This window comes from Rhodospirillales bacterium (assembly GCA_018666775.1).
Taxonomy (GTDB): Bacteria; Pseudomonadota; Alphaproteobacteria; order SMXQ01; family SMXQ01; genus JABIXC01.
Genome location: JABIXC010000002.1, coordinates 1 through 57,671 on the forward strand (window position 1 = coordinate 1; position 57,671 = coordinate 57,671).

Genomic DNA, 57,671 nt, shown 5'->3' on the forward strand with positions numbered 1-57,671 from the left:
AAAACCATGGAAACCCGGCGCTTGCAATACCGCAAATACGCCGCTTAATATGATCAACCAGATGGGCCAGACCCTCTCTTAGATCAGGCCGCCAGATGTTCCATTTTATATGACGACGGACAAACACACCGCAAGATCGGGCGCTCCTTCGACCACATGCGCAACCGGGTGCGATACATCCTGAAAGGCGCAGATCCTGATACCCGTCACTTCCTTGGCTGCACGAAAGCGGAACAGACATACATCAAGGGAAAACGCGCTGGCGTATCCCAGGACCTAAATAGGAAGGCGAGGTGTGCAGCGGGTGCCGTCCAACCATCAGGGGCCAAGAAACCCACAAGGGAGATGTTGGAGGCAGCGAGTATTAGGAATTTTATCAAGGATGAGAGAAAGGAGGCTCTGCAAGGGGCCATTGTTAGTCCAGATTATTGAACATAACCTTCTTGGACTTCATCTTCTGAATCTGTGCCACCGTCATCCAACACGACAAATAGTATGTCCCATTAGAAATTATTTTTCCTAGCTTGGATTTTGAAATGGACCGTGTGTTTGGACGGGGTAAAGATACATTACTGCTCTCTAAAATATTTCTCACGACACTCGTTTTGATACCGAAGTTGGTATTTTCGGGTAGTGATCCAAATTTCTTCAGTACCTTCATTTTATCCAATCTTGCGACGGCAACACCGACCACATTGCCCTTATCGTCGAGTATTGGACCACCACTGTTGCCAGGTTGCAGAGCAGCATCAATCTGGATGTTAGAGAAGTTATTCCCAATACCGGTAAGGGAACTGATAATGCCCTTGGTGACCTTAATCGATGTACTCACTTTGCGGCCAAAGGGATAGCCAGCGACATAAACGTCCTGAAGAAGTTCTGGCTTGTCATTGCTCAATGGGAAGACTGTGGAAGGATGAAAATTTCCTTTCAGAAGAGCAAGATCATTCCTTGGATCAAAAGTAATCACAGTCGCCGCAATAGACTTGCCTTGGTGATGTATTTTGATGTGTTTACACCCTTTGATAACATGGTCGTTAGTGATGACATGCCCGTCATTGGAAACGGCAAATCCGCTTCCAGAGGATGCTCGAATAATTTTATTAGGGTCTAATTTCCTTTTGGGCGTACGGCGTGAACGTTTCCTAGCAGTTACAGATGGGGTCACTTTCTTAGAATATTCGAACTTTCCATTTTTCCACATGCCCTCTGTCACACGTCCATTGGCAAACTTATAGGTGCCCGGTCCGTGCCTCTTGCCATTCCTGTATTCACCGACGTATTTGTCGCCAGACTTGGCGTAGGTATATGTGCCCTGTCCGTGCTTCTTACCATTTTTATATTCACCAGCGTGTGTGTCGCCAGACTTGGCGTAGGTATATGTGCCCTGTCCGTGCTTCTTTCTATTTCTGAATTCACCAACGTATTTATTACCAGACTTGGCAAAGTAAAAGGTGCCCTGTCCGTGCTTCTTGCCATTTCTCCATTCACCGACGTATTTGTCGCCAGACTTGGCAAAGTTAATAGTGCCCTGTCCACGAGGCTTACCATTTCTCCATTCACCGACGTATTCGTCGCCATTCGCCCACACATAAGTGCCCTGTCTGTTAAAATTTCCATTCCTGAATTCACCAACGTATTTGTCCCCTGCATATTTAGGCGGTGAATTCGCAACCACTGTTCCTTGGCACCCATCCCACGAAGCAAAACCTGAAACAGGCCCAGTGAGGGGACTGCCATCGCACTCAGGCAGTGCAGAATGCACTCTGGCTTTTCGCGGGGAAGTGCGAGGCGTTCTACGTGGAGATTTTTTTGCATCTGAGTTTGATTCAGTTGAGGAAGAAGGGGCTGGGTTTTGCGAAATTTTTGAATTAACCGAAGGGGGTGATTCAGGGTGCGAAGCTGCGGTGCTCGGTTTTGGCACCAAGCCCTTGCTGATCATAATCTTTAGCACCTTCTTAGCCTGTGTTAGTCCTTGGGCGGCTGCTTTGCGGAGCAATTTGGCAGATTCTATGAAGTCTACTGCTACTCCTCGTCCTTTAGCGTAAAAGAGACCAAGATTAAATTGGGCTTCCGGTAGTCCCTGCTCAGCGGCCTTTTTATAAAACTTCGCAGCTTCAGAATAGTCTTGTGGAACACCAAGTCCTCTTGCATAGAAGACACCCAAATTGTATTGGGCCTTTGAAAATCCCTTTTTAGCTGCACTTTGGTACCATATTGCCGCTTCTCTATAGTCTTTTGGAACTCCAAAACCCCTTTCGTAGGAAAATCCAAGGTTGTAAAGGGCAATGGCCTCTCCCTGCTTCGCTGCCTCGCGGAACCAAGCAATGGCCTTTTTATAATCTTGAGGGACGCCATGGCCTGCTTGGTGTATGGCACCAAGGTTATTTTGGGCAAGCCCAAACCCTTGCACGGCAGCCTTGCTATAGAATTCAAAGGCCTTTTTATAATCTTGAGGGACGCCATAACCATTCTCATACATCACGCCTAGGTTATTTTGGGCCAAGGGAATTCCCCGCTGGGCAAGATGCGACCATTCTTTTAAGGCAGTACTGTAGTCGCCCTGATCATAGGCAACTTTTCCCTTCTGAAAATCCTGCGCCGTTGCAGGCAGAGCGATTAGCAGCGTGATGATGAAAAAAATCCTGGCAGTTATGCGCATATCGATCCTACAGCCTATCAAGTGCCTTCCTCTACTGATCACGATATCAAATGTGATAACTATTAATAGTTTCCGCCTTGGGGGAGGGCGTTGTTTAACAAAACATGCGCCCATGTATAATTGGTGTCAATAATCATGACCGGTAAGGTTGCAGAAACGGTACAGGGGTGCGGCCTATAGCCTATTGATATATAAATATAATTTGGCCTTAAAATAGAAGAACGCCAGGTCGCAAAACAGGTTTGATTTCAGTGTCTTACGTGCAGGCAACACGTACCTAGACTGGCAACAGGTGTCTTCGACCCAAAGGTAAGCTGCCTCGGACGATGAGAGCGTTTTATGACTATCATAGAGGCCTAAAATTTACTGCCATCACGATTGGTCTCCGTGGAGCGAGATAACTTCGGCAGTTTCATCACTGAAAGGTCTCGAGCAAAAATCAGCCCACATTCCCATCAACCGCCCCCGCTTATCAAAAACATCAGATCGTGCATAAGCCTGCGTCACCTTATCACCAACTATATGGTGCAGAGCTGCTTCAGCAACGGTCAGAGGAAATGGTGCCTTGTCCTGGGCCCAGTTCGTAAAGGTTGAGCGAAAACCGTGTGCTGACATTTCAGGCCAATCTCGCTTGAGCCTCATGCGGTCTAGGACACTATCCATAGCCCCATTGGATAGCCCCCTCTTTGTACCAATTGAGGGGAATATAAAATCTGACTCCCTAAATTCCTTCATAGCCAAGAGCACAGAAACGGCATCATCGTTCAAAGGGACACGGTGCTCCTTCTTACGCTTCATATGATCTGCGGGACAGGTCCATACCCGTTTCTCGATATCTATCTCACTCCATTGTGCCTTAAAGACCGTCCCTACACGACTTGCGGTCAGGATTGTATATTCAAGGGCCTTTGCGGCTACGCCTTTGCGTTGACGGAGGGCCTCCATGAATTCATTCATTAGATCATAGGGCAATGCGGGGTGGTGTCTCACCTCCCGGACGTCACTAGGCTTCGCTAAATGGTGCTCAAGGTTACCTCGCCATTCGGCAGGGTTGTCGCCCTCCCTAAGCCCCCTAGACTTGGCAGCATCTAGAACCGCCTGGATGCGCTGGCGAACCCTGACTGCTGTTTCCGTTTTAGTAGTCCATATAGGGTCCAGCACAATGAGGATATGATTTGTATCAATCAATTGAACAGGCAAATCCCCTATGGTGGGATAGGCATAGGTCTTGAGAGTGTTTTCCCATTGCTGACGATGCTTGGGATTTTTCCACCCCGCCTGTTTTCTTTTAAGAAAGGCCTCGGCTACACTTTTGAAAGTCTCGGCACTTAAGGCATCCATTTTCGTCTTAGCCATATTGGCCCGCCGGGAATCAATAGGGTCGATACCTTCCCTCACCCTTGCGGCTGCCTGCCTAGCCCGGTTACGCGCCTCAGATAGCCCCACAGCCGGATAACGACCAAGACCCATCTTTCTCCGTTTCCTATTGAGCTGATAGCGGTAGTACCAAGATCTTGCACCACCCTCCTTTACACCGAGATACAGAGCGCCTTTTTCAATTTTCGCTGCAGATTGAGGGTCGCGATGCATTCCAAGCTTATCAATTGCCTGAACTGTTCTATCGGTCCATTTATCGGCCATTAGCTTTTTCTCCCTGCCAGTCCTGCGAGAACACACCATTGATGCACTAATAAGTAAATTTGTATAGCAAGGCACCATTCAGGGTACCACCTTATCCCGGATACCAAAGGTCTGCAACGGACAAATACGGACAGAAAATAACAGAAACCACAATGTAACTGGGGTTTTTGTGGATGCTCATGAATGGTGGCGGACAGTGTAATGGCGGAGGGAGAGGGATTCGAACCCTCGATACGGGTTACCCCGTATACTGATTTAGCAAACCAGCGCCTTCAGCCACTCGGCCACCCCTCCGCAAAGCACCAAAGCGGTGCCGGGAACATGGTTCTAAATGGGGGGGGGATGGCTGTCAACGAAGCCGTATCAATAAGAATGCATCCAGAGCCAAAACCGGGCACCGGATCAAGATATGGATCAGGATTTAGACCAGGCCTGATAGCCGGTTTTCATGGCTTCCAGCGCCGTTTCCAACGCGTTTTCTGAAGCCGTATCTTTTTCCATCAGGCCGTTATAGGCGTCTCTGGCCTCTACAAAGGCAATCCAGAGTTCTGCCTGGGACACGGCACTGGCCGCCCGGCGTTCATGGTCAACCCGTTCCTTATCATCCACTTCAACAAGAAGCGTTTTCAGCCGCACGGCCACCTGATGGGCACCGGAAGCATAGGCATGATTGAATGCCGCTAAAATTTTATCAGACAATCTGCGGTCAAACGGGGGCTTTCCCAGTTCATGATCCACTGAAACGCTTTCTTGCATCTGGGCACCCTCCATCGTCTTGCCTTTCATTGTCCATTACCAGCCAGCCAAGGCGCCAGACCAGTCACGCAATCATCCCTATAACCAGAGCCCCAGCGGGCGTTGGTCATTTTAGACCACCAATGGTGGCCTATCGTTGTTAATTTTCCCTAAAAACCACACAAATTAGCCATCGGCCAAAAAAACTATCACTTTAGGTATAATTTTGCTAAAATGTTTACAACTTTTTAATTACATCCATAGGAGACTGTATCTGTCGCAAAGAGGTTATTCAAATCGGGGAGAATACAAATGGCACTTTCAAAAAAATCAGCAGAAGCGCTTTTGGACTTGGTGGAAATAAAGCTGAGTTGCATTCAGGTCTATGACCGCGAGGATGCCCGCGAAGTCAAAAAGCTTGAACAGTGCCGGAGAGAAATTCTCGAGCTTTTTGGAAAATCCAAAGCTGCTCAAAATGCCGAAATTATTCCCATTGATCGTCGAATTCCACCTGAGGCACGCGCCCGGGCAATATAACAGTCCCAGTTATCGAAATCCCGGTTGCAGCGCCGGGTTCTAAGAGAGGGAACCGTGGCACCCCCCCCCCCTGACCGCGGTTCCCTCTCACTTTATTTAAGGCGCCCTTATGGCGTCTTTTTTTATGAGATCAAAGACCGTCATCTCTGGGTGGGATTTGCAGGCCTGTTTGCACGGCCGGGCGCGTCGCGATGTGATCAAACCAGGTTTTAAGCCTGGGAAAACCCGCCAGATCAATTTCCTGCATCTGCCAACGGTGAATCCAGGGCCAGGCGGCAATATCGGCGATGGAATAATCATCGCCTGCAAGGTAGGTCCGGCCATCGTTAAGGCCTTTTTCAAAAGCCGCATAGATGCGGTTGTTTTCTTCTTTCCACAGATCAAGAAAATGATGGGGATCGCCCTTGTCGCGCAACCGGATCAGCCAGTGAACCTGCATGGCAGAAAAGGTCAAATGCGTTGAAGCATAAAACAGCCATTCCATGACTGTCGCCCGGGCCGCACCCGATGGGGGCAAAAACTTTCCCGATTTCTCTGCCAGATAGATAAGAATGGCGCCGGATTCAAACACCGAAACCGTTTCACCGTCGGGCCCATCATCATCGACAATTGCCGGGATGCGCCCGTTGGGATTAATGGCTTTGAACCACGCTTCCTTCTGTTCCTTCTTTTGAAGGTCCATGGACCGGACCGTATAAGGCAGCCCGGTTTCTTCGAGCATGATGGAAGCCTTGCGACCATTCGATGTCGCCTTGCTGTAAAGGGTGATCATATCCCTGCCCCCGAACGGATTAGTGTTTGTCGTACTGGGTTTTGCCAAACATAAATTCCCAGGCCTTATCATCCATCTCTGCGCGGGGGATGCCTTCCAGAATCTTGTTGCCCTCAATTACCTGTGGGCGGGAATCGATTTGGTTAAACCAGCGCAAGACGTTGGGGAAATCTTCATGGGGCACGCCACGGCGTTCCGGATTACGGCACCACGGATAAATGGCCATATCGGCAATGGAATAATCCTTGCCTGCAATATATTCATTTTCGGCCAAACGCTTTTCCATCACCCCGTAAAGACGACGGACTTCGTTGCGATACCGATCCTGGGCGTAGGGAATGGGGTCTTTGGCATAAACAATAAAATGATTGGCCTGGCCAAACATTGGCCCAACACCCCCCATCTGGAACATCAACCATTCCATAACCCGCGCCCGGGCCTCACCCGATGTTGGCAAAAACTGACCCGTTTTTTCCGCCAGATAAAACAAAATGGCCCCGGATTCGAACAAACTCATCGGTTTTCCATCGGGGCCATCATGATCAATGATGGCTGGAATTTTATTATTGATGCTGACTTCCAGAAATTCCGGCTTGAATTGATCCCCCGCCCGGATATCGATGGGGTGCGCATTGAATTCCAGCCCCGTTTCCTGAAGCATAATATGAACCTTGCGCCCGTTGGGCGTTGTCCAGGAATAAAGATCAATCATGGTGTTGCCTTTTCTTGTTAGGGCGTCTTAAAAATTTATGCCGTACCCGCATCAATGCGGATTTTAGAGATTATGTCATCGACCCGTTTTGTCACCGGGCGTTCGCCCACCAGGGCAACCCAGCGCGCAATGTTGGGATACGGCTCTAGGTCCGCCCCGAACCGATCAATAGAGCAACAATGGGGCATCAGGCCCATATCGGCGATGGAATACGTATCGCCCGCAATATATTCAGATTTGCCAAGACGGGAATTGATCACGCCCAGCAATCGATGGGCTTCCTTTACATATCGCTCTCTTGGGTATGCCATGTCGGGCTCGCCCGAGAGCGCGCGGGTATAAAAATAATGGGCTTCTGTGAACAACGCCCCCGGCGCGCCCATCTGGAACATCAGCCATTGCAGAACATCAAACCAGCTCCGTTCATCATCGGGCCGGAATTGCCCGGTTTTTTCAGCAAGATAAATCAGAATAGCCCCGGATTCGAATACCGTTATCGGTTGTCCACCGGGGCCATCAGAATCGACGATGGCGGGCACCTTGTTATTGGGGTTAATGGCCAGAAATTCAGGCGCCAGCTGTTCTTTCTTTCGCAAATTCACCACGTGCTGGGTATAGGCCAGCCCCGTTTCCTCCAGCATCATGAAAATCTTGCGGTTGTTGCCACTGGACCAGCAATAAAAATCAATCATGCTACCGCTCCATCCCAACAGATTCACGCACGTCTTCGCAAATCTCTGCGGCCCGGATAACCGATGGGCGCTCAGCCATTTGATCGAACCAGCGCTTGAAATTGGGATAATCAGCAAAGTCCAAATTCCGTTTTTCCGGCTGCTGGCACCACGGGAAAATCGCAATGTCGGCAATGGAGAAATCCTTGCCCGCGACAAAATCATTGTCTGCAAGCCGCAACTCCAGCACGCCCATCAACCGCTTTGCATCTTCGACATAATGATCAAACCCCGCTTTCATGCCGGGCTGATCACGGCGGGAAACAAAATGGCCGGCCTGGCCAAACATGGGGCCAAGGTCCCCCATCTGGAACATCAACCATTGAATGGTAATGGAGCGCTGGCGGGGATCATCGGATAAAAACTTGCCAGTCTTATGGGCGAGATACATCAAAATCGCACCCGATTCGAACACTGAATACGGCTGCCCACCGGGGCCATCCAGATCAATGATGGCAGGGATTTTGTTGTTGGGGGAAATGGCCAAAAATTCCGGGCTGAATTGTTCGCCCCTGGCAAGCACGATGGGATTGATGCGGAATTCAAGCCCGCATTCCTCCAACATAATATAGACCTTGCGCGCGTTGCCCGTCGTCCATGAATGAACCTCAATCATGCGATGCCCTGCCCCGTTTTTGCCCCCTGTTGTTATATAATTGTGAGGCACTGACATGTTTTCTACCACGGCCTCCCGCACGCGGAAAGCGCAAGTAGGCGATATTTCCCACTGATCACGGCATTGTTATCTGGGCTCAGCCTAGCTGGTGTGCAGTTCGCAGCGGCGTTTCCAGGTTTCTACGGAGGCGGTGCCGTGGTGGCGTTCCATGGTCTCTTCGTCTAGTTGGTCTAGAACCACGGGGTTGGTGGAACCGGGAGGCAGATAGGTAAAAGCATGATGGCCGTTTTCACCCTTGATCAGATGGCCATTGGGCATGGTAATCATATCCCCCGAAATGGAAACCTTGCGCCCATCGGTAAAGCACCACTGCCCGTCAATGGCATCGGCGCGAACCGAGCCAGCAAATACCGACACAAAGAAAAGAAGCGATAACCCAAACCTGAAGCCCATTTCCGCACCTCATGTGTTATGTGATCGAATTCTAGTCTGAAAGTTTTTTACGCAAAATCTCGTTAACCGCACCGGGGTTGGCCTTGCCTTTGGTGGCCTGCATAATCTTGCCCACAAACCATCCGATCACTTTTTCATTGCCGGATTTGAATTGTTCCACCTGTTCCGGTGCCGATGCAATCACCTTGTCCACTTCGGCTTCAATGGCACCGGTATCGGTGATTTGTTTAAGGCCTTTTTCTTCAACGACGATGGCCGCACCTTTGCCCGATGCAACCATTTCTTCGAACACATCCTTGGCCAATCGGTTGGAAAGCGTGCCATCAGATATAAGATCCAAAAGTCCCCCAAGCGCATCTGCGCTCACAGGGCTGTCTCCGATATCAAGGCCTTGATCATTGAGCACCCGAAACAGTTCTCCGCCGATCCAGTTTGCGGCAATTTTACCATCGCGCCCTGATGCTGCAGTTTCAAAATATTCGGCCGTTTCACGTTCTGCCACCAAAATGCCTGCGTCATAAGCAGACAAACCGTAATCAGCAATGAAGCGTGCACATTTTTCATCGGGCAGTTCTGGCAGGTCTGCTTTCAGTTTTTCCACCCATGCCGCATCAAGCACCAGCGGCAACAAATCCGGATCTGGAAAATAGCGATAATCATGCGCCTCTTCCTTGGACCGCATGGACCGGGTTTCGCATTTGACCGAGTCAAACAGGCGGGTTTCCTGAGCCACTTCGCCGCCATCTTCGATCAACTCGATCTGGCGGGCGGCTTCAAATTCAATGGCTTGGTGGACAAAGCGGATGGAATTGACGTTCTTGACCTCAGCGCGGGTACCCAATGCTTCACCCGGGCGACGCACAGAGACGTTCACATCGGCGCGCATAGAGCCTTCTTCCATATTGCCATCGCAGGTGCCCAGATAGCGGACAATGGAACGCAGCTTGGTCAGGTATGCGCAGGCTTCTTCAGGGGAGCGAATGTCTGGTTCAGACACAATTTCCATCAACGCGACGCCACAACGGTTCAAATCCACATAGGTTGCCTTGGGGTCCTGATCATGGATGGATTTACCAGCATCCTGTTCCAGATGCAGGCGCGTGATGCCAATGTTTCGTTGGCTGCCATCTTCCATATCCAGAACCATCACGCCTTCGCCCACCACGGGCTGGGTGAATTGAGAAATTTGATAGCCTTGGGGAAGGTCTGGATAAAAATAATTTTTGCGATCAAACACGGACACCAGATTGATCTTTGCCCCCAGGCCAAGCCCCGTGCGCACGGCCTGTTCCACACAGACCCCATTGATCACCGGCAACATGCCGGGCATGGCCGCATCCACCAAAGACACCTGAGAATTCGGTGCCGCACCAAAGGTGGTGGCAGCACCTGAAAACAATTTTGCATTGGAAATCACCTGGGCGTGAACCTCCAGCCCGATGACCATTTCCCATTCACCGGTATTGCCTTGAAGCAAGCTCATTTGGAACCTCCGGGGTTACAGGAAAATCCAGCGCGGGCCTCGATCGCGGCACCCACATTGAAAACCGTTTCCTCATCAAAGCTTTGGCCCAAAATCTGTAACCCAAGGGGAAGCCCATCGTTATCCAAACCGGCCGGCACGGAAATGCCGGGAATACCAGCGAGCGATGCAGGCACTGTGAAGACATCATTTAAATACATGGCGATGGGATCGTCTTGTTTTTCACCAATGGCAAAGGCCGCCCCCGGTGTGGTCGGGGTCAGGATCACATCCACCTTTTTATAGGCTTCGGCAAAATCCTGGGCAATCAGGGTGCGGACCTTTTGGGCCTTTAAATAATAAGCATCGTAATACCCGGCCGATAATACATAGGTACCGATTAAAATGCGCCGCCGGACCTCGTCGCCAAAGCCTTCGGCGCGGGTGGCTTCATACATGTCGTCGAGATCACCGTCGAAGTCTGCGCGATTGCCATAGCGAACCCCATCATAGCGCGCCAGATTTGACGATGCCTCTGCCGGGGCCAGAATGTAATAAACCGGCAAGGCATGGGCGGTATTGGGAAGGCTGATTTCCACTGGTTCCATGCCTGCATCAACCAACCATTCAACCCCTTGATCCCAGAGCTTGGAAACCTGTTCATCCATGCCATCAAGGCGATATTCTTTCGGGATGCCAACCTTCAGGCCTTTCAGGGGCTTTGAAAGGGCGGCTTCATAATCGGGAACGGGGCAATCAACGGACGTAGAATCTCTGGGGTCAAAACCTGCCATATGGCGCAACAAAATAGCCGAATCGCGTACCGTTCGGGTAATGGGTCCGGCCTGATCCAGCGATGATGCAAATGCCACCACCCCCCAACGCGAACAGCGCCCATAGGTGGGTTTCATCCCAACCACCCCACAAAAAGACGCTGGCTGGCGGATGGAGCCGCCGGTATCGGTCCCCGTCGCTGCAGTGCATAGCCCGGCGGCAACGGCGGTGGCAGACCCGCCACTGGACCCACCCGGAACCAAAGCGCTGTCATCATTATTGCGATGCCACGGATTTTCCACGGCCCCAAAATAACTGGTGCCGTTTGAGGACCCCATGGCAAATTCATCCAGATTGGTCTTGCCCAGCATGACCGCCCCTGCGTCCCATAAATTTTGGGTAACAAAAGATTCATACGGTGGCGTAAAGCCTTCAAGAATGCGCGATGCCGCCGTGGTTTGCACCCCATCGGTACAAAACAAATCCTTGATGCCAAGGGGAATGCCTTCCAGGGGGCGCGCAGTGCCATCTTTAATGCGCTGATCAGATTGTTTCGCAGCACTTAAGGCTGATTCCGGTGTTTCGGTAATATACGCGTTCAGATTTTGCGCTGATTCAATCGCAGAAATGTAATCCCCTGCCAATTCATGGGCCGAGAATTTTCCCGTCTCAAGACCATCTCTGGCATCGGCAATGGTCAGCCCCGGAAATGTAGAAGCCATTATTCCACCACCTTGGGCACGGTGAAAAAGCCATCCCTGGCATCGGGCGCGTTGGCCAAAACCTTTTCATGAATATCCGTTCCGGTCACCTTGTCTTCGCGCCAGCGAAGCAAGGTTCCGTTGAGGCCAGATTGCGACATGGGCGCAACATTTTCCGTATCCACCGCATCCAACTGTTCAATCCAGCCTAAAATGGCCGAGAGTTCACCGGCAAGCCCATCAAGTTCATTTTCAGGCACCTTGATGCGGGCAAGAGATGCAATGCGAGCAACGGTAGCTTTATCCAGCGACATCTATAAAATGTTCCCAATATTGAAAAGGCTTTATGGCCCAAAGTGACCATAATTCAAGCCAAAGTTAAGGCCCCAAGCGGCCCGAAAGTTATCATCGGCCATGACCATCTGCAACCCCAGAGACCTTATAAACAGCCTTGCCCCCGGCAAACGCATTTTGGGTCTTGATCTTGGCACCAAAACCATCGGCCTTGCCCTAACTGATGTCGGGCACTGCATCGCAACGCCCATGGAAACCATCAAACGCACAAAACAGCTTGCTGATTTTGCCCGCCTTATGGACATCATTGAAACCCAAGGCGTTGGCGCCCTTGTCCTGGGCCTGCCCATCAATATGGATGACACCGAAGGCAAGCGGTGTCAGGCCACCCGCCAGTTCGCATCAGATTTTCTAAAGGGCATCGATATCCCGTTGGCATTCTGGGACGAACGGCTTTCTTCATCCGTTGCCCAAGATGCCCTGATTGAAGCCAACGTTCGACCAAAGAAACGCAAGGCCGTGATCGATAAAATCGCAGCATCGGTTATTCTTCAGGGGTTTTTAGACAATATCGGCGCAAGAAATTGATTGAAATTCGCATTTTATGCACATTTTAGTGCTATCCTGTGGATAAAATTAGATTATTTCGCTAAAATTCGACCATAAATTGCGATTAACGCAATTTTATCTTGCGATCCCTGCAAAATAGCGTCACCCTATCCCCATGCTCAATCCAGCCGGTAACATCATCACCAAATGCGGTGGCGCCAATGCGGTCGCCGAAATACTGGGGGTTCACCCCAGCAACGTCCACCGTTGGACCTATGAAAAAAGCCGGGGCGGTAGTGATGGCCTGATCCCTGCGCGCCACCATCAGGCCTTGATGGAATTTGCCCGCGCCCATGGCATCGACCTCTCCACCGATGATTTTTTCGCTACAGAGACCAAAACCGGTGAGACGTCTTTGGGCCCCCAATTCCGGTTTCGGCATATTCTTGGGATTGAAGGCTTAAGCGCCGAAGAAATCACGTTCTTGCTGGATCGCGCCGAAGGATATGTTGCGTTGAGCCGCAGCCGCCAGAAAAAGACCGATGTCTTGCGCGGGCTGACCATCATCAACCTGTTTTTCGAAGATTCCACCCGAACCCGCACATCGTTTGAACTGGCTGGCAAACGTCTGGGCGGGGATGTCATCAATATGTCCGTGGCAACATCGTCCATCCACAAGGGTGAATCCCTGATCGACACGGCCATGACCCTGAACGCCATGCGTCCCGATGTATTGGTTGTCCGCCACCCCCATTCCGGTGCGGTGGAATTGCTGTCCCAAAAGGTCACCTGTTCCGTCATCAACGGGGGCGATGGCAGCCACGAACACCCGACCCAGGCCCTGCTGGACGCCCTTACCATCCGTCGACGCAAGGGGCGCCTTAATGACCTGAGGGTCGCCATTTGTGGCGATATTTCCCACAGCCGGGTTGCCCGGTCCAACATCCACCTGTTGACCACCATGGGAGCGCAGGTGCGCGTCGTCGGTCCGCCAACCCTGATCCCGCCCAAGATCGATCGCATGGGCGCAGAGGTTTTTCACGATATGAAAGAAGGCCTGAAGGATTGCGATATTGTCATGATGCTGCGTTTGCAGCTGGAACGCATGCACGGCACATTCGTGCCTAGCCTGCGCGAACATTTTCATTTTTATGGCCTTGATCGCGACAAGCTGGCACAGGCCAAACCCGATGCCCTGATCATGCATCCAGGTCCGGTTAACCGTGGCGTTGAAATAGACACCTCTGTTGCCGATGACATCGACCGGTCTGTCATCACCGAACAGGTCGAAATGGGGCTTGCGGTGCGCATGGCGTGCCTTGAAGCCGTCACCTTGGCGAACCCATCATGAATGCAACTGCTTTCATCAATGTCCGGCTCATCGATCCCGAAACCGGGCTGGACGAGCACAGCGCTTTGTTGGTCAAAGACGGCCAAATCGCCGATTTCGGCCAGGGGCTTTTTGCCGATGGCGTGCCTGAAGGCATTGAAACCATAGACGGGGCAGGATTGGTCTTAACGCCAGCTCTGGTGGACATGCGGGTCACTCTCCATGAACCCGGTGAAACCCAAAAAGAAACCGTTCAAACTGCCGCCGATGCTGCCGTTTCCGGGGGCGTCACCACCCTTGTCGCACTGCCGGGCGTTGATCCAGTGACCGATGATATTGCGCTGGTGGAATTCATGATTGCCCGGGGCCGAGAAACCGAAAAGATCAATGTCCACCCTTACGGCGCCGTTACCATGGGTGCAAAGGGCGAAAAACTGACAGAAATGGGCCTGCTGACCAATGCGGGTGCTGTTGCCTTCACCGATGGGGTTCGGGCCATTGCGGATCCACTGACCATGCGGCGCGCACTCGCCTATGCGTCCAGCTTTAATCTTTTGATCGTCCAGCATCCGGAAGAGCCAAACCTGGCGGCAGGCGGACAGATGAACGAAGGCGAAATCGCCACGCGCCTTGGTCTTCAAGGCATTCCGGGCTGCGCCGAAGTGATGATGATTGAGCGCGACCTGCATCTTGTTGAACTGACCGGGGGGCGCTATCACGTCGCCCATATTTCCACAAAGAAAGGCATTGATGCCGTGCGTCAGGCGAAAGCACGGGGGCTGAACGTCACCTGCGATACGGCACCACCCTATTTTGGCCTGAACGAATTGGAAATCGGTGAATACCGCACCTTTGCAAAACTTTCCCCGCCGTTGCGTGCCGAAGATGACCGATTGGCTGTGGTGGAAGGATTGCGGGACGGCACCATCGACGTTATCGCGTCTGACCACCTGCCCCAGGACCCGGATTCAAAACGCCTGCCCTTTGATCAGGCCGAAGTGGGCATCACCAGCGTTGAAGCCCTGCTGCCCATCGCACTGGAACTTTACCACAATCAAGTATTGCCCCTTGGCGGACTCCTTAAAACCATGACCGCCAACCCGGCCAACCTTTTGGGACTGAACGCCGGGCACATCACAAAAGGCGCACCTGCCGACATCATTTTAATTGATCCAGATATGCCATGGCGGATCAGGGAATCAGACATCATCAGTAAATCAAAAAACACGTTGTTTGATGGCCGCCCGGTTCAGGGCCGATGCATCCGCACGGTCCATCAAGGCCAAACCGTTTATAAATTCGAAACCTGATACGGGGACATAGAGACATCATGGCGGATATCATCTGGATCACTGTGGCAGCCCTTGCCATTGGCTATGGCTTCGGTTCCATTCCATTTGGCCTGTTGCTCACCCGGTTAGGGGGATTGGGCGATATTCGAACACTGGGATCGGGCAACATTGGGGCCACCAACGTACTTCGGACTGGCAACAAGACCATCGCACTGTTGACCCTGCTACTGGACATGGCCAAGGGGGCCGGGCCGGTGCTTTTGGCGATCCACTTCAGCCCAGATAACACCCTTCCCTATGCCGTGCTTGGGGTGGGTGCCGGGGCGGTGATTGGCCATGTCTTTCCCCTATGGCTTCGATTTAAAGGTGGCAAGGGTGTCGCCACCTTGTTTGGCGTTGTGGCGGGGCTGTGCTGGCCCGGGGCTTTATTAGCGCTTGCAACATGGCTTCTCAGTGCCATTGCCTTTCGCATGTCATCGGCCGCCGCCCTGGTGGCACTTATCGCAACACCCACCTATGTCTGGTGGTTTTATGACAAAATAACCGCTGGTGTGGTGCTGGCCTTGGCCATTTTGGTCATTGCGCGGCACCGGGAAAACATTTCACGCCTGATCCAGGGCAATGAACCCCGCATTGAATTCAGCAAAAAAGACGCTGCTGAATAGAAATTGACAAGCAGCTTCGCTTCCCCCAATTTAATACCGTTATGGTAGAAACAAAAACGCTTAGTACCGCCGAAAGAGTTGACTGGCTGCGTCTGATCCGCTCTGAGAATGTTGGCCCGGTGACCTTCCGCCAATTGATCGAACGTTTCACAACCCCAACAAATGCCCTTGATGCCTTGCCTGAACTCGCTAAACGCGGGGGCGGAAAACGAGCTATCCGTATTTGTACGAAATCCGATGCTGTAGCCGAGATGGAAAAGCTGGACCGCGCGGGCGGGCAGATGATTGCCATATGCGAACCCCAATACCCAGCCGCCCTTGCCAACATTCCTGACGCACCGCCGGTCCTGTCTGTTTTTGGTCAAGTGCATCTTTTGGAGCAACGCATGATCGCCATCGTGGGTGCCAGAAACGGGTCTGCCAATGGCGTCCGCTTTACTGAAACCCTTGCCCGTGAACTGGGTCAATCAGATTTGATGATCGCATCGGGCCTTGCCCGTGGCATTGATGCTGCGGCCCATCGCGGGGCCCTTAACAGTGGCACCGTTGGCGTTATGGCCGGTGGCGTGGACATCATCTATCCCCGTGAAAACGATTCCTTATATGGGCAAATTTTAGAATCCGGGGCCTTGATTTCAGAACAACCCTTTGGAACCCGTCCCCAGGCACGGCACTTCCCAACCCGCAACCGAATCGTTTCTGGCATAGCTTTGGGCACCGTCGTTATCGAAGCAACGCTTCGATCTGGCTCCCTGATCACGGCACGCCTTGCAGGCGAACAGGGACGCGACATCATGGCTGTGCCCGGCACCCCCATGGACCCCCGGGCACGGGGCACCAATAAATTGATCCGCGAAGGCGCCGTGCTTGTTGAAAGTGCGGATGATGTTCTAGAAGCAATGATCCCCATCCTGCGCCGTCCCATGACAGAGCATGACCCAAGCCCTTACCATTCCCCCGAGCCAGTAGCCGAGATCAGCGAAATCGACATGGATGAGGCCCGGGAACAAATAATAAATGCCCTAGGCCAGGCACCTTCCACAATGGACGATATTGTGCGGACAAGCGGCGTTTCTTTGCAGTTTTCTGCCATGGTTTTTCTGGAATTGGAACTGGCTGGACGACTGGATCGCCACCCCGGCGGACAAGTTTCGCTTGCTTTTATCTGACGGTTAGCCCATTTAAGCGCCCCATTGCCCCCTTTTCTTGTTTCGGGAAACCCTGAACGGCCACATGCGGCCAGATACAAATGAGCAAATTGCGCGGAATATGAATCTCGTTATCGTCGAATCACCGGCTAAAGCCAAAACCATCAACAATTACCTTGGACCAGATTTCAAGGTAGTCGCCTCTTTTGGCCATATTCGGGACCTGCCACCCAAGGACGGATCAGTCCGGCCCGACGAAGACTTCGCCATGTCCTGGACCCTGTCGCCAAAGGCCGATGGCCGCGTCAAAGACATGGTCAAATTCCTTAAAGGGGCCGACACCCTTTACCTTGCCACTGATCCGGATCGCGAAGGCGAGGCGATTTCATGGCATGTTCTGGAAGTACTTCGGGAAAAAGGCGCATTAGAAGGCGTTGCCGTCAAACGCGTTGTCTTTCATGAAATCACCAAAAGCGCCGTTCTTGGTGCTGTCGCCAATCCCCGTGATCTGGACCAGCCCCTGATTGAGGCCTATCTGGCACGCCGTGCCCTTGATTATCTGGTTGGGTTCACCTTGTCGCCGGTATTGTGGCGTAAATTACCAGGCAGCCGTTCTGCGGGCCGCGTACAATCCGTAGCCCTACGCCTTATTTGCGAACGCGAATCCGAAATAGAGCTTTTCAAGCCCCGTGAATACTGGACGGTCGAAACCGCCTTGACCACGGCGGCCAATGTCGGGTTTACAGCCCGGCTCACCCATCTTTCAGGCGACAAACTCGGCAAATTCGATATTCCCGATCAAGTCACATCGGATGGAGCTGTTGCCACAATCAAGGGCGATATCCCCTATACCGTCACCTCGATTGATCGCAAGAAAACCAAGCGTAACCCACCGGCACCGTTCATCACCTCCACATTGCAGCAAGAAGCCTCTCGCAAGCTTGGCTTCGGCGCACGCCACACCATGCAGGTTGCCCAGCGCCTGTATGAAGGGATGGACATTGGTGGCGAAACCGTCGGCCTGATCACCTATATGCGGACAGACTCGGTCAATTTATCAGGAGAAGCCCTGACCCAGGCCCGCGATCTCATCACCAAACATTTTGGGCCTGAATATCTGCCCGACAGTCCCCGCACCTATCGTTCATCTGCCCGCAATGCCCAGGAAGCCCATGAAGCCATCCGCCCGACCAATATGGCCAGGCGCCCCGAAGACATCCGCAATGTTTTGGATACCGACCAGTTTCGCCTCTATGAGCTGGTCTGGAAACGGGCCGTTGCTTGCCAAATGGAAAGTGCACGCCTTGACCAGGTGGCCATAGAAGCAACCGGCACCGGGGCATCTGGCAATACCATCCTTCGGGCCAATGGATCTGTCATTTCCTTTGATGGTTTCTTGCGGCTGTATCAGGAAGGTCGCGATGACCCCACTGACAATGGTGCAGATGGTGCAGATGGCAGAGATGCCGGTGACGGCGATCGCCTGCTGCCCAGCATGAACGAAGGGGAAACCCTGACCCTTGGCACCGTCTCCCCGGAACAGCATTTCACCCAGCCCCCGCCGCGGTTTACCGAAGCCTCACTGGTTAAACGGCTGGAAGAACTTGGCATTGGCAGGCCTTCTACCTATGCCTCCATCATATCGGTCCTGCAAGACCGCGATTATGTCGTTTTAGAAAGCAAACGCTTCACACCAGAAGACCGGGGCCGGGTTGTCACCGCCTTTCTGTCATCGTATTTCCCCCATTATGTGGAATATGATTTCACGGCACAGCTGGAAGAACAGCTTGATGACATTTCCGATGGCCGGGCCAATTGGAAATCAGTCTTAAGCGAATTCTGGACCGATTTCATCAAAGCGGTCGACGAAACAAAAGACCTGACCATCACGGAAGTGATCGACACACTGGATGAAGACCTTGGCCCGCATTTTTTCCCGGTTTCCGAAGAAATGGCCGCACCCAGAAAATGCCCGGGTTGTGACGATGGACGCCTTGGACTGAAGCTCGGAAAATTCGGGGCCTTTGTCGGGTGTTCCAATTATCCTGAATGCCGCTACACCCGAAAACTGATCATTGCCGGCCAGGAAGATGAGAGCGATGCAGCCCTTGCCGCAGGCCCCATTGAACTTGGCCTCAATCCTGAAACCGGCATCATGGTCACGGTTCGCAAAGGCCCATATGGGCCTTATATCCAGTTGGGCGAAGCCATCCCAGCGGAGGGCAAAGGAAAAACAAAGACCAAGGCGGTTAAACCAAAACGCACATCTCTTCCCAAAGGTATGAGCCCCATTGATGTTACCCTTGAATCTGCGCTTGGGTTGTTATCGCTGCCCCGCGAAATTGGGCCGCACCCCGAAAATGACAAGCCCATTATTGCCGGCATCGGTCGCTTTGGCCCCTACGTTGAGCATGATGGCAAATATGCGTCTTTGCCCGCCGATGACAACATTTTGGAAATTGGCATCAACCGTGCCATTGATCTTTTGGCCAATGCCAAGCCAAAACGCGGCGGCCCAAGTTCCGGCAAGGAAATTGGCAAACACCCCGATGATGAAAAACCAGTGACCCTGCACAAGGGACGCTACGGCCCCTATGTCAAACATGGGCGTACCAACGCAACCGTATCCAAGGACGTCGATCCTGAAACGCTAACTCTGGAACAAGCCCTGGAATTGATCGCCGCAAAACTGGTCAAAGACGGTGCGAAAAAAGCCGCGCCCAAAAAGAAGGCAGCCCCAAAGAAGAAAGCCAAGGCCAAGAAAAAGGCAGCCCCTAAAAAGAAGGCCGCGCCAAAGAAAAAAGCCGCCAAAAAACCCGCGGAAGACCCGACAGAAGCCTGATTTCTGCCGAATTTGAGGCCCAAGCATTTAGACAAACCTGGGCCAGAGTCATGCTATGCTGTGTTCGATCATGCAAGCGATACCTTATAAAGACAAAGCGATCCGATCTTGGCTTTCCTATACTGGAAAGGCCTTCGCAATCCTTTTTTTTGGCCTTATTTTTATCCTGCTGTCGGGATGCACGGGAGTTTTTGCCCCCAGTTCAAAATACCAGTCCGATCAGGCTGAACGGGTATTTTCAGCAGGGTTCGAAACCATCCAGGACAAATACATCGAAGCATTGCAGCCAGTTGATTTTGCACTTCACGGCGTAGAAAACATCGATGTCATCGACCCGGAACTGAATGTAACTGTCGCCAACGCAGTGGTGCACCTCACCCGTGGCACGGCGAAGGTTGAGACATTCACAACGCCCCAGTCTGGCGATGCCCATGGCTGGGGCCGCTTCGCTGCCCGGTTCATTAAAACCGCACGCAAAGCATCCCCACTTTTGCGCAAGGCATCAGCAGAAACCATTTACAAAGCCGTCTTCAACGGTGCCCTCGACACCCTTGATGTCCCGTCCCGATATGCAGGCCTGGAATCAGCACAGGATTATCGCGCCAAACGCGATGGATTTGGTGGCATCGGCATCCGTTTAAATTTTCATCACGCCGACGTGGAAATCATTGCCATTATGCCCGGCACCCCCGCCGAAAAGAGTCTGCTGCGTGCAGGAGACATCATCACCCATGTCGACAACACCCCCGTCAAAGGGCTCGCCAACCGCCAAATCATCCAGATGCTTCGGGGAAAGGTCGGCACTGACGCCCTGATCTTGGTCAAACGAAAGGGCCGTGCGCCCCTTCGGGTTAATCTGACACGTGCCCATATTGTTTCACAGACGGTCCACCTGAAGCGCGTTGGTCATCTGGCGATCATCCGCATTACCCGTTTCAACCACCACACAACGCGCAATCTGACACGTACCCTGAAACGCATCGGCAATCACCCCCACGGCATCATTTTAGACTTGCGTGGCAACCCCGGTGGTCTTCTTGATCAAGCCGTCTCCGTTTCTGATTTATTTTTAAAATCAGGCAATATTGTTTCGACACGGGGACGTCATCCAGAAAGTTTTCAGCTTTTCAAATCCACGGATCATGAAATGGCTGCAAACATTCCCATGGTGGTTCTGATCAACGGCCAATCTGCATCCTCTTCAGAAATTGTTGCAACCGCGCTGCAAGACCATGGTCGGGCAGTGGTCATTGGCACAAATTCATACGGCAAGGGCACCGTTCAAAACATCTCCCGACTGCCCAATGGTGGCGAAATGATTTTGACATGGGCACGGTTTCACACACCGTCGGGCTACATGCTGGAGCAGCTTGGGACCATGCCCAACATTTGCACCAGCTTTATCGAACACAAAGATATTGCTTTATCAGACCCAGATGGCAATCGCTGGATCCGGGCCCATATTCAGAAACAAATCACAGAAAACATCATCTTGCTCTCGGCCTGGCGCACCCATTTGCGTTTCGACAAGAAGTCGGAAACAAACCTGCGTCAAAAATGCCCAAAACAGACAGAAAAGTCAGGGTTTGACCTAAAAATTGCAAAGTATTTGCTCGAAAACAAGGTGCTTTACGCCCAGGTTTTGGGCAGTTCCATGCCTGCCATCGCACATTCCAAGACCCACTGATCACCCTCGCACTTGACATAAGCCAGAACCTGACTATCTTCCCGATCCTGATCTTCAGGCTCCAGACAAGGATAAGACCATGGCCAAGTCAAATACCATTAATATCAAGCTCGAATCCACTGCGGACACGGGGTTTTTCTATGTTGCAAAGAAAAATCCACGTACCCTGACCGAAAAGATGGAAAAGCGTAAATACGACCCGGTTGCGCGCAAACATGTCATCTTCAAGGAAGCAAAAATCAAGTAATCCCCATTTTTGATTGGGCTTGATTGAATAAGGTTATGCCTGCCCACGTTTGGGTGGTGCAGCAAAATAAAAGCCGGCATTGCCGGCTTTTATGCTGTGATTGGATTTTATCCTAGCGCTATGACGCCTTAGCCTCTGGCGGCATTGGATGTCATTTCCAAATCATCAGATGACTCAACCACCTGGTTTCGGCCTGCCCGCTTGGCCGCGTAAAGTGCCTGATCTGTCCGCGCCATCAGTGCTTCTCCGGTAATGGAGTCCTTTTCAACAACGCTGAGACCGATACTGACGGTCACTGAAATATGCTCGCCCTCTTGTGCGCCCGTAAAGGGATAGCCCTCAATCACACTTCTTAAACGTTCTGCCACTTTCAGGGAAACCTGGCGACTGCACTCGGGCATAATGATGACAAATTCTTCGCCGCCCAAACGCGCCGCGGTATCAAATTCCCGAAGGTTGAGCACCATACAATTCGCAATCTCCTTGAGCACCCGATCACCAGCGGCATGACCATAGGTGTCATTGACCTTTTTAAAGAAATCAATATCCAGCATCAAAATGCTCAACGGTTTGCCGCTGTTAACCGCATCTGCAAGCGCCGTATCCAAATGGGCACAAAGGTAGCGGTGGTTATAAAGGCCTGTCAGATCATCGGTAAGCGCCATGGACAGAGAGCGCTGGTAATTTTCCCGGAGCCGTTCACGATAGCGTTTCTGCTTCAGCTGTGAACGCACACGCGCTTTCACCTCATTGGCATCAATTGGGCGGATCAGGTAGTCGTTAACGCCCAGCTCAAACCCCTTAACCAGATCACTCACTTCTTCTTCATCGATGATCAAAAGAATGGGCAGGGTCCGGTATTTTTCGATTGTCCGCAAATGCGAACAGAACCTCAAACCATCATCTTCATCAAGATGCCGGCTGGCCAGAATGATATCGAATGCCGCACCATCAAGGCTCTCAACGGCATCCGCCGCCGTTTCCTTACACACAACGCTATGGCCATCCGAAGACAGCATATCTTGCAACCGTTCCCCGACATAAACATCGGGTTCCAGCACCAAAACATTGCCAGGAGAGGCATCATCAATGGCGAAACCGTCGCCGTCCATCATGCCGAACCGATCACATGTTTCTTCTCTCAAGCGCCATTCATCCATGGCCCTTTTCATGCGCACCAGGGATCGAACCCGTGCAAAGAGTGTCAGGTCATTGACCGGCTTGGTCAGGAAATCATCGGCACCCGCTTCAATCCCTTTAACCCGATCATCGGTTCCGGAAAGTGCTGTAATCATAACCACCGGAATATGGGCTGTTTCCGGGTTTGCCTTCAGCCGACGGCAGGTTTCAAACCCATCCATTTCAGGCATCATGACATCAAGCAGGATAATGTCCGGGGAATCTGAAACAGCACATGCCAGGGCATCGGCGCCGCATTCTGCCATCATCACCGTGTAATATTCAGCGATCAGTTTGGCTTCCAGCACCTTGAGATTGGTAGCAAGGTCATCGACGATGAGAACCCGAGCAGTCATGGTTAAGCCAAAATTCTTTGGATGGTTGAGATGAAATTATCCACCGAAATGGGTTTTGCGATATAGGCTTCACAGCCGCCTTCACGAATTTTTTCTTCATCCCCCTTCATGGCGAAAGCCGTCACGGCGATGATGGGAATGGATTTAAGATCATCATCAGCTTTCAGGATTTTGGTGATTTCCAATCCGGAAATTTCGGGGAGCTGGATATCAAGCAGGATTAAATCCGGATGATGTTCCCGGGCCAAGCCCACGGCTTCACGGCCATTTTTTGTCTGGACTGTTGCATAGCCATAGGCCTCCAAGAGATCATGGAACAACTTCATGTTCAGCTCATTGTCTTCAACGATCAAAACTGTCTGCACCATAGGACCCCCTGATCCAATCATTTAAATGCTGTGCAAATATCTCCGTAAAACGCCATTTAGCGCACGCAAATACCCCAACATTCAGCAATCCACTCTGAATGTCCCCATATTGCAACAAATATTGTTAATTTTTGGTGATAGATCCCAAATTTAGGACTGTTTTATGCCCAAATCTCACTTCCAACAACTCTCAGTTGCACCCTGGAATCAAGAGTCACATTTAGGGCGTTTCAGAGCCGTTATTTTTTCAAGGCTCGCATTGACACTGAAACTTCCGTAATCAAGCTCGAACCCATCGGCCACGCCGTTATCAAACAAACGAAGCCCCAGTTCGTAATCAGGGGTGGATTTGGCACTTTTTGTCGGAAAAAAGGCCAGCCGCATATGCCATGAAGGGCGATTGGTCAGGCGGCGTTTGGCCCATTTTTTTGGAGGCGTTTTAATCGGTGCGAAAATCATCGCATTGACCTCTAAGGGGCCATCACTATTGGCCCCATCAAAAATCACCCGGTTGAGCCATTTTTTGCCTTGGCGCGCCGCACGGATCAGGTCAATCACATGAACCGTCGGGAAAATGGTTTTCCGGGACAAATCGAACCGCATCCCCTTGGGCCGGGAAAAATCTGCGTGCCCTTTGCCGCCTTTTCTCGCAAGCTTTGCCTTGCCCTCCAGATCATCGGTTACCGTCCCGTCGCGGGAATTTCGACTGGTAAACCGATATTTCAGGCCATCCAGCGTTTCAAAACTTGAAAAATTGGATTCCGTCGCAATGCGGTTTCCCTCATTGTCAAACAGGACCAGCTGAACCCGCTGTACCATCGTCCACCCGGAGCAGGACCTGGCCCACTCCATCACCATGGTCCCTTTGGCACCCGTGATGTTGCCGCCTGAACGGACATGGCCAATTTTCATGGCATAGACCGCTTTATGAGGGGCCAGATTAATGGGTTTAGAGGCTGGCGCCGCATTCCCTGCCCCTGTCATCAATGGACCAAGCCCGATCAGGCCACCAAGCACGATCGCTTTGATATAGGGGACCCCACCTTGGCACCATTTATGTGACGATTTTTCCATATGTCCTCTCAGGTTTCGGGCTGATTGGGCCCTGAATGAAGGGTGTTCATTCCTATTGGCACAATTATGGCATTCTTTTCGGAACGGAGATAGAGATGGCGCACCAACCAACACCCCATCATACGGCCCACCCCCCAGGCGGCAGTTCTTGCCGCATGTTGGGTGCAAAAATGACTGAAAATTCAAAAATGGTAAAAAATTCCGATTCGAAAATCATATAACCAATTGAAAAATATGAATTTTCTGTTTGGCACGGGCTTTGCAGATGAATTGGTGGCGGTATAGGTCTGCGATCAGACGGCCGCTGGCATTGATGAAGATGAATTAATGAAACCGCTAGACCGGTTAAAGAAACTTTAGATAGAGATTGAAAGCATCATGACGCGCAAACCGTTTGACACCGAAAAGAGCACTGTTCCGCACGCTTCTGCGAGTGAGTCCTCCCTCATCTCTGATATTGGATCAACTGCGAGCAAGCTGCTGTCAACCATCAGCCAAGGCCGGAAGAACCGCAAAAAAACTGACGGCGAACTTGCCACGCCGCTGGTGGAGCAAGCGCTTGATGCCGCATCGGAAGTTGAAAACTTTCTGACCGAACAATCGGCGCGCATTGCCTATCTTGAAAACCTGACCCTGACCGATGAATTGACTGGCCTGTTCAACCGTCGCGGTTTCAACGAACAAGTGCGCCGCACCCTGGCATCCGCCAGTCGATATGGCGACGATGGTGTTCTGGTCATTTGCGATCTCGATAATTTCAAGGAAATCAACGACACCTACGGTCATCTGGTGGGCGACATCGTTCTCAGGCATGTTGCCAAGGCCATTGAGGCCCAGGTTCGTGAAACAGATTTGGTTTCCCGCCTCGGCGGTGATGAATTCGCTGTTCTTATGGTCCAGACCAATTGGCGCGATGGCCTTAAACGCGCACAAATGCTCAACCGGGTCATCAACCGAACCATTGTTACCTATGATGGCCACGAAATCACAGTCAGTGGCAGCCTTGGGGTTGAACCCTTTGGCCCTGCAGACGAAGAAACAAACCTGATTGCCCGCGCTGATATGGCGATGTACGTCAACAAGCGCAAGAAGGCTTCCATCGCGCTCAACACGGCCGCAGAATAAGCCGGTAGCCGGTTATAATCCGTATTATGAATTGAAGTCCGGGCTCTATGCTCGGCTAACGACGCGGCTAATTGCCAGATTGATTAAATGCAATCTGATCAAAAATGGCCCGATCAAAGGCCGTCTCGGCAAAATTTCCCTGATCAAAGATGGCCTGATCAAAAACAGACGCCACCAAACAGGTCTCGCCAGTCCGTTTCGGGCTACAGGTCCTGACGAGCCATGCTGAGCCATAGCCTGCATGGCGTGCCCGCTGGCGCAGGTCCCGGGCATCTCTTTGGGTCAGAGGCCCGCTAACCACGCGATATACCGTACGCCCCTTAACAAAGGCCGATATCACCTCGGGTTTGCCATTCAGATGATCAATCGAATTTGCGGCATGGTTTGCGGCTTGTTCGGCATCGGCCGCGCTGGCATAGCTGGCCAATGAGACATAATAATTCAGATTTTCCGGGGTCAAATTCCCTTTACGACCACTGGCATCCTCACGGGCGGCACCATGATGAACCGTCGCGGTTTCAGGGGGCGAAATATGAAGGGCATCAAGAACGGGGGATGCGGTCGATTTTTGGATCTTCTTTGCGGCCCCATTCCGGGTCGGGTTCATTTCCGGTGAAAATGCCGGTGACGCCGTAATAACATCGCCCGGGCCGGCTGCCGGGGCAATACTGGCAATGGCGGCCAGTTCACTATCACTCGGCATGGCAATGGGCATATCCACATTCAACACCGCATCTGCTCCCAAAAGTGCAATCTGATCCAGATCCCGCACCTTTTTGTCACGACACACGGGCTGGCCTTCAATGGCCCGAAACAACGAACAATCGCGTTCCGTCGCAGCCGATAACAAATGATCGGTATTGGTTTTCCCAGTCACCACCAAACTCAGACCACTGATGGCCTGATTCACCATGGAAACCTGCTGTGGCAAGCCCACGCAGCCCGCAAGCAAGACCGGAAAAAGGAATGGTATAATGCGCTTCATAGCAGAGTCCCCCTCGTGACTCATTTTGCACAACGCATGAATACTGCGCCATAGGACACTGATTTTACTATTATTTTTGTAGCTGACAGGCGTTAATATTAGATAAAATTTTATCTAATTGGAAGGGCATACCCAAAAACCCCACCTTTCTGCCGTTTTAAGGGCTATTTTTCCGGTTCTTCCGTCTTTTTATCCGAAACCTTGACCGGAGGGGGCGCAAATCGCAAATGCAATTCCTTGAACCGGGCATCATCAATTTGTGCTGGCGCGCCCAGCATCAAATCCTGAGCATTCTGGTTCATCGGGAACAGGATCACTTCGCGAATGTTGGGCTCATCGGCAATGAGCATGACCATGCGGTCAATCCCCGGCGCTGACCCCCCATGGGGCGGTGCCCCATAACGGAGCGCCGACAACATGCCCCCAAAACGGCTTTCCAGTTCATCTTTCTCATAGCCCGCAATCGCAAAGGCCTTTTCCATGATCTCAGGTTTGTGGTTTCGGATGGCCCCTGATGACAGCTCAATGCCATTGCAGATGATGTCATACTGCCATGCCTTGATATCCAGCGGGTCCATGGTCTCAAGCGCTTCCAGCTCACCCTGGGGCATGGAAAACGGATTATGGCTAAACTTGATGCCACCGGTTTCATCGTCATGTTCGAACATCGGGAAATCAACCACCCAACAAAATTCAAAACAATTCGGTTTGAGCAATTCCAGTTCATCCCCAAGGCGGGTGCGCGCATTGCCCGCAAGCTCTGCTGCTGCCGGGGCATCGCCTGCGGCAAAGAACACCGCATCCCCATTCCCTACTCCGGTAATTTCGCGCAATTTAGCAAGCCTGGCTTCATCCAGATGCTGGGCAATGGGGCCCTTGGCCGTGCCATCATCGTTGAAGATGATATAGCCAAGTCCACCGGCACCCAGTTCCTTGCGGGCCCAATCATTTAACTTGTCAAAGAAGCTTCTGGGCTTGGATGCGGCCCCCGGGGCTGGAATGGCCCTGACCGCGCAGCCTTTGCCCACCAGCTTTGCAAAGAGCGAGAAATCAGACCCGGCAAAGACATCACTGACATCACTGATGAGAATGGGATTGCGCAAATCTGGCTTGTCGCTGCCATATTTCAGCATGGCCTCATCAAAGGGAATGCGCACAAAGGGTGGTTTTGATACTTCCCGGCCATCGGCGAATTCTTCGAAAACGCCTGCCAAAACAGGTTCCAATGCCGCGAAGACATCATCTTGGGTGCAAAACGACATTTCCACATCAAGCTGGTAAAATTCGCCCGGCGACCGATCTGCGCGCGCATCTTCATCCCTGAAACACGGGGCGATCTGAAAATATTTATCGAACCCTGCAATCATCAAAAGCTGCTTGAACTGCTGGGGCGCCTGGGGAAGGGCATAAAAATGGCCCGGATGAACCCTGGATGGCACCAGATAATCGCGCGCACCTTCCGGAGAAGACGCGGTCAGGATTGGCGTTTGGTATTCACGGAATCCCGATCCCGTCAAACGACTGCGAATGGATGAAATAATATCACTGCGCAGGATCATGTTGCGCTGCATTTTTTCCCGTCTGAGATCAAGAAAGCGATAGGTAAGCCGGGTGTCTTCGCCATAATCATTATCGGAATTAACCTGCAATGGCAGTGCATCGGCCTCGGATAGAATCTCAAACTGTTCTATCGCTACTTCCACATGGCCGGTGGGCAATTTCGCGTTGATGGTCTCATCACTGCGCGCCACCACTTTACCAACGATGCTGACCACAAATTCAAGGCGCGCGGCCTCCACCGCCTTGAAGGTATCGGCGGACGAATCGATCACGCACTGGGTCAGGCCATAATGATCCCTAAGATCAATAAACAAAAGATTGCCATGATCCCTCTGGCGATTAATCCATCCAGAAAGCCGCACCGTTTCACCGATGTGCTCTGGTCTGATATCCCCGCAGGTATGGGTCCGGTAAGGGTGCATTTCGCTCACAAATTTTCTCCAAGACGCGCTTATGGGTTCGCTTGGGAAAAGCCATGCTTAGGGGGCAATTGTCAAGAAAAGACCTGCATTTTGGGCAATTCTCACGAAATCCGCCTCCCAAATGATAATTTGGTGGCTTTGTTGTTCAAAGCCGAATGTTTTCGTGTATAGCTTCCCCCCATGATCATCCTCAAAGATACCGAATCCTTGGCCCAGTTCTGCGACTCGCTAACTGGCGCCGATTTTGTCACCGTTGACACTGAATTCATGCGCGAACGCACCTATTGGCCGGAACTCTGTCTGGTCCAATTGGGTGGGCCCGATGAAGCGGCGATCGTCGACCCATTGGCCAAAGGCATTGATTTAAGTCCGCTGTTCAAGCTGGTCAATGATGAGCCCGTTCTCAAGGTTTTCCATGCAGCCCGTCAGGATCTCGAGATTTTTCACCATTTAACGGGGAAAATCCCAACCCCCATTTTTGATACACAGGTTGCCGGAATGGTGTGCGGGTTTGGTGAGTCTGTGGGGTATGAAACCCTGGTTGCAAAGCTTGTGAAAACCAGTGTCGACAAATCCATGCGCTTTACCGATTGGTCTCGCCGGCCTTTATCAGAAAAACAGCTCCAATATGCGCTATCAGACGTCACCCATCTGCGGGTTGCTTATGAAAAGCTGGCCCTGAAAATGAAGCCGACCAATCGCCATCAGTGGGTCGAAGATGAAATGGCCATCCTCAACTCTCCCAACACCTATCTGCCGCCCCCCGAAGACGCGTGGCGCCGGATCAAATTTCGGGGAAACCGCCCCCGGTTTATCTGCGTCCTGCGCGAACTTGCTGCCTTGCGCGAACGCATGGCCCGGGAACGCAATGTCCCGCGCAACCGCATTATGCGCGATGATATGATTCTTGATATTGCCGCCCGGGCACCAGAAACCGCCGATGCCTTGGCCCAAACCCGTTCTGTCGGCCGATCCGGTCTGCCTGCCGCATTAACCAGTGCAATCCTGGAAGCCGTGGCAAGGGGCAAGGCCATCCCCGAAGCTGACTGCCCGGTGGTCGAAAAGAAAGCGCCCCTGCCCCACGGCACCGGCCCCTTGATGGATTTGCTAAAGGTTCTGCTTAAAATGAAATGCGAAGAAAATGGTGTCGCCCAGAAACTGGTGGCGTCATCAGCGGAACTTGAAAAAATTGCCGCAGCCCCGGTTGGCAAAGAACCCGATAGCCGTGTGCTTACGGGTTGGCGTCGTGAATTATTCGGTGAAGATGCGCTTCAGCTTAAAACGGGCCGCCTCGCCCTTTCTGCCAAAGGCAGCGCAATACAGATCATTCCGCTTCAAGATTGATCGACTGGCATAATATTCCCGTAATTAATGCGCAATAACCGATTGTCGGCCCAAACGCCTAGCCAAACCCGAAAGGCGTTGCTGGCAAATATCGCTGATGAGATAGGCGTGTTCTTCAGGCAATCTCAACGTCAATTCCTTATGGCTAAGTTCCAGATTGGCATTTTCTAAAATGCCATCAACCCCGCCCGAAAGTGTGTTTGCAAATTGCAAGGCACGGCCAATCAGCATGGCGTGATCAAGGGCATATTCGCCAATCAACGGGGCAACCTGATCCTTGAACGACCCACTGACCTCGCCGCCATACCGGGCACTCACCGCAAAGGCCAACATGATGCGTTCAGGGTGGCTGATCCCAGAAAACGACATATGCAAAACTCTGGAAAAACTACCATCAGCGCGATAATCAGGGTGATCGCGCCAACAGATTTCCGAAAGCATCGCAGCGGCCCGGCGCACGCGCGTGTAGGCAGGGTCTTCTCCGGGGAATAACGGATCAATCCAGTGCCCCATAAATTCGCTTGTTCCCCCGAACCGCGACACCCGCCCGGCCCAATCGGCACAGCCAATGACAAGCGGGTCACGGGCACGCTCAGATTCCCCCAATTGTTTATAAAGCCACCCTTCCCGGAGCCCATGGGCAGAAAAAATAACCCGGGCCGGATTGGCCCGTGCCAGAAGGCCTTCCATGACCACGGCTGCCAATGGCAAGGTCGAAAGCCTGCTCTTTGAAATACCCGGAATTTGCCCAAGGGATTCCGGCCCAAGATTGGCAACCAATCGCAAGACATCCAACGCTTCCTGGCGGCTCAGGCTATAGCCGTGGATCACATGCAGGGGGTAATCGGTATGGGCCATGTGCAGCCCGGCAAAGGCCCGCCATGCCCCCCCCACGGGATAAAAATTGCGCCCCACGACATCGCCCAACCAATCCACCTGGGATAATGCCTTATCCACCAATGTCCGGGCTTTTGCCATGTCTCTACCGACAATGGCATCAAGACGCAGCACCCCCAATGGCAAGGTTGTCTGCTGGCCGATGTCACCCCTGTTAAGGGCGACAATTTCAAGGCTGCCCCCGCCCAAATCCCCCATCATGCCATTGGCATCAGGAATGCCAGAGATCACGCCAAGCGCAGAGGCTTCGGCCTCTTCGTCTCCGCTGAGAACCGATACGGGTGCGCCGATTATTTTTTCAACTCTGGCCACAAATTCATCGCCATCATCGGCGCTGCGAACCGCCTCTGTTGCCAATACATGCCAGGATTCCACACCCAATTTTCTGCCAATGCTGACAAAACGGCGAAGATGTAGGATCGCACTGCGAACACCATGGGGGTCCAGACGAAAGCCTTGCCCCTCTTGTTCGCGCCCCGGGCCAAACCCCCGGCCCAAGCCACACAATGCCCGTTCATTGGAAATAGGAACCGGAACCCGTGCCTGATCTCCATCCCCCACCTTGAACACGACCATGCGGACAGAATTGGAACCGATATCAACAACCGCTTTCAGGCCAGAACCATTTGGTTGAGGGGGCTCTTGGGAATCAAAAGAAGACACAATTATTTACGCTTTCTAATAAGGCTTTTTAAAATTTTGCTTGAAGTAGGCCCCTTTGTCGAGCGGCCAGAGAGCGATGGGTTGGTCATAAAATATTCATGGGCACTGAATGGCACGCCATCTGTGTTTTCTGTATCGGGCTTGAGACGCTGGTACCCACCATCTGGGCCAAGCGACCAGCTTTGGACAGTGTCTTTCAGGTTTGCAGCCATGATTTCATCAAGCACCTGAGCATGAACCGTGGGGTTTTCCAGAGGGACCATTGTCTCAATACGCCTGTTAAGATTTCTGGGCATCCAGTCCGCAGAAGAAATAAATACCTTTGCGTCTTTTGATGGCAGCCCTGCCCCGGCCCCGAAACAAATGATGCGGGCATGTTCCAGAAACCGTCCGACGATGCTTTTGACCCGGATATTTTCCGACACGCCCACAATGCCCGGCCGAAGACAACAGATGCCCCGAACCACAAGATCAATTTTCACCCCTGCATTCGATGCCCTGTAAAGCGCATCGATGATATCGCCATCAACCAATTGGTTCATCTTGGCCCAGATTGCCGCCGGTCGGCCCGAGCGGGCATGGTCTATTTCACCATCAATATGGGCCATTAAGGTTTCGCGCAAATTAACCGGGGACACAGCTATTTTTTCAAATTTTTCCGAACGGGCATAGCCCGTCATCAGGTTGAACAACCGGGCCGCATCCCGACACAATGCCCGGTCACTGGTAAACAGGGAAAGATCGGCATAGGTCCGTGCATTCACCGGATGATAATTCCCGGTCCCGAAATGGGCATAACTTTTCAAGCCCGATTTTTCCCGCCGGGTAATCAATGACAGTTTTGCATGGGTCTTTAAATTGACAGACCCAAAGATCACTTGGGCACCGGCACGTTCAAGGTCGCGGCTCCAGCGGATATTCGCTTCTTCGTCGAAACGGGCCTGCAGCTCCACCATGACCGTGACCGACTTGCCTGCCTCTGCTGTCTTGATCAAGGCACCAATGATCGGGGAATCCCGGCTGGTTCGGTACAGCGATTGTTTGATGGAAACCACCGATGGGTCATCGGCCGCCTGATGCAGGAACTGCACCACCACATCAAAACTTTCATAAGGGTGGTGGACAATCATGTCCTTGGCCTTGATGGCCGCAAACGCGTCCCCACCAAAGGCCTCTATGCGTTCTGGAAAGCGTGAATGATACGGTTTGAATTGCAATTCAGGACGTGCGTCCACCAGTTCAAGGATGTCTGCAAGTCCGGCCAAACCATCAATATCAAAAACATGGGCGCCGGAAACATCCAGGGCGCTGACAATAAAGCCCCGCAATTGAAGGGCGATGGGTGTCATGAAGGTCAAGCGGATCACGGACCCCCGTCGCCTGCGTTCCAGTGCCGTTGACATGACCCTGACCAGGTCTTCTGCCTTTTCCTCTAATTCAAGTTCGGTATCCCTGACAACGCGGAAAACCCCCTGATCAATGACCTGATAACCCGGGAACAGACGGTCGAGAAACAGGATGATCAAATTTTCCAGCGTAATAAATCGCGTGGCGGTGCCGGGAATGCGGATAAACCGATTTAATTGTGACGCCAAAGGCACCAAGGCCCGCACCGGCTCTAAATCATCGCCATTCGTTTTATTGGCCTTCCCCTTGCCCGTTGCCAGGCTCAGCGCTTTCAGTTCCAGAATTAAACTAAGCCCCAAATTCGGAATAAAAGGAAAGGGTTGTGCCGGATCAATGGCTGTGGGCGTCAGTACCGGAAAGACCTGCTCCATGAAATAACGCTCTAACCACACCCGTTCGGGCTCGGTAATATCACCTCGGGACACCACGGAAATGCCCTCTTCGCGCAGGGCGTCACACAAGATGGCCCAGCACCCCTGTTGCTGTTCCAAAATGATCGCTGACGCATTGCTAATAGCGGCCAGTTGTTCCTGTACCGTCATCCCGTCATCGGCACAATGATTGTGGCCCCCGCGCTGCTGTGCCATCAGGCCAGCGGCACGCACCATATAAAATTCGTTGATGTTTTTTGCAGAAATGCTGAGAAAACGCACCCGCTCTAAAATCGGATGGGCCGTATTCATGGCCTCTTCGATGACCCGCCTGTTAAAGGCCAGCCATGATAATTCGCGGTTGATAAACCGTTCCGGGCCAAGGGGCAGGCCGGAAGATTTTTCTGAGGCGAATTTATCCGTCATTTCCAAAACCCGATCCGTTTCTGAACCTCACTTAAACTTTATCAATTATAGATTTTGTTGCAGATAAAAGCCAGATTGGGCACGGGGCACCTAATCAGCATCAAGGGCTAACAATTCCCGCACCAAAGGCACCGTCACGGCCCGGCCTTCGGCCAAAGCCCGGGCATCGGCTGCGGCCACCAGACAGCGCGCCGCATCGAAACTGCGCTCCATCCGCGCTGCCAGAAAATTTATGACTTCTGCGCTGACATGGACTTGGCGGTCAGAAAACAGCTTGACCAAAAGCGGCCCCATCAGCCCGTCATCAGGCAAGCCAATCTCGGCCACCCCAATGGCCCCAAGCCGCGATGCCAAATCCGGTAGCTGGACGGGCCAACGCGCAGGTGCCGAATTCCCTGTCAGCAAAAGCATGCCGCGCAGGGTTTGGACATGGTTCAGGAAATGAAACAGCATCTGTTCTGAATTCGCATTGCCCATGCATCGGTCTGCGCCGTCAAAAACAACCGGGGTATCCATATCCCCTGATTCCATCAATTCGGCCAAATCATCAATGCCTATAAATCTTGCATTGCATTTGGCCGCCCAAACCCGGGCCAGATGACTTTTGCCAGAACCCGCAGGCCCAACAACCGCCAATGCCGGCCCCGGCCAATCGGGCCAACGATCAATCCACGCGAGCGCTTCCCCATTGCAGGGCGCTTCCAGAAAATCTTCGCCATCAAGGCTTTGATGCGGGGTAAAGGGCAGGGTTAATTGAGAAAAACTGTCAGGCGTATTCCGGCCAGATTTTTTCACGGCCCGCCATCCTCACCTGGCTTACTGCTGGCCCCAAGATAAAGCGGGCTTTTCAAATATTGATGGACGCCAAAGCGAACCAGAACCCCGATGACCGCCGCCAGCGGCACGGCCAGCAGAACACCGACAAAACCCAGCAAAACACCCCCAGCCAGCAAGGCAAAAATGATCCACACCGGATGCAGCTGGATCCGGTGTCCCACTAATTTTGGCGTCAGGAAATTACCTTCACCGATCTGACCCACCACGAAAATAGCCGCCACAATCGCTATCGGTTGCCAATCACCAAACTGGGCACAGGCCATACCCACGGCAACCACAAAACCACCGATGGCACCAACGAAAGGCACAAATGACAACAGGCCTGCAAACAACCCAATGACCAGACCAAATTCAAGCCCCACAAGGCTGAGCGTCACGCCGTAAAAAGCAGCCAAGATCAAACAAACCAGCCCCATGCCACGGACAAAGCCCGCAATCATATCATCGGCTTCATTGACCAGCGCCTGAATGGTTTCCCCATGTTGCCTGGGCAACCAGCCCTTGGTGGTAGTAAGAATCTTGTCCCAATCGCGCAACAGATAAAAGGCAACAATGGGGGTGATAACAATCAGGGAAATCAGGTTCAATAACGCAATCCCACCGCTCCAAATGCTGGCGAGCAGACCCCCGGCAAGTTTCAGGGCATCCCCGGCAAAACCGCCAACCGCACCTTTCAGGCGTTCAAGGTCTGCGGGAGAGAGTTCTGAGCTAACCCGCACCAGAACCGAGCCTAGACGCTCTTGCAACACCCGCATCACGTCAGGCAATTTCCGGGCAAGGTCCAACAATTGTGCTTCGACCAGCGGGGTCAATAAAACCAGCCCTGCCCCGAAACACAAAAAGAAAAACACCAAAACCAAAGAGGTCGCCAATGACCGGTTCATCTTCGCCCGCGACAAACGCTCCACCACCGGGTCCAGAAAATAGGCCACTAACAATCCGGTTACGAAAGGCAATAAAATTGGGCTGAACAGATGCAGCAACAAACCGAAAACGACAAACCCCAAAAGCCAGGTCAGGGTGATCCGGGAAAGGTTCATGACTGATCCTCCAGTGAAGATGCTTGAATTGTCCAGCGGACAACATAAACCGCACCGGAAAGAACGGTGGTCAACGCGGCCAGCCAAATCAGGATTGTTAGCGCCATGTCATAGTCAACATCAAGCGCCAATAAGGCCAGCACGAACCCAGCCAGAATAATCTGTGTTGCTGTATTGACCTTGCTAACAAACAGGGGGGTCATCTGCAGACTTTGGGTCAAGGTATGATAGAGCATCGCCCCACCAATGATCAGAATATCGCGGAACACAACCAAAATGACGATCCAACTCGGCAAATAACCCTCGATCCCGAAGGTGATAAAAACACCCATCAGCAATGCCTTATCGGCCAGTGGATCAAGATACGCCCCAAGCACAGATTTGGCCTCAAGATAGCGCGCAAGAAAGCCATCCACCGCATCAGAAATGCCCGCACCGACAAACAGCCAAAAGGCCAGAACCATCTGGGAATCAACAATGGCCCAGACCAGAATTGGTACGGACAACAAGCGGGCGAGCGATATAAAATTGGGGATATTCAAGGGGTTACAACCGGGTTCAGTGGCGGGGTTGATCTTGTTTTTTGAGCACCACGGTCTTGTGGCTTACCAAAATGAAGATTCCAGTAGATAGGCCCCCTCGAAAGATTAAGGTCGCTCTGGCTTAACGCTACGGTCAATTGATCTTCGTCTCCAAGAAAATTTAGTCTGATACGGGCCGTCTTCTTTGAAATATATATCAGATCGCTTCGACGAACAAAGGCAACCTGTTTCAATCGTTTTTTAATATCCAGCCAATCAGCCAGAGAAGTGATGGGCACTTCTGCCGTTAATTCAGTTCCGGTATCGAAACGCAAACGGTTCGCGCGTTTCCAACCCTCTTCAACCTGGACAACCACCGCCCGTGCCGCCCGTTTCAGGCCTTCCTCAATGGGCTCGCCCGGGACCAGATCAAAAGACATAAGCCGGGTCTGTTCCAACCGGGTCGTGCCCACCCTGCTCATGGTGACCTGAAGACGGTGCGCCGTGGCCGGTTTCTTGGTTATCTTGTTTTCAGCACCCTCTGACTTTGCATCTGCTTTTAGCCCTGACTTTGGCGTTCCCACATGCTGGCGGACGATCACCACCAAGACATCCACGGCACCATAGCGTTTGGCGATTGCGGACAATTGTTTGTCATTCCCACGCACTGCCTGCTCAGCCCCGATCAAAGAGATATCGCGAAGGTCCCCCTTGGGGTGAATCAGCGGCACCAGTCCATCCGATGAAGGCTGGGCCAGAAAGGATGCCCGCCAGGGATTGGGATTGTCCCACAGCGAATAGGCACCAGAGACTTCATAAATGGGTAAAACCAGCACGGGTTTGCTGCGCGTTTCTGCAAACCCGATGCCGTAGCCCCGCAAAAGTCCCCGCACGGCATCGCTTTTAAAACGAACCTTAAGGGTTGCGAGATACCGGACCTTTGACGTCTTTTCATCGATCACTTCAAAATCGCGGACCAAATCAGCCAACAATGCCGGGTTAACCTTAGGCAGGCGCGAAATGTCTTCGTTCAGGGCAATGCGGGCCAAAAGCCGCTGCATGGCCTTGGCCTGACCAGCAAAAAGGGCCTTATCGCGGGCCAGGGCCGCGGTCTTGGCGGTCATATCCACCTTGGATTCAGCAATGGTATAGACATTTTTGGCAGCAAGGCTTGAGTCCGAAAATGCGATTGCAAGCGAACAAAAAACCAAAGACCACACAAAAGACTTCACCAAACGCCCCCCCAAAAGCCGGCCCGCCCTGAGATGAGGCGAAAAACCGGTCAAGACATTGATCATATGCGATTGAATCATTACAAACCGCCGCAGATATATTAAACAGATACGGTAAACAGGCCGCAAACTTAATTGACGTGTCACAGGATCAAACCCCGTACCATTGAATTTGTCTATCAAAGGGCTGGAATGCAAGGAGAAACCCATTAAACGCGCAACCTACAGAGACGCCGGTGTCGACATAGACGCGGGCAACGCATTGGTCCAAAAGATTGCACCCATGGCAAAGGCGACGGACCGAAGCGGGTGCATGTCTGGTCTGGGTGGGTTTGGCGCATTGTTTGATGTAAAAGCCGCAGGCTTTAAAGACCCTGTTCTTGTCGCCGCCACCGATGGCGTTGGCACCAAATTACGCCTTGCTATTGATACCGGTCTTTTCGATACCGTGGGCGTTGATCTGGTGGCCATGTGCGTTAACGATCTGGTCGTTCAAGGTGCAGAACCCCTGTTCTTTCTGGATTATCTGGCCACTGGCGCGCTGGAGGTTGATGCAGCAGCCCGGGTCATTGCGGGCATCGCAGATGGCTGTCAACAGGCCGGTTGTGCACTGATTGGTGGTGAAACTGCTGAAATGCCTGGCATGTATGGTGATGGGGACTTTGACCTTGCTGGTTTTTCCGTCGGCGCCGTTGAACGCGACCAAGTATTGACGGGCGCCACCATCACGCCCGGTGATGTGGTGTTAGGGCTGGCATCCAATGGGCTCCATTCCAACGGGTTTTCACTGGTGCGGCGCGTGGTGGCCGATGGCAATCTGGATTGGAACGATCCCGCGCCATTTGCGCCCAAACGCAGCCTTGGCGAAGCGTTGCTTGATCCAACCAGAATTTACGTCAAAAGCTGCCTTGGCGCGATTGCCCTGAAAAATGCCCAAACCGGTCTTTCCGCCATTAAAGGCCTCGCCCATATCACCGGAGGCGGGTTGAGCGAAAACATCCCAAGAATTTTACCCAAAGGCCAACGCGCGGTTCTTGATGCAACCTTTTGGGATTTACCGGACGTTTTTGCATGGCTTCGCGATGCGGGCAACATTGCAGATGAAGAACTGGCACGCACCTTTAACTGTGGGATTGGCATGGTTGTCATCACAACCCCCGAAGATGCCGATGGGGTCATCAAAGCCTTGAACAAAGGGGGCGAGCGCGTATCTAAAATCGGGGTTATTGATGTCGCCCCTGACAACAGCACAGACACAATCGTTGAAAACACGGGAACGGCATGGCGCGGCTAAAAATCGGGGTTCTAATTTCGGGATCAGGCACCAACCTTCAGGCGCTGCTGGATGCGGCTGGCGCATCGGATTATCCGGGCGAAATCAAACTCGTCATATCCAACAAAGCCGATGCCCATGGTCTTGAGCGTGCCCGCAAGGCAGGGGTTGAGACCCGGGTCATTCCCCATGGTGATTTTCCAGATCGTGAACGTTTTGATGACGCGCTCGATGGGGCCCTTCGCGATGCGGGCTGTGAACTGATCTGTCTGGCCGGGTTTATGCGAATTTTAACGGACAAATTTGTGACCGATTGGGACGAAAGAATGCTCAACATTCATCCATCCCTGCTGCCCGCCTTTCGGGGGCTTGATGTTCACCAGCGCACCCTTAACGCTGGCGTGCGCATCACGGGGTGTACCGTACATTTCGTCCAGCCAGAACTGGATGCGGGACCCATCATTGTCCAGGGCGCTGTGCCAGTTCGTTCCCAAGACGATGAAAAAAGTCTGGCCGCCCGCATTCTTGCCGTGGAACACAGAATTTACCCCTTGGCGGTGCGCCTCATTGGGGAAGGCCGGGTTCGGGTTGAAAATGGCCGGGTTATCATCGATGACACAGACCTTGCCCCAAATGATGCCCATCTGATCAGCCCTGAGCGATAAGCCCCCTCCCCCCAACGAACAAAGCCTCCGACACAATCTGTGCAGGAGGCTTTATTTATGGTGCCGGGGGCGCTATAGAAGGGGCAGAACAATGACCCGTTATTTCAAGGAGCACACCATGGCCGAATTCGATGATCTCAAGTCCCACGAAGAAATGTGGGATAATTTCGTCACACTGGTCACCTACAGCACCATTGCGATTGTAGCGACCCTGGCACTTTTGTTCCTGTTCGTGGCCTAACAAAGGCCCCGTGAAGGTTTTGGGGCCTAAAGGCCCTCCCCTTCAGAGCTGATTAGCTCACAATTTCCAGTTCAGAAAAGAAGAAGGCAATTTCTTCGGCTGCCGTGTCCGGTGCATCGGATCCGTGCACGGAATTGGCTTCGATGGATTCTGCAAAGTCTTTGCGGATGGTGCCGTCATCAGCATTAGCCGGATTGGTTGCACCCATGATTTCACGGTTGCGTGCGATGGCGTTTTCGCCTTCCAGCACCTGAGGGATCACCGGGCCAGAAATCATGAAGTCACAAAGGTCGTTAAAGAACGCCCTTTCCTTGTGCACCCCATAAAATACTTCTGCCTGTTCACGGGTCAACTGGATACGCTTTTGAGCGATAATCCGAAGGCCCCCTTTTTCAAAACGGGCGTTGATTTCACCGGTCAAATTGCGCCGGGTCGCATCGGGTTTAATAATCGAAAGTGTTCGTTCAAGTGCCATTGAAATAGATGCTCCAAAAGGTTTAGCGGCGCGCCTTATAGACGGATCGAAGGCCAAGGGCAAGGGTCAGGCAAAAAATCTACATTCTGAAAACCATTGTTTGCCCTATAACGCCTGCTTTTCCCAGCCCCCGGATTCTCCCTGACGCCAATAAGTCAGGTCGTAACCCATTGATTTATATGCCTGCCAATGAGAACGGGCGCTGTCCAGGGCAATTTGATCATTGCCATCAAACATTTCCAGACAACGCTGATAATCGGCAACCATTTCTGAGGGCACCCCATCGGCCAGAACCAGAACCGTCGCCTGATTGGGATTGTCGTCCCCAACCGTCAGCCAGATGGGCTGGCCCTGAGACTGCGCCTCATCGAAGCCATCCTTAACCGAGCCATGGGGCAGAAACGAATCATTTGCATACGTCCACAGCGATGCATTCAACGCTGCCAATTGCTCTGGAGAGCCGGCTTTGACCACCGCCTTCAGGCCATTGGCCAGGACCTTTTCCAAAAGCCGGGGCAAGGCGGTTCCCAAAGGGGACTGTTCCAGATGATAAAAAGCGATTTCGGTCACGATGTGCGCTCACGATCCTTCGTAATGATCTGCGACCAATCGATCCAAAAGCCTGACACCAAATCCAGTGCCCCCGCCCGGGACCGTTGGCGCATCCTTGCCCGACCACGACACTCCGGCAATATCAAGATGGGCCCAGGGCACATCGTTGACAAAACGCTGCAGGAACTGGGCTGCAGTGATGGACCCGGCCCCGCCGCCCGAAGAAATATTCTGCACATCGGCTGCCTTGGAATCAATTTGCCGGTCATATGCTTTTCCCAGAGGCATCCGCCAGAGCTTTTCATCCATAGCCTTGCCCGCATCTAAAAGCTGGTCCGATAGTTTGTCATTATTGGAAAACAGCCCCGCATGATGGGCACCAAGGGCCATAATGATGGCCCCGGTCAAGGTCGCAAGATCGACCATAAACTGCGGCTTGAAGCGTTTTTGGCAGTACCACAATGCATCGGCCAACACCAACCGCCCTTCGGCATCGGTATTCAAAACCTCAATAGTTTGGCCGGAATAGGATTTAACGATATCACCGGGCCGCTGTGCCCTCCCTGAGGGCATATTTTCAACCAGACCAACGATCCCAACCGCATTGACCTTTGCCTTACGGGCGGCCAGCGCCTGCATCAGGCCGATCACCACGCCAGACCCTGCCATGTCCCATTTCATGTCTTCCATGCCCTTTGATGGCTTGATGGAGATCCCACCGGTATCAAAGGTGACCCCCTTGCCAACAAAGGCCACAGGGGCTGCTTTTTTGCCTTTTGCCGAAGCACCATTCCATTGCATGACCACCAATCGGGGGGGCCGGGCGCTGCCCATGCCCACGCCCAAAAGCGCCCCAAAGCCCAGTTTCTTCATTTTCTTTTCGTCCAGCACTTCAACCTTGACCCCAAGGCGCGATAATTTACGCGCTTCACGGGCCAGTGTTTCAGGATAAATCACATTGGCCGGTTCAGAGACGAGGTTACGGGTGGAGAAAACGCCCCCCGCCACCGCATCCAGACGCCTAAACAAACGCCCCGATGCCGCCATTGCCGTCGCTGGCACCTGCACGTCAAGACGATCAAGTGCCGGTTTGTTTTCCTTTTTTTCCGTGGTCCGATATTTGTCGAAACGATAACTTCTAAGCCGTGCCCCAACCCCAACATGGGCTGCCAATTCTGCAATGCTCAACTTGCAGCCTTTAGGCACCTCTACCAAAACTGCCGCGCGTTCATCGCCACTGGCACCCAACTGGGCGGTCGCTACCCCACCGGCCTGTTCAGCCACCAGGTCCTTCACCTCAGAACCCTTACCAAGGCCAACGACGATAACGCGGCTAATCGATCCCTTGCCGGGAGCCAAAACCACCAGGGTCTGGCCCGCGTTTGCCTTGAACCGGCTAGCCCCCATGGCGCGCTTGATGGCGCCGCCAAGGGTTTTGTCAAACGCTAGGGCACAAGCCAGCAATCTCGGGGCATTCTTGTTCTGGTCTGCGAATACGACCACAGCACCTTTTTTTGGTGTTTGGGGCTTTGAAAATGCAATCTTCATAGGTCTTTCTCCCGAGGGACATGCTGAAACATAGATTTTGGGAACATTTATTCCCAATCTGGGCCGCGAGTGTAACCACAGGGTTGCAAAAAATCTGCCCCAAAATTGCGAACCCGCCCCCCGACCGCTCCAAGGGGCTAAAAAGTAATTTTAAGCCAGCAAAGCCTAAAGGATGGCGGAACAAAACAAGACGCTTATAATAGAGAAGATGAACTGCACATTTCGCTACATGCTGCGCCAACTTGTTTGGCCGCTCTTTTTCGCAGTCATCGCCATTTCCGGCATTGTCTGGATGTCGCAATCCCTTCGTTTTGTCGATTTGGTCCTTAATCGAGGCCTGCCGTCATATAACCTTTTCCATCTGGCATTTCTGGTGTTGCCCATGTTTACGTCGGTGTTCCTGCCGATCATCCTGTTTGGGGTTATCATCTTTTCCTACACCCGGATGAACATGGACAGCGAACTGGTCATTTGGCGGGCAGCCGGGATCAGCCCATTGCGCCTTGCAGCACCTGGATTGAGTGCTGCCATGCTGGTGGTTATCTTGTGTTATGCGCTGAACCTTTATTTCATGCCCGGAGCCTACCGCCAGTTCAAAGACATCCAGCATGCGATCCGAAACAATTATTCCCAGGTCTTGCTGCGCGAAGGCGCTTTCAACGAAATCGGGACCGGGTTGACGGTTTACATTCGCGAACGGGGCCCTAATGGCGAATTGTTCGGCATTCTTGCCCATGATCGGCGAAACAAGGGCCAGCCCATCACGGTGATGGCTGAACGCGGGGCCATGGTCAACACCGATAACGGGCCAAGGGTCGTCATGATTAAGGGCAACCGGCAATCGATCAAGCGCACAGGCGATGACCTGTCCATCCTCTATTTTGACCGCTACACCCTTGATCTACATAATCAGGGCACCAAAGGTGGTCCCCGTTGGCGAGAGCCCAAGGAACGCTTTCTCCATGAATTATTCCAAATCCGTCAATCGGGACCTCACGCCGCCAGCGATAAGCGTTACGAACTCAAACTTTATGCTGAAGGCCATCAGCGTCTGGCATCCCCTTTGCTGGCACTGGCCTTTACGTTGTTGGCGCTTTCTGCCCTGTTAACCGGGGATTTCAAACGCGGTGGACAGGGAAGCCGTATCATCGCCGCAACCCTTTTCATGTTGGTGACCCAGGCAATCAACATCAGTCTTTTCAGCTTTGCCGGTTCGAGCTTTATGGCAGTGCCCTTTATGTATCTATTACCCATTTCGATTATTTGTGCATGTGCATGGATTTTGTTTCGGGAAAAATCACGGTTGCGGCCAACGACCCGCCCCCCGACCCTGTCAGCGAAGGCATAGGTTAGCTTTATGGCGACAGTCACCCCGGTCTTCTCAACCCTTTCGCTGTATCTTTCACGGCGTTTTTTGTTTGGGTTTTTTGTCGTGTTACTCTCGATCGGTTCCATCATCTTCTTGATTGATATTGTTGAACTGATGCGCCGCAGCGGCACCCGATCAGACATCACCTTTCAAATCGTCCTTCAACTGGCATTGTTGAAACTGCCCTATATGTTGCAAAAAATTCTGCCCTTCACGGTTTTATTTGGCTCCATGCATGCCCTGTGGCGCATGACACGGACCAGCGAGCTTATTATTGCCCGGGCATCCGGGGTTTCGGTTTGGCAATTTCTGGCGCCTGCATTTTGCGTGGCCGCGCTGATTGGGGCATTTTTTGTTGCCGTCATAAACCCAGTGGGGTCGTCCATGCTGTTGCGTTACGAACAACTGGAAGCAAAATTATTTCAAGGCCGCGCATCCCTGCTTTCCGTTTCAGAAGCAGGGTTATGGCTGCGCCAATCTGATGCCCAGGGCCGGGCCGTCATCCATGCCCAACGCATGGCACCGGGAAAAATCATCCTGAGCAAAGTGACCATCTATCTTTACGACACCGAAAACCGCTTTACCGGCCGGTTGGATGCCCCCCGCGCCCAGTTGGAAAAGGGGCACTGGCTATTAAGCAATGTTTTGGTTACAGCCCCGGGACAGCCTTCCAGCAGGGAACCGGTCTATAAAATTCCCACCGACTGGACAGCTGCAAAAATTCAGGACAGTTTTTCTTCGCCCGAAACCCTGTCCTTCTGGAATTTTCCCGGGTTCATCGCCATACTGGATCAGGCTGGGTTTACTGCGGCGCGGCACAAGGTTTACTGGTACTCTCTTTTGGCGCTGCCCATTATGCTCGCTGCCATGGTTCTGGTTGCCGCCAGTTTTTCATTGCGCACGGCCAGACGCGGCGGCGTTGCCACACTGATCGGGGTGGGCGTGTTGTTCAGCTTTTTTCTTTTCTTCCTGTCCGATGTGGCTTTCACCCTTGGCCTGTCATCGGCAATCCCGGCTTTTCTTGCAGCCTTCACCCCGGCAATGGTAACCCTTTTAATTGGATTATCTATTTTGATGCATTTGGAAGAAAGCTAGGCATGAACGACAAATACGTGGCCTTCTGGCGATGACACAAACAAACGAACAACCGACCCGGCCCGTGACCCTGATGTTGGCTCAAACGCTGCTTGTTTGCGCAGCGTTTGTCATGGGGCCTATCATCCAGATTGACGCAACATCAAATGCCGGTGCCGCCCAGGCCCAGGCCCAGGCGACAAAACAAAAAAGCATCAAGATCGCGCCATACGTGATTCTTCGGGCCGATGAAATTTCATTTAACGATAAATCCAAAATTGCCACGGCCAGAGGCAAGGTTGAAATTTCTCATAAGGGTCGGTTTTTACGCGCTGATACTGTGACCTATGAAGAAAAGACCGACACCTTCTCAGTGATCGGGAACGTCACTATGGTTGAACCCAATGGTGATGTTATCTTTGGCGAGCGTAGCCAATTTACAAACCAGTTCAAGGACGGCTTCATCGAAGGCTTTCGCATGTTGTTTACCGACAACACACGACTGGCGGCACCCGGCGGCCAGCGCACTGGCGGGGTCATCACCAGACTACGCAATGCTATTTTCTCGCCCTGCAACCTATGTGAAAAGGACCCCTCGCGCGCACCACTATGGCGCATTCGTTCGGTTCGCGTCATCCATGATGGTGAGGCAAAGAATATCAGTTACAAAGACGCCTATTTTGAATTTTTTGGGGTCCCCGTTGCGTACACGCCATATTTTTCTCATCCTGATCCAAATGTAAAAAGACGTTCCGGCTTTCTTACCCCTAGCTACAGTGAGAATACAGATTTTGGATTTAGTGTGCGACTACCATACTTCTGGGCACTTTCAGAACAAGAGGATGTCACGCTGACCCCCATTCTCAACACCAATGAAGCCTCCGTCCTTCATGCCGAATATCGCCGCAGCTTCACCAATGGTGAATTGTCCGTTGATACCTCCATCACCAATCCGGAACGGCGTGAAGGGGAGACAAAAATCGGCGGCAATGAGATTCGGGGGCATGTGCTTCTTGATGGAAAATTCAGTATCAACCCCACCTGGCGCACAAATTTCCAATATCAGCGCACCAGTGACGACACCTACCTTCGGCGTTATAGCTTTCATGCTCCGGATAACCAAACCCTGACGTCTTCGGCCAATATTGAAGGCTTCCAGGGCCATAAGTATGTGCAACTTAGCGGCTATCATTTCCACGGTTTGCGTGAAACCGATAACCCGGACGAAGCGCCCCTGGTAATGCCCTTTGGCCAATACAGTTTTGTATCGGAATCAAAAGCCGCCGGCTCATATATAACAGCCGATGCCAGCATGCTGGCCATGCACCGCGACGATGGTGTCGATAGCCGGAGACTTTCGTTAAAGGGCGGATGGCATTTACCCTATACGGCGCCGGGTGGGGACATTTATGAAATGTCCGCCCTGTTGCAATCAGACATATATTCCGTGAGCGATGTTACCAATGAAAGCGGAACGGGAACGCAAGATGGCTTTACAGGCAGGGTCCAACCGCAACTCAGCTTCAAATGGCGTTATCCCTTCGTTCGCAAGGAAAAGGCATCTTCGCAACTGCTTGAACCCATTGTGTCACTAATCGTGTCCCCAAATGGTGGCAACCCATCCAAAATCCCCAATGAAGACAGTCAGGATATCGAATTTGACGACACCAATCTGTTTTCCGCCAATCGATACACCGGCGTTGACCGGGTTGATGGTGGGCAACGTCTTGTCTATGGCCTCAACTGGGGCCTTTATGGAGACAAGGGGGGCAGTATTGAAGCCTTTCTGGGCCAAAGCCTTCGACTGCGGTCAGCAACAAACTTTGCTTCGGGCTCTGGCCTTCGCGATAAAAAATCTGACTTGGTCGGCAAGCTACGCATTAATCCCAACAGCTATTTAGATTTTCTATACCGATTCAGGATTGATCCTGATGGCCCCACAGCCAATCGGAACGAATTTGCGGTATCCGCTGGGCCGTCTCGCTTTCGTGCGAGCCTGAATTATATCTTTATCAGCGAAGAAGCGGGTACGGGTGAATTTGGCGATCGTGAGGAAATCACAGGTACCCTTAATGCTGAAATTGATAAATTCTGGCAAGCACGGGCTTATATCCGTAAAGATTTGACCGATAATGGGGGGCTTATCTCTGAATCTTTGGGACTTAGATATGCAGATGAATGTTTTATCTTTGATGCAACCTTTACCCGAAGCTTTACACAGGATCGCGACCTGAAGCCCATAGACACCCTCCTTTTTATGCTTACTTTCAAGCATCTGGGCGCGGTCAGAGGTGCTGGTTGAACAACCGGGCCCTTGGCCTGTATTCTCCCCCTAAAATTGCCGCATGGGATAAGATGCGGTATTTATTCTTGAAAGTTGACAGGACGATCCAGCCCCATGGTGGTTAATTTCTTTCACAGGCAATCTGTTAAAAGCCGAGGGCACATGCGTCGTGCTCAAAAAATATGGGCGACCTGTTTGCCTGCATTCATGGCATTCGCGATCTTCGGCACGACGATTTCCTCAAATGCATCCGAAATGCCAAAAGCCTCCGTTTTAGATATTCTGGCGGTGGTCAATGAATACCCGGTTTCGGCTTATGACCTGAACCAGCGTCTTGATCTTATTATCCGTTCATCAACGCTGCCCAACACGCCCCGTGCACGGCTCAGTCTGGCACCCAGGGTTTTAAAATCCCTGATCAATGAAGCCCTTCAATTGCAAGAAGCAAAGCGTTTAAAAATTGTCGTTTCACAGCCCGAAATGAACAGGGCGCTGCGATTGGTTGAAAAACAAAACCGTTTGCAGCCCAACAAGATTTTTCCCTTTTTAAAATCCCGACAAATAGGGCAAACAACCTTATTGCGCCAAATCCGTGCTGCCCTTGCCTGGCAGGTTGTGGTTCGCCGCAGATACGCCCATTCAACCATTATTACAGATGAAGAAATTGACAGGACCCTTGCGCGCTTCAAGGAAAGTGCAAAAAGTCCCCGATTGCTGGCTGCTGAAATTTTTCTTCCCCTGGACAACCCCTCCCAGGAAGCAACGGTTCGCAACACTGCCAATAAAATTATTGAAGAAATAAAAGCAGGCGCAAATTTTGCACTGCTCGCCCGGCAATTTTCCCAAAGTGAATCAGCACGCCACGGCGGCGACCTTGGCTGGATACAACCGGGGCAGCTGGATCCTCAAATCGAGAAGGTTCTGAAAACGCTCCCCATCAAAGCCCTTTCCATGCCCATCCGCACCGCTGCTGGATACACCATCGTTTTATTGCGCAATCGACGGGCACCGCCTGAACAAAAGGCAGGAAACACGATCGTCAGCTTGCGCCAAATCATCCTTGAAGCCCCAAATGGGGCGCGTCCGGATGAACTGCAAAGCCAATTATCCCTTGCCGATACCATCCAAAAAAGTGTTCGCGGTTGTGACGATTTCGCAGCAATCGCCAAAGAACTGGGGATAAAACGCTCTGGCAATATCATCCAGGTCAAGATCAAGGAATTGTCGAAAAACCTTCGAACGCTGGTCACCACCATCAAAACCGGCGCTGTATCCCCACCGCTGCGGTCTCCAGAGGGCGTTAAAATGATCATGGTGTGCAACAGAAGTAATTCCGGGGGCGGGGGCGCTAATCTGCCCAATCGCAATAAAATCCGAACCCTTCTGCTTGGCCGTCGACTTGAAATTCAGGCACGGCGTTACCTGCGTGATCTGCGCCAAACCGCATTTTTGGATATTCGTGCGTGGCGATAACACCAAAAGCGGGACCATTGGTCCTAACAATGGGAGAGCCCGCCGGAATCGGTGGCGAGATCACCCTTAAAGCTTGGCTTGCACGCACAAACCAATCAGCCACACCCTTTTTTACTGTTGCTGACCCCGATCACCTGTCGGCCACTGCTGCTGCTTTGGGCTTTGATGTCGCGATCAAAACCATCGAGAACCCCGAAGATGCATGGGATGTTTTCGACACGGCCTTGCCCGTTATGGCCGAACCCCTTCCCGGCCCTGTCACGCCGGGCCAGCCAAGCAAAGCCAATGCAAGTGCTGTCATAGCGTCAATACGGCGGGCTGCAGAATTCGTCCGCACGAAAGAATCCTGTGCCATGGTCACCAATCCCATTCACAAGAAAATTCTGGCAGACACGGGGTTTTCCCATCCCGGACACACTGAATATTTGGCGGAACTAACCGATACTGAGACCCCCATCATGATGCTGGCCTGCCCGGGGCTGCGGGTGGTGCCCGTGACCATCCATGTTGCCTTGAACAAAGCCATCAAAATGCTCAGCACTGATGCCATAAAAGGCGCGGCACGCATAACCGCACGGGCATTGACCACCGATTTTGGTATCCCCACCCCTCGCCTTGCTATCGCTGCGCTTAATCCCCACGCCGGAGAAGACGGGATGATGGGTGAAGAAGACGAAACCATCATCGCCCCGGCCATCCAGACATTGGCACAAGAAGGCATCGATGTTTTTGGGCCCGCCGCACCAGACAGTTTGTTTCATACCCGGGCCAGAAAAACCTATGATGCGGTCATCTGCATGTATCATGATCAAGCCCTGATCCCGCTAAAGACGGTTGATTTTGATCAAGGCGTCGACATCACCCTTGGCCTTCCCATTGTCCGCACCTCCCCTGATCACGGCACCGCTTTTGATATCGCCGGGCGCGGCATTGCCCGTGAATCCAGTTTGTTGGCAGCCATGGACATGGCACTTGAAATCGCCCAAAACCGTTCTTCAGCAAAGCTAGGAAAGGTAATTGGCCGCCATGGACCCCGATAAAAATGATGCCATTGCCAATCAGCCCCCGCTTCGTGATGTCATTGCGCGCGCGGGCCTTAATGCACGGAAATCATTGGGGCAGCATTTTTTGCTCGACCTCAACCTCACCACACGCATTGCCCGCGCAGCAGGTGACATCAATGGCGCCACGGTCATTGAAATTGGCCCGGGCCCTGGTGGGCTGACCCGCTCGATCCTTGCCGAAGGGGCCGATCATATTATCGCCATCGAAAAGGACCACCGCTGTCGCGCTGCTCTTCAGCCTCTGGTCGATGCAGCAAAGGGCCGTCTGGAATTGATTGATGCCGATGCATTGGAACTGGTCGAGCCCGACTTTATTCGGGCCCACGGATTTGATCCAAAACAGATCTGCCTGATTGCCAACCTGCCCTATAACATTGCCACCGAGCTGATCGTTCGGTGGCTGCGTCTGACCTATGATGATCCCGAATTATTCAAGGCCATGGTCATCACCATCCAAAAAGAAGTGGGCGCGCGCCTGTGTGCAAGCCCCCATTCAAAGGCCTATGGCCGGCTTTCGGTTATGAGCCAATGGCTGTGCAAAGCAGATATCGTTTTTGATATTGGTGCCCGCGCTTTTACCCCGCCGCCCAATGTCACCTCCAGTGTGATTCGCCTGATCCCAAGGCCCCAACCCATCGCACCCGCACCCTGGGATGAAATGCAGGGCATGGTTCGCCACGCCTTTGGACAGCGGCGCAAGATGCTGCGTTCCAGCCTCAAAAGCCTTGGCGCTGATGTTGACCTTGGTGCCTTGTTTGCAGACTCTGGCGTAGCCCCCGATGTTCGGGCAGAAGCCGTTGATGTGGAAGGGTTTTGTGCCTTGGCCCGGGCATGGGCGGATCAACGAAAATAAGCACGTATTGGCCCGTTATTGGCCTTCGCGTAAAGACCGGACAAAATTATCAAGACCAACCAGGCGGTCACGCTTGATCCGTTCGGCGGCCAATATGGCCTGCACTTCGGCGACACTTTCTTCGATGTCATCATTGACGATGATGTAGTCATATTCACGGTAATGGCTCATCTCATCAGCCGCCTTTGACATGCGGCTGGCCACAACTTCTTCGCTGTCTTGGGCACGGGTATTCAGGCGCCGCTCCAGTTCATGGGTGGAGGGTGGCAAAATAAAGACGCTGGCCACATCGGGGGCCGCATTCTGGGCCAGTTGCTGGGTCCCCTGCCAATCAATATCGAACAAAATATCCCGACCTGATTCCAGAAATTCGTCTACATCCGCGCGCGGGGTGCCGTAATAATTATCAAAGACCTGCGCATATTCCAGAAATTCCTGACGATTGATCATCAGGTTGAATTCTGTTGGATCAACAAATTTATAATCAATGCCCTGGGTTTCGCCCGGGCGTTTGGATCGCGTCGTCACAGAAACTGACATCATCAAATTAGGGTCACGTTCCAAAAGCAATCGTGACAGGGTTGTCTTGCCCGCACCTGAAGGCGAAGACAATATCAACATCACACCACGGCGTCGTATTCCTGTTTCCATCCTGATCAACCCGTTCCCAAAACCTACTGTATATTTTGAACCTGTTCGCGAAACTGCTCAATAGCCGCCTTCAGGGCAAGCCCCGTTCTGGTCAGTTCAAGGTCTTGAGACTTTGAACACAGCGTATTTGCTTCGCGGTTAAATTCCTGAGATAGAAAATCCAGTCGACGCCCCACAGCATCCCCCGATGCCAACAGTTCGCGTGCCTGCGCAATATGTGCATCCAGGCGATCAATTTCTTCGCGTATATCAGCCTTGCCCACCATCATGGCAATTTCCTGAGCCAAACGGTCTTCCGGTGGGCTTTGGGATGCCTCCAGAAATTCAGCAATCTGGTTTTTAACTCTGGCAGCGATGGCATCGGGCTGGGCTGCCGCCAAGGTGCGGGCCGCCCCCGATAGGGTTTCAATTTCATCGACAAACCCCAAAAGCACCAAAAGCATGCGCGCACCCTCTTCGCGACGGGCTTCGGCGATTTTGTCCAATGCAGAACCAAGGCTTTTCACCATAGCCTGTTCACGCGAACGCCTGACAGCATCGCTATCTGTGGCTTCTTCTGCTTCTAAAATGCCGCGCAACCTTAACAAACCATCGACCTGGGGCGGCTTCGCCCCGGTTTTGGCCTGCACGGTTTCGGCAATGGCCAACACATGGTTCAAAAGATCTTCATTCAATTTGTATCCGGCAATTTCAGGTGCCGCGGTCAGATTGAGATTAAGGTTAAAACTGCCGCGTTTGAATTTTTTAGAGGCCTGATCGCGGGCCTGAATTTCAAGCGCTTCCATGCCTGAGGGAAGGCGGACCCGGATGTCCAACCCACGATTGTTGACGCTGCGTACTTCCCAACGCCAGGAAAATGCCTCATGGGCACCCTCTTCACGGGCAAACCCCGTCATGCTTTCAATGGACATGACTTAAAAACCGCCGATCTTCTTGTTTAAATACTGCTCGCCAATATATCCCGTAGGGGAACCCCCAACAAGGTGACAATTATTTTGACCAACACCGCTCACCTGGGGATCAGTTGTTTGGGATCAATGCTTTGGGCCAACCGTTTTTTTACCGGTTTTCTTTACCAATTTCTTTTTGGATTTACCCAGCCGCCGGTCACGGATTTTTCGCCATTGGCGAACATTTCGATTATGGCTTTTCAGGGTCTTGGCAAAGACATGGCCCCCCTTGCCATCAGCGACAAAATACAGCGCATCACTTTTCAAAGGATGAAGCACGGCCAGAAAGGCCGCACGGCTCGGATTGGCAATGGGTTCTGGTGGCAGGTCTTTATGAAGATAAGTATTGAACGGATTTGGTTTTTTCAGGTCCGCGCGCGTCAACGCACGGCCCAAAACCCGCCCTGATGCAGATGTTTCAATCGCAACCCCATAGGCAACCGTTGGATCGGATTGCAGGGGCATTTTTAAACGCAAACGATTGATAAAGACGGCGGCAACCTTCGCCCGTTCTGCGGCCACACCGGTTTCCTTTTCGACAATGGATGCAAGAATGATCGCATCATGGGGCGATTTGAACGGCAAATTTTGCGCACGCCTTCCCCACCGGAATGCAATTTCATTGATCATGGCCGCTTCCATACGGGTAATCAGGTTTGACCGGGTGTCGCCATACAAATAATGGTAGGTGTCGGGAAACAGTGCACCTTCTGCGGGAATGCTATCAATGGGTCCTGACAACCCATACGCTGCACGCAATGCAATAATGGCCTGGGTCGATGTCATCCCTTCGGGCAGGGTAAATTTACGCACCACCGTTTTACCGGCAACAAGAATATCCGTGATTTCGCGGGGGCTGACATGGGATTGAAAACTGTATTCACCGGCCTGAATTCGCCCTTGATTACCGGTCAATCGCACGCCCATTTTGAAAATGAATTCAGAAGGAATGATCCCATGGCGTTTCAGCAAACCGGCAATGGTACTGAGCCCTGCCCCTTTGGGAATGACCACCAAAGCGTTGCCTTTAAGGGAGCCCGGGTGTTCAAAGCCATTAAAAATAGCCGCAACACCCAGCAGGGCCGCCAAACAAACAGCACCTGCCAAAAGCCCTAAACGACGGTTTCGACTACCCATTGGCCCGCGCCTTAGGCGTATTCCGAGAAGACAAGAGAGGCGTTCGTCCCGCCAAAACCAAACGAATTGGAAAGCGCGTGACGGACCGGTTTTTCCTTGGCCGTCAAGGGCACCAGATCAATATCGCAGCCTTCAGACGGGTTTTCCAAATTAAGCGTTGGCGGCAAAACCCCGTCACGAATGGCAAGCATGGCAAATATCGCCTCCACCGCACCCGCTGCCCCCAAAAGATGCCCAATGGCAGACTTGGTTGATGACATGGATAATTTATAGGCATGGTCACCAAACAGCCGCTTGACGGCATTCAACTCAATCGCATCACCCAGCGGCGTGGATGTTCCATGGGCATTGATGTAATCGATGTCTTCTAGATTAAGGCCCGCACGCTTGATCGCAGCCGTCATGGCGCGATACCCACCATTACCATCACTGGCAGGTGCGGTAATATGATACGCGTCTCCGGACATGCCATAGCCCGTCAGTTCGGCATAAATTTTAGCGCCGCGCCTTTTGGCGTGTTCCAGTTCTTCCAGAACAACAACGCCAGCACCTTCACCCATGACAAACCCATCACGATCCCGGTCCCATGGTCGTGATCCCTGTTCCGGGGTGTCGTTAAAGCCGGTGGACAAGGCCTTTGCTGAAGAAAAACCAGCGTATGCGAGCCTGCAAACGGCCGCTTCTGTACCACCAGCAACCATCACATCGGCATCATCCATCTGGATCATGCGCCCGGCATCGCCAATGGCATGGGCACCGGTTGCGCACGCCGTCACAACGGCATGGTTGGGCCCGCGAAAGCCGTATTTAATGGAGACATGGCCCGATGCCAGATTAATCAAGGCTGATGGGATGAAAAATGGGCTGATCCGGCGCGCACCACGCTCATTCAACTTTATGGCCGATTCGGCAATGGCCGGAAGCCCACCGATGCCCGATCCAATCATCACACCGGTGCGTTCGCAATCTTCATCGCCTTCAGGTTTCCAGCCGGAATCTTCGACTGCCTGAATGGCAGCCCCCATGGAAAACACAATGAAGCGATCCATCTTGCGCTGCTCTTTGGGCAACACCCAGTCATCGGCATCAAAGATGGCTTTCCCGGCATCGCCTGTCGGAATTTCACCACCAATGCGGCACGGCAGATCAGAAACATCAAAGGACTCGATCGCCCGAATGCCTGTTTCACTTTCTTTAACACGATTCCAGACCGCATCAGCCCCACACCCAAGGGGGGTAACAAGGCCAAGACCGGTAACAACAACACGTCTCATGGCTGCTCGGATGTAGTTTGAGTTTTACATTTACCCGACATCAGGCCGGGTTCTGAGCACAGATTAGGAATTCGCTTCAATATAAGTAATGGCATCCTTCACGGTGAGGATTTTTTCAGCTGCGTCATCAGGGATTTCGCAGCTAAATTCTTCCTCAAATGCCATGACGAGCTCAACCGTATCAAGGCTATCTGCCCCAAGGTCGTCGATAAAACTCGCGGTTTCTGTAACCTTGGCGTCATCAACGCCCAGATGTTCAACAACGATCTTGGTTACGCGTTCAGCTACATCGCTCATTTTTTATCTTTCCTCGGATAACGATCCCGGTCTGGGAATTGGTTGGTTTGCCTATTTTTATCACGGCAAGTGCCGTTTCGTAACATACTTTTCCAGCCTTGACTAGCCTCTGAGCCGCCGCTGAACCAGCATCAATCTAGGCCATAATTTAGCCTTTAAAAAATCATCAAATCATGGCCATGCCACCATTAACATGGAGGGTTTGGCCTGTTACATAGGCCGCGTCTTCACTGGCCAGATAAAGGGCCGCAGCGGCAATGTCTGCTGGTTCCCCAAAACGTGCCTGGGGAATCACCCCCAAAAGCCGTTCGCGTTGTTCTTCTGCCAAGCCATCGGTCATTGGCGTGGTAATAAACCCGGGCGCGATACAATTGGCCGTAATGCCCCTTGATGCCACCTCTGCTGCCAAAGATTTGGTTAATCCAATCAATCCTGCCTTGGATGCTGCGTAATTGGCCTGGCCCATATTCCCGGTAACCCCCACCACCGATGTGATTGAGATGATCCGGCCCCAGCGCTTTTTCATCATGCCCCTGAGCATTGCCCGCGACAGGCGGAATGCAGCTGTTAAATTAACATCCAGAACCTGCTGCCAGTCTTCATCCTTCATGCGCATCATTAATCCATCGCGGGTAAGACCGGCATTGTTGATCAAGATATCGACGCCGCCCAAGGCATCATCGGCCGATGAAGCCAGTTGCGTAACGCCATCGGGCGTTGAAAGATCCGCTGGCACCACAAGGGCACCATCACCCAGTTCATCAGCCAAGGCATCAAGGGCATCAACCCGCGTTCCAGAAAGCGCCACTTTGGCACCGGCAGCATGCAGCGTGCGGGCGATGGCCCCCCCGATTCCGCCACTGGCACCCGTCACAAGCGCCCCTTTGCCATCAAGATCAAACATGTTCCATTTCCCTAATTTTTTTAACGCCGATAGAATACAGATGTAGGCAACCCTGAGAAAGCCCTGTTACATAAATGCCTCTATTTCCTCAGGCGTATTAAGCGCAACCGCTTCAAGTTCCTTGTCAATGCGCCGGGCAAGGCCGGACAGAACCTTTCCGGCGCCCACTTCCACCAGCCTTTCAACACCATTTTCCTTCATCCACAGAACCGATTCGCGCCACCTGACCATGCCAGTCACCTGATCCACCAACAAAGTGCGGATTTCGTCGGGATCATCCACCGCTGAGGCCTTTATGTTGGCAACCAACGGGACTTTAGGTGCCAAAAGATCTGCCTCTTTAAGGGCGTTGGCCATCACATCGGCCGCAGGGGCCATCAGGGCACAATGAAAGGGGGCGGAAACCGGCAACATAATGGCCCGACGCGCCCCTTGCGCGCTGGCGAGCGCCAAGGCACGGGTTACGGCGGCTTCATCGCCACTGACCACCACCTGGCCCGGTGCATTATCATTGGCTGCCGTACAGACATCGTCTTCGGCCGCTTCTGCTGCCAGCGCCGCCACGGCATCAAAATCAAGGCCCAAAATGGCCGCCATGGCCCCTTTGCCAACGGGGACGGCTGCTTGCATGGCTTGGCCCCGGGTGCGCAACAAACGGGCGGCATCAGGGATGGTGAAGGCCCCGGCTGCGGCCAGCGCAGAATATTCCCCAAGGGAATGCCCCGCCACGAACAGGGCCGCATCGGCCAAATTCAGCCCGCCTTCTTTTTCCAAAATCGCCATAACCGCCAGACTGACCGCCATCAAGGCCGGCTGGGCATTTTCGGTCAATGTCAGGGAATCGATGGGGCCTTCAAACATAATCTGGCTCAGATTCTGGCCCAAAGCCTCATCAACTGCCCCAAAAACCTCGCGGGCCGGGATAAATGCTTCTGAAAGTGCCTTGCCCATGCCCACCGATTGGGACCCTTGGCCGGGGAATATGAAAGCCTGTTTCACGCTAAACCTCTGTTCATTGGTTAAAGTAAGGAATGCATGAGTGATAACGCCCCACTCTTCCCTGTCAAGGCCGCCGTAAAGCCGCCTTCAAAAGATTTGGTTTAGCCCTTGATTGGCGGGGGGTTTTGTGTATATTTCGCGACCTCAACATTCCTTGCCGGTTACAGCGGTTACCGGCTAGGGACGGAAGGCCAGCCACGATGGATATGGCACCGCCCCGGGAACAACCATAAGGAGTGTCACATGCCGCTTTATGAAAACGTGTTTATTGCACGTCAAGATATCACCTCGTCTCAGGCAGAAGCCCTGGCCGAGACCTTCTCTGAAATTGTTGTCAAATCCGGCGGAACCGTTTCCAAAAAGGAAGCATGGGGCCTGCGTAATCTGGCCTATCGGGTCAAGAAAAACCGGAAAGGGCATTACACCCTTCTCAACATTGACGGGCCACCCGCCGCCATCAGTGAAATGGAACGCAACATGCGTATCCATGACGATGTGCTTCGCTTCCTGACCATTCGTGTTGACGAACTTGAAGAAGGCCCCTCGCCAATCTTGAAGGGTCGTGATGAAAGGCCAGCGCGGGGCGGACGCCCCCCTCGCCATGAGGAATCCCGTCCGGCAGCAAAACCAGCCACGCCTGTTAAGGCCGAAGCTGACCCAGCCGAAGCTGACCCAGCCGAAGCTGCACCGGCTGAAGCTGCACCGGCTGAAGCTGCTACGACCGAAGCTGCCGACAAGGGAGAAGAATCATGAGTGAACAAGGCCAACGTCGTCCGTTCTTTCGTCGCCGCAAGACGTGCCCGTTTACAGGCTCTAATGCGCCAAAGATCGACTACAAGGATGTCCGCATGCTCCAGCGTTTCATTTCTGAACGCGGAAAAATCGTGCCTTCTCGCATTACCGCCGTTTCCACAAAGAAACAGCGTGAATT

At 52.6% G+C, this 57,671-nt stretch carries 54 protein-coding genes and 1 tRNA gene (1 of these 55 running past the window's edge); 22 read left to right on the top strand and 33 right to left on the bottom strand.

Translation table 11 applies throughout. The features are described 5' to 3' along the window. Nucleotides 1–415 precede the first annotated feature (415 nt). The 4 genes from HOJ08_00020 to HOJ08_00035 form a co-directional block, all read right to left on the bottom strand. Nucleotides 416–2,662, bottom strand: a complete 2,247-nt coding sequence (locus HOJ08_00020) for a trypsin-like serine protease (protein MBT5671822.1) — start codon at nt 2,660–2,662, stop codon at nt 416–418. Between the two features lie 372 nt (nt 2,663–3,034). Continuing rightward, nucleotides 3,035–4,303: an integrase arm-type DNA-binding domain-containing protein gene (locus HOJ08_00025; protein ID MBT5671823.1), complete on the bottom strand. Its 1,269-nt coding sequence runs from the start codon at nt 4,301–4,303 to the stop codon at nt 3,035–3,037. 202 nt (nt 4,304–4,505) lie between these two features. After that, a tRNA-Ser gene (locus tag HOJ08_00030) sits at nt 4,506–4,597 on the bottom strand. Nucleotides 4,598–4,717: 120 nt separating this feature from the next. Further along, nucleotides 4,718–5,089 (bottom strand): hypothetical protein, encoded by a 372-nt coding sequence (locus tag HOJ08_00035; protein MBT5671824.1) that lies wholly within the window; start codon nt 5,087–5,089, stop codon nt 4,718–4,720. A gap of 261 nt (nt 5,090–5,350) precedes the next feature. Between HOJ08_00035 and HOJ08_00040 the strand changes: the two genes are divergently transcribed. Beyond that, nucleotides 5,351–5,575, top strand: coding sequence for a hypothetical protein (locus HOJ08_00040; protein ID MBT5671825.1), 225 nt, complete (start codon nt 5,351–5,353; stop codon nt 5,573–5,575). Nucleotides 5,576–5,705: 130 nt separating this feature from the next. Here the strand turns inward: HOJ08_00040 and HOJ08_00045 are convergent, their stop codons facing one another. The 8 genes from HOJ08_00045 to gatC all read right to left on the bottom strand — a co-directional run bounded on the left by HOJ08_00045 (nt 5,706) and on the right by gatC (nt 12,110). Next, on the bottom strand, nt 5,706–6,347 hold the full coding sequence (locus HOJ08_00045; GenBank protein ID MBT5671826.1) for a glutathione S-transferase family protein: 642 nt from the start codon (nt 6,345–6,347) through the stop codon (nt 5,706–5,708). Between the two features lie 19 nt (nt 6,348–6,366). Further along, nucleotides 6,367–7,059, bottom strand: coding sequence for a glutathione S-transferase family protein (locus tag HOJ08_00050; protein ID MBT5671827.1), 693 nt, complete (start codon nt 7,057–7,059; stop codon nt 6,367–6,369). Nucleotides 7,060–7,094: 35 nt separating this feature from the next. Beyond that, nucleotides 7,095–7,751, bottom strand: coding sequence for a glutathione S-transferase family protein (locus HOJ08_00055; GenBank protein MBT5671828.1), 657 nt, complete (start codon nt 7,749–7,751; stop codon nt 7,095–7,097). A 1-nt stretch (nt 7,752) separates the two neighbouring features. Beyond that, nucleotides 7,753–8,406 (bottom strand): glutathione S-transferase family protein, encoded by a 654-nt coding sequence (locus HOJ08_00060; GenBank protein ID MBT5671829.1) that lies wholly within the window; start codon nt 8,404–8,406, stop codon nt 7,753–7,755. Nucleotides 8,407–8,547: 141 nt separating this feature from the next. Continuing rightward, the gene (locus HOJ08_00065) at nt 8,548–8,859 is read right to left on the bottom strand and encodes a hypothetical protein (GenBank protein ID MBT5671830.1); all 312 of its coding nucleotides are present in this window, start codon (nt 8,857–8,859) and stop codon (nt 8,548–8,550) included. Nucleotides 8,860–8,890: 31 nt separating this feature from the next. After that, on the bottom strand, nt 8,891–10,342 hold the full coding sequence (gene gatB, locus HOJ08_00070) for an Asp-tRNA(Asn)/Glu-tRNA(Gln) amidotransferase subunit GatB (GenBank protein ID MBT5671831.1): 1,452 nt from the start codon (nt 10,340–10,342) through the stop codon (nt 8,891–8,893). Then, nucleotides 10,339–11,817, bottom strand: coding sequence for an Asp-tRNA(Asn)/Glu-tRNA(Gln) amidotransferase subunit GatA (gene gatA / locus HOJ08_00075; GenBank protein MBT5671832.1), 1,479 nt, complete (start codon nt 11,815–11,817; stop codon nt 10,339–10,341). Before gatA ends, gatB begins: the two co-directional genes overlap by 4 nt. Continuing rightward, a complete protein-coding gene (gene gatC, locus HOJ08_00080; protein ID MBT5671833.1) occupies nt 11,817–12,110 on the bottom strand; it encodes an Asp-tRNA(Asn)/Glu-tRNA(Gln) amidotransferase subunit GatC in 294 nt (97 codons plus the stop codon). The genes gatA and gatC overlap by 1 nt, the downstream gene beginning before the upstream one ends. Nucleotides 12,111–12,210: 100 nt before the next feature. Here gatC and ruvX point away from each other — a divergent pair, with 100 nt between their 5' ends. The 8 genes from ruvX (at nt 12,211) to rpmG (ending at nt 21,850) form a co-directional block, all read left to right on the top strand. Then, complete coding sequence (gene ruvX, locus HOJ08_00085) at nt 12,211–12,678, top strand: Holliday junction resolvase RuvX (protein MBT5671834.1); 468 nt, start codon at nt 12,211–12,213, stop codon at nt 12,676–12,678. A gap of 295 nt (nt 12,679–12,973) precedes the next feature. Beyond that, a complete protein-coding gene (locus HOJ08_00090; protein ID MBT5671835.1) occupies nt 12,974–13,990 on the top strand; it encodes an aspartate carbamoyltransferase catalytic subunit in 1,017 nt (338 codons plus the stop codon). Further along, on the top strand, nt 13,987–15,279 hold the full coding sequence (pyrC, locus tag HOJ08_00095) for a dihydroorotase (GenBank protein ID MBT5671836.1): 1,293 nt from the start codon (nt 13,987–13,989) through the stop codon (nt 15,277–15,279). Before HOJ08_00090 ends, pyrC begins: the two co-directional genes overlap by 4 nt. A 20-nt stretch (nt 15,280–15,299) precedes the next feature. Next, nucleotides 15,300–15,926 (top strand): glycerol-3-phosphate 1-O-acyltransferase PlsY, encoded by a 627-nt coding sequence (plsY, locus tag HOJ08_00100; GenBank protein MBT5671837.1) that lies wholly within the window; start codon nt 15,300–15,302, stop codon nt 15,924–15,926. A 41-nt stretch (nt 15,927–15,967) separates the two neighbouring features. Continuing rightward, on the top strand, nt 15,968–17,095 hold the full coding sequence (gene dprA, locus HOJ08_00105) for a DNA-protecting protein DprA (protein MBT5671838.1): 1,128 nt from the start codon (nt 15,968–15,970) through the stop codon (nt 17,093–17,095). 100 nt (nt 17,096–17,195) lie between these two features. Continuing rightward, the gene (gene topA, locus HOJ08_00110; GenBank protein MBT5671839.1) at nt 17,196–19,916 is read left to right on the top strand and encodes a type I DNA topoisomerase; all 2,721 of its coding nucleotides are present in this window, start codon (nt 17,196–17,198) and stop codon (nt 19,914–19,916) included. Between the two features lie 70 nt (nt 19,917–19,986). Further along, on the top strand, nt 19,987–21,603 hold the full coding sequence (locus tag HOJ08_00115) for a S41 family peptidase (GenBank protein MBT5671840.1): 1,617 nt from the start codon (nt 19,987–19,989) through the stop codon (nt 21,601–21,603). Nucleotides 21,604–21,682: 79 nt separating this feature from the next. Further along, nucleotides 21,683–21,850, top strand: a complete 168-nt coding sequence (gene rpmG / locus HOJ08_00120; protein ID MBT5671841.1) for a 50S ribosomal protein L33 — start codon at nt 21,683–21,685, stop codon at nt 21,848–21,850. A 128-nt stretch (nt 21,851–21,978) separates the two neighbouring features. On the opposite strand, the gene HOJ08_00125 is transcribed toward rpmG, so the two are convergent. From HOJ08_00125 to HOJ08_00135, 3 genes are all read right to left on the bottom strand, one after another. Beyond that, nucleotides 21,979–23,385, bottom strand: coding sequence for a PleD family two-component system response regulator (locus HOJ08_00125; protein ID MBT5671842.1), 1,407 nt, complete (start codon nt 23,383–23,385; stop codon nt 21,979–21,981). Between the two features lie 2 nt (nt 23,386–23,387). Beyond that, complete coding sequence (locus HOJ08_00130) at nt 23,388–23,753, bottom strand: response regulator (protein ID MBT5671843.1); 366 nt, start codon at nt 23,751–23,753, stop codon at nt 23,388–23,390. Between the two features lie 207 nt (nt 23,754–23,960). Then, entirely contained in the window at nt 23,961–24,827 is an 867-nt protein-coding gene (locus tag HOJ08_00135) for a cell envelope integrity EipB family protein (protein MBT5671844.1), read from the bottom strand. 378 nt (nt 24,828–25,205) lie between these two features. Between HOJ08_00135 and HOJ08_00140 the strand changes: the two genes are divergently transcribed. Then, entirely contained in the window at nt 25,206–25,952 is a 747-nt protein-coding gene (locus HOJ08_00140) for a GGDEF domain-containing protein (protein MBT5671845.1), read from the top strand. A 67-nt stretch (nt 25,953–26,019) separates the two neighbouring features. Here the strand turns inward: HOJ08_00140 and HOJ08_00145 are convergent, their stop codons facing one another. Beyond that, complete coding sequence (locus HOJ08_00145; protein ID MBT5671846.1) at nt 26,020–26,937, bottom strand: SPOR domain-containing protein; 918 nt, start codon at nt 26,935–26,937, stop codon at nt 26,020–26,022. Nucleotides 26,938–27,101: 164 nt separating this feature from the next. Then, a complete protein-coding gene (gene aspS, locus HOJ08_00150) occupies nt 27,102–28,919 on the bottom strand; it encodes an aspartate--tRNA ligase (GenBank protein MBT5671847.1) in 1,818 nt (605 codons plus the stop codon). A 180-nt stretch (nt 28,920–29,099) separates the two neighbouring features. On the opposite strand from aspS, the gene rnd reads away from it, so the two are divergent. Next, the gene (gene rnd / locus HOJ08_00155) at nt 29,100–30,263 is read left to right on the top strand and encodes a ribonuclease D (protein MBT5671848.1); all 1,164 of its coding nucleotides are present in this window, start codon (nt 29,100–29,102) and stop codon (nt 30,261–30,263) included. 24 nt (nt 30,264–30,287) lie between these two features. Here the strand turns inward: rnd and HOJ08_00160 are convergent, their stop codons facing one another. The 6 genes from HOJ08_00160 to HOJ08_00185 all read right to left on the bottom strand — a co-directional run bounded on the left by HOJ08_00160 (nt 30,288) and on the right by HOJ08_00185 (nt 37,738). Next, entirely contained in the window at nt 30,288–31,823 is a 1,536-nt protein-coding gene (locus tag HOJ08_00160) for a Ppx/GppA family phosphatase (protein ID MBT5671849.1), read from the bottom strand. A gap of 2 nt (nt 31,824–31,825) precedes the next feature. Continuing rightward, entirely contained in the window at nt 31,826–34,027 is a 2,202-nt protein-coding gene (locus HOJ08_00165; protein MBT5671850.1) for an RNA degradosome polyphosphate kinase, read from the bottom strand. Between the two features lie 90 nt (nt 34,028–34,117). Beyond that, the gene (locus HOJ08_00170) at nt 34,118–34,774 is read right to left on the bottom strand and encodes a DNA replication protein (GenBank protein MBT5671851.1); all 657 of its coding nucleotides are present in this window, start codon (nt 34,772–34,774) and stop codon (nt 34,118–34,120) included. A gap of 44 nt (nt 34,775–34,818) precedes the next feature. Further along, nucleotides 34,819–35,904 carry an AI-2E family transporter gene (locus HOJ08_00175; protein ID MBT5671852.1) on the bottom strand — a complete coding sequence of 362 codons (1,086 nt, stop codon included), beginning with the start codon at nt 35,902–35,904 and terminating at the stop codon, nt 34,819–34,821. Further along, complete coding sequence (locus tag HOJ08_00180) at nt 35,901–36,446, bottom strand: CDP-alcohol phosphatidyltransferase family protein (GenBank protein ID MBT5671853.1); 546 nt, start codon at nt 36,444–36,446, stop codon at nt 35,901–35,903. The genes HOJ08_00175 and HOJ08_00180 overlap by 4 nt, the downstream gene beginning before the upstream one ends. Then, nucleotides 36,443–37,738: a DUF2066 domain-containing protein gene (locus tag HOJ08_00185; GenBank protein MBT5671854.1), complete on the bottom strand. Its 1,296-nt coding sequence runs from the start codon at nt 37,736–37,738 to the stop codon at nt 36,443–36,445. Before HOJ08_00185 ends, HOJ08_00180 begins: the two co-directional genes overlap by 4 nt. A gap of 127 nt (nt 37,739–37,865) precedes the next feature. Here HOJ08_00185 and HOJ08_00190 point away from each other — a divergent pair, with 127 nt between their 5' ends. The 3 genes from HOJ08_00190 to HOJ08_00200 all read left to right on the top strand — a co-directional run bounded on the left by HOJ08_00190 (nt 37,866) and on the right by HOJ08_00200 (nt 39,836). Next, complete coding sequence (locus HOJ08_00190) at nt 37,866–38,951, top strand: phosphoribosylformylglycinamidine cyclo-ligase (GenBank protein MBT5671855.1); 1,086 nt, start codon at nt 37,866–37,868, stop codon at nt 38,949–38,951. Continuing rightward, complete coding sequence (locus HOJ08_00195) at nt 38,939–39,595, top strand: phosphoribosylglycinamide formyltransferase (protein MBT5671856.1); 657 nt, start codon at nt 38,939–38,941, stop codon at nt 39,593–39,595. Before HOJ08_00190 ends, HOJ08_00195 begins: the two co-directional genes overlap by 13 nt. A 91-nt stretch (nt 39,596–39,686) precedes the next feature. Continuing rightward, a complete protein-coding gene (locus HOJ08_00200) occupies nt 39,687–39,836 on the top strand; it encodes an aa3-type cytochrome c oxidase subunit IV (GenBank protein MBT5671857.1) in 150 nt (49 codons plus the stop codon). 52 nt (nt 39,837–39,888) lie between these two features. Here HOJ08_00200 and ndk read toward each other — a convergent pair whose 3' ends face one another. The 3 genes from ndk to HOJ08_00215 form a co-directional block, all read right to left on the bottom strand. Next, on the bottom strand, nt 39,889–40,311 hold the full coding sequence (ndk, locus tag HOJ08_00205; protein ID MBT5671858.1) for a nucleoside-diphosphate kinase: 423 nt from the start codon (nt 40,309–40,311) through the stop codon (nt 39,889–39,891). A 105-nt stretch (nt 40,312–40,416) separates the two neighbouring features. After that, entirely contained in the window at nt 40,417–40,881 is a 465-nt protein-coding gene (locus tag HOJ08_00210) for a DNA polymerase III subunit chi (protein ID MBT5671859.1), read from the bottom strand. Between the two features lie 9 nt (nt 40,882–40,890). After that, a complete protein-coding gene (locus HOJ08_00215) occupies nt 40,891–42,411 on the bottom strand; it encodes a leucyl aminopeptidase (protein MBT5671860.1) in 1,521 nt (506 codons plus the stop codon). 208 nt (nt 42,412–42,619) lie between these two features. Between HOJ08_00215 and lptF the strand changes: the two genes are divergently transcribed. From lptF to rsmA, 6 genes are all read left to right on the top strand, one after another. Next, the gene (gene lptF, locus HOJ08_00220; GenBank protein MBT5671861.1) at nt 42,620–43,759 is read left to right on the top strand and encodes an LPS export ABC transporter permease LptF; all 1,140 of its coding nucleotides are present in this window, start codon (nt 42,620–42,622) and stop codon (nt 43,757–43,759) included. 9 nt (nt 43,760–43,768) lie between these two features. Then, on the top strand, nt 43,769–44,875 hold the full coding sequence (gene lptG, locus HOJ08_00225) for an LPS export ABC transporter permease LptG (GenBank protein ID MBT5671862.1): 1,107 nt from the start codon (nt 43,769–43,771) through the stop codon (nt 44,873–44,875). A 31-nt stretch (nt 44,876–44,906) separates the two neighbouring features. Then, nucleotides 44,907–47,156 carry an LPS-assembly protein LptD gene (locus HOJ08_00230; GenBank protein MBT5671863.1) on the top strand — a complete coding sequence of 750 codons (2,250 nt, stop codon included), beginning with the start codon at nt 44,907–44,909 and terminating at the stop codon, nt 47,154–47,156. A 177-nt stretch (nt 47,157–47,333) separates the two neighbouring features. Continuing rightward, nucleotides 47,334–48,611 (top strand): hypothetical protein, encoded by a 1,278-nt coding sequence (locus tag HOJ08_00235; protein ID MBT5671864.1) that lies wholly within the window; start codon nt 47,334–47,336, stop codon nt 48,609–48,611. After that, complete coding sequence (gene pdxA, locus HOJ08_00240) at nt 48,608–49,651, top strand: 4-hydroxythreonine-4-phosphate dehydrogenase PdxA (GenBank protein MBT5671865.1); 1,044 nt, start codon at nt 48,608–48,610, stop codon at nt 49,649–49,651. Before HOJ08_00235 ends, pdxA begins: the two co-directional genes overlap by 4 nt. After that, nucleotides 49,638–50,528: a 16S rRNA (adenine(1518)-N(6)/adenine(1519)-N(6))-dimethyltransferase RsmA gene (rsmA, locus tag HOJ08_00245; GenBank protein ID MBT5671866.1), complete on the top strand. Its 891-nt coding sequence runs from the start codon at nt 49,638–49,640 to the stop codon at nt 50,526–50,528. Before pdxA ends, rsmA begins: the two co-directional genes overlap by 14 nt. A 15-nt stretch (nt 50,529–50,543) precedes the next feature. Here the strand turns inward: rsmA and gmk are convergent, their stop codons facing one another. The 7 genes from gmk to fabD all read right to left on the bottom strand — a co-directional run bounded on the left by gmk (nt 50,544) and on the right by fabD (nt 56,740). Further along, nucleotides 50,544–51,179: a guanylate kinase gene (gmk, locus tag HOJ08_00250; protein MBT5671867.1), complete on the bottom strand. Its 636-nt coding sequence runs from the start codon at nt 51,177–51,179 to the stop codon at nt 50,544–50,546. 23 nt (nt 51,180–51,202) lie between these two features. Beyond that, nucleotides 51,203–52,090, bottom strand: a complete 888-nt coding sequence (locus HOJ08_00255) for a YicC family protein (protein MBT5671868.1) — start codon at nt 52,088–52,090, stop codon at nt 51,203–51,205. A gap of 123 nt (nt 52,091–52,213) precedes the next feature. Beyond that, on the bottom strand, nt 52,214–53,266 hold the full coding sequence (gene mltG, locus HOJ08_00260) for an endolytic transglycosylase MltG (GenBank protein MBT5671869.1): 1,053 nt from the start codon (nt 53,264–53,266) through the stop codon (nt 52,214–52,216). Between the two features lie 11 nt (nt 53,267–53,277). After that, nucleotides 53,278–54,540, bottom strand: coding sequence for a beta-ketoacyl-ACP synthase II (gene fabF / locus HOJ08_00265; GenBank protein ID MBT5671870.1), 1,263 nt, complete (start codon nt 54,538–54,540; stop codon nt 53,278–53,280). A 63-nt stretch (nt 54,541–54,603) separates the two neighbouring features. After that, nucleotides 54,604–54,837, bottom strand: coding sequence for an acyl carrier protein (locus HOJ08_00270; protein ID MBT5671871.1), 234 nt, complete (start codon nt 54,835–54,837; stop codon nt 54,604–54,606). Between the two features lie 166 nt (nt 54,838–55,003). Then, entirely contained in the window at nt 55,004–55,741 is a 738-nt protein-coding gene (fabG, locus tag HOJ08_00275) for a 3-oxoacyl-[acyl-carrier-protein] reductase (protein MBT5671872.1), read from the bottom strand. 66 nt (nt 55,742–55,807) lie between these two features. Further along, nucleotides 55,808–56,740 carry an ACP S-malonyltransferase gene (fabD, locus tag HOJ08_00280; protein ID MBT5671873.1) on the bottom strand — a complete coding sequence of 311 codons (933 nt, stop codon included), beginning with the start codon at nt 56,738–56,740 and terminating at the stop codon, nt 55,808–55,810. A gap of 243 nt (nt 56,741–56,983) precedes the next feature. Between fabD and rpsF the strand changes: the two genes are divergently transcribed. Together rpsF and HOJ08_00290 are read left to right on the top strand one after the other, a co-directional pair. Further along, entirely contained in the window at nt 56,984–57,493 is a 510-nt protein-coding gene (gene rpsF, locus HOJ08_00285; GenBank protein ID MBT5671874.1) for a 30S ribosomal protein S6, read from the top strand. Then, nucleotides 57,490–57,671 carry the 5' portion of a 30S ribosomal protein S18 gene (locus HOJ08_00290; GenBank protein MBT5671875.1) on the top strand. The gene runs 58 nt beyond the window's last position, so only the first 182 of its 240 coding nucleotides appear in the window; the start codon lies at nt 57,490–57,492; its stop codon lies beyond the right edge, outside the window. The genes rpsF and HOJ08_00290 overlap by 4 nt, the downstream gene beginning before the upstream one ends.

Coding starts and splice junctions, on each gene's coding strand:
- HOJ08_00020 (MBT5671822.1), bottom strand. CDS start 2,662: ATGCGCATAACTGCCAGGATTTTTTTCATCATCACGCTGCTAATCGCT.
- HOJ08_00025 (MBT5671823.1), bottom strand. CDS start 4,303: ATGGCCGATAAATGGACCGATAGAACAGTTCAGGCAATTGATAAGCTT.
- HOJ08_00035 (MBT5671824.1), bottom strand. CDS start 5,089: ATGAAAGGCAAGACGATGGAGGGTGCCCAGATGCAAGAAAGCGTTTCA.
- HOJ08_00040 (MBT5671825.1), top strand. CDS start 5,351: ATGGCACTTTCAAAAAAATCAGCAGAAGCGCTTTTGGACTTGGTGGAA.
- HOJ08_00045 (MBT5671826.1), bottom strand. CDS start 6,347: ATGATCACCCTTTACAGCAAGGCGACATCGAATGGTCGCAAGGCTTCC.
- HOJ08_00050 (MBT5671827.1), bottom strand. CDS start 7,059: ATGATTGATCTTTATTCCTGGACAACGCCCAACGGGCGCAAGGTTCAT.
- HOJ08_00055 (MBT5671828.1), bottom strand. CDS start 7,751: ATGATTGATTTTTATTGCTGGTCCAGTGGCAACAACCGCAAGATTTTC.
- HOJ08_00060 (MBT5671829.1), bottom strand. CDS start 8,406: ATGATTGAGGTTCATTCATGGACGACGGGCAACGCGCGCAAGGTCTAT.
- HOJ08_00065 (MBT5671830.1), bottom strand. CDS start 8,859: ATGGGCTTCAGGTTTGGGTTATCGCTTCTTTTCTTTGTGTCGGTATTT.
- gatB (MBT5671831.1), bottom strand. CDS start 10,342: ATGAGCTTGCTTCAAGGCAATACCGGTGAATGGGAAATGGTCATCGGG.
- gatA (MBT5671832.1), bottom strand. CDS start 11,817: ATGGCTTCTACATTTCCGGGGCTGACCATTGCCGATGCCAGAGATGGT.
- gatC (MBT5671833.1), bottom strand. CDS start 12,110: ATGTCGCTGGATAAAGCTACCGTTGCTCGCATTGCATCTCTTGCCCGC.
- ruvX (MBT5671834.1), top strand. CDS start 12,211: ATGACCATCTGCAACCCCAGAGACCTTATAAACAGCCTTGCCCCCGGC.
- HOJ08_00090 (MBT5671835.1), top strand. CDS start 12,974: ATGGAATTTGCCCGCGCCCATGGCATCGACCTCTCCACCGATGATTTT.
- pyrC (MBT5671836.1), top strand. CDS start 13,987: ATGAATGCAACTGCTTTCATCAATGTCCGGCTCATCGATCCCGAAACC.
- plsY (MBT5671837.1), top strand. CDS start 15,300: ATGGCGGATATCATCTGGATCACTGTGGCAGCCCTTGCCATTGGCTAT.
- dprA (MBT5671838.1), top strand. CDS start 15,968: ATGGTAGAAACAAAAACGCTTAGTACCGCCGAAAGAGTTGACTGGCTG.
- topA (MBT5671839.1), top strand. CDS start 17,196: ATGAATCTCGTTATCGTCGAATCACCGGCTAAAGCCAAAACCATCAAC.
- HOJ08_00115 (MBT5671840.1), top strand. CDS start 19,987: ATGCAAGCGATACCTTATAAAGACAAAGCGATCCGATCTTGGCTTTCC.
- rpmG (MBT5671841.1), top strand. CDS start 21,683: ATGGCCAAGTCAAATACCATTAATATCAAGCTCGAATCCACTGCGGAC.
- HOJ08_00125 (MBT5671842.1), bottom strand. CDS start 23,385: ATGACTGCTCGGGTTCTCATCGTCGATGACCTTGCTACCAATCTCAAG.
- HOJ08_00130 (MBT5671843.1), bottom strand. CDS start 23,753: ATGGTGCAGACAGTTTTGATCGTTGAAGACAATGAGCTGAACATGAAG.
- HOJ08_00135 (MBT5671844.1), bottom strand. CDS start 24,827: ATGGAAAAATCGTCACATAAATGGTGCCAAGGTGGGGTCCCCTATATC.
- HOJ08_00140 (MBT5671845.1), top strand. CDS start 25,206: ATGACGCGCAAACCGTTTGACACCGAAAAGAGCACTGTTCCGCACGCT.
- HOJ08_00145 (MBT5671846.1), bottom strand. CDS start 26,937: ATGAAGCGCATTATACCATTCCTTTTTCCGGTCTTGCTTGCGGGCTGC.
- aspS (MBT5671847.1), bottom strand. CDS start 28,919: ATGCACCCTTACCGGACCCATACCTGCGGGGATATCAGACCAGAGCAC.
- rnd (MBT5671848.1), top strand. CDS start 29,100: ATGATCATCCTCAAAGATACCGAATCCTTGGCCCAGTTCTGCGACTCG.
- HOJ08_00165 (MBT5671850.1), bottom strand. CDS start 34,027: ATGACGGATAAATTCGCCTCAGAAAAATCTTCCGGCCTGCCCCTTGGC.
- HOJ08_00175 (MBT5671852.1), bottom strand. CDS start 35,904: ATGAACCTTTCCCGGATCACCCTGACCTGGCTTTTGGGGTTTGTCGTT.
- HOJ08_00185 (MBT5671854.1), bottom strand. CDS start 37,738: ATGATTCAATCGCATATGATCAATGTCTTGACCGGTTTTTCGCCTCAT.
- HOJ08_00195 (MBT5671856.1), top strand. CDS start 38,939: ATGGCGCGGCTAAAAATCGGGGTTCTAATTTCGGGATCAGGCACCAAC.
- HOJ08_00200 (MBT5671857.1), top strand. CDS start 39,687: ATGACCCGTTATTTCAAGGAGCACACCATGGCCGAATTCGATGATCTC.
- ndk (MBT5671858.1), bottom strand. CDS start 40,311: ATGGCACTTGAACGAACACTTTCGATTATTAAACCCGATGCGACCCGG.
- HOJ08_00215 (MBT5671860.1), bottom strand. CDS start 42,411: ATGAAGATTGCATTTTCAAAGCCCCAAACACCAAAAAAAGGTGCTGTG.
- lptF (MBT5671861.1), top strand. CDS start 42,620: ATGAACTGCACATTTCGCTACATGCTGCGCCAACTTGTTTGGCCGCTC.
- lptG (MBT5671862.1), top strand. CDS start 43,769: ATGGCGACAGTCACCCCGGTCTTCTCAACCCTTTCGCTGTATCTTTCA.
- HOJ08_00230 (MBT5671863.1), top strand. CDS start 44,907: ATGACACAAACAAACGAACAACCGACCCGGCCCGTGACCCTGATGTTG.
- rsmA (MBT5671866.1), top strand. CDS start 49,638: ATGGACCCCGATAAAAATGATGCCATTGCCAATCAGCCCCCGCTTCGT.
- gmk (MBT5671867.1), bottom strand. CDS start 51,179: ATGGAAACAGGAATACGACGCCGTGGTGTGATGTTGATATTGTCTTCG.
- HOJ08_00255 (MBT5671868.1), bottom strand. CDS start 52,090: ATGTCCATTGAAAGCATGACGGGGTTTGCCCGTGAAGAGGGTGCCCAT.
- mltG (MBT5671869.1), bottom strand. CDS start 53,266: ATGGGTAGTCGAAACCGTCGTTTAGGGCTTTTGGCAGGTGCTGTTTGT.
- fabF (MBT5671870.1), bottom strand. CDS start 54,540: ATGAGACGTGTTGTTGTTACCGGTCTTGGCCTTGTTACCCCCCTTGGG.
- HOJ08_00270 (MBT5671871.1), bottom strand. CDS start 54,837: ATGAGCGATGTAGCTGAACGCGTAACCAAGATCGTTGTTGAACATCTG.
- fabG (MBT5671872.1), bottom strand. CDS start 55,741: ATGTTTGATCTTGATGGCAAAGGGGCGCTTGTGACGGGTGCCAGTGGC.
- rpsF (MBT5671874.1), top strand. CDS start 56,984: ATGCCGCTTTATGAAAACGTGTTTATTGCACGTCAAGATATCACCTCG.